At 59.7% G+C, this 51,918-nt stretch carries 51 protein-coding genes (1 of these 51 only partly in view); 22 read left to right on the plus strand and 29 right to left on the minus strand.

The window, feature by feature from the left end:
- The 4 genes in view from QZ268_RS01095 to QZ268_RS01110 are tightly spaced (at most 20 nt apart) and all read left to right on the plus strand, a layout consistent with a single transcriptional unit that may run on beyond the window.
- Nucleotides 1-201: the end of an ATP-binding cassette domain-containing protein gene (locus tag QZ268_RS01095; protein WP_295446906.1), read on the plus strand. It extends 459 nt beyond the left edge of the window; 201 of the gene's 660 nt are visible here — the last part of the coding sequence; its start codon lies off the left edge, out of view; it ends in the stop codon at nucleotides 199-201.
- Entirely contained in the window at nucleotides 179-1,864 is a 1,686-nt protein-coding gene (locus tag QZ268_RS01100; RefSeq protein WP_295446908.1) for a capsule biosynthesis protein, read from the plus strand. The genes QZ268_RS01095 and QZ268_RS01100 overlap by 23 nt, the downstream gene beginning before the upstream one ends.
- Before the next feature lie 3 nt (nucleotides 1,865-1,867).
- Nucleotides 1,868-2,701, plus strand: coding sequence for a 3-deoxy-8-phosphooctulonate synthase (gene kdsA, locus QZ268_RS01105; protein ID WP_295446910.1), 834 nt, complete (start codon nucleotides 1,868-1,870; stop codon nucleotides 2,699-2,701).
- A gap of 20 nt (nucleotides 2,702-2,721) precedes the next feature.
- The gene (locus tag QZ268_RS01110) at nucleotides 2,722-4,218 is read left to right on the plus strand and encodes a phosphomannomutase/phosphoglucomutase (RefSeq protein WP_295446912.1); all 1,497 of its coding nucleotides are present in this window, start codon (nucleotides 2,722-2,724) and stop codon (nucleotides 4,216-4,218) included.
- Between the two features lie 278 nt (nucleotides 4,219-4,496).
- Here the strand turns inward: QZ268_RS01110 and QZ268_RS01115 are convergent, their stop codons facing one another.
- Complete coding sequence (locus QZ268_RS01115) at nucleotides 4,497-6,434, minus strand: AsmA family protein (protein ID WP_295446914.1); 1,938 nt, start codon at nucleotides 6,432-6,434, stop codon at nucleotides 4,497-4,499.
- Nucleotides 6,435-6,548: 114 nt separating this feature from the next.
- Nucleotides 6,549-6,926: a hypothetical protein gene (locus QZ268_RS01120; protein WP_295446916.1), complete on the minus strand. Its 378-nt coding sequence runs from the start codon at nucleotides 6,924-6,926 to the stop codon at nucleotides 6,549-6,551.
- A 179-nt stretch (nucleotides 6,927-7,105) separates the two neighbouring features.
- Here QZ268_RS01120 and rimO point away from each other — a divergent pair, with 179 nt between their 5' ends.
- Nucleotides 7,106-8,509: a 30S ribosomal protein S12 methylthiotransferase RimO gene (rimO, locus tag QZ268_RS01125; RefSeq protein WP_295446918.1), complete on the plus strand. Its 1,404-nt coding sequence runs from the start codon at nucleotides 7,106-7,108 to the stop codon at nucleotides 8,507-8,509.
- A gap of 172 nt (nucleotides 8,510-8,681) precedes the next feature.
- Complete coding sequence (locus QZ268_RS01130; protein ID WP_295446920.1) at nucleotides 8,682-8,927, plus strand: CDGSH iron-sulfur domain-containing protein; 246 nt, start codon at nucleotides 8,682-8,684, stop codon at nucleotides 8,925-8,927.
- A gap of 89 nt (nucleotides 8,928-9,016) precedes the next feature.
- Here QZ268_RS01130 and QZ268_RS01135 read toward each other — a convergent pair whose 3' ends face one another.
- The 3 genes from QZ268_RS01135 to QZ268_RS01145 all read right to left on the minus strand — a co-directional run bounded on the left by QZ268_RS01135 (nucleotide 9,017) and on the right by QZ268_RS01145 (nucleotide 10,110).
- Nucleotides 9,017-9,322 carry a DUF6455 family protein gene (locus QZ268_RS01135; RefSeq protein ID WP_295446922.1) on the minus strand — a complete coding sequence of 102 codons (306 nt, stop codon included), beginning with the start codon at nucleotides 9,320-9,322 and terminating at the stop codon, nucleotides 9,017-9,019.
- A 43-nt stretch (nucleotides 9,323-9,365) separates the two neighbouring features.
- On the minus strand, nucleotides 9,366-9,647 hold the full coding sequence (locus tag QZ268_RS01140; RefSeq protein ID WP_295446924.1) for a DUF6455 family protein: 282 nt from the start codon (nucleotides 9,645-9,647) through the stop codon (nucleotides 9,366-9,368).
- A gap of 79 nt (nucleotides 9,648-9,726) precedes the next feature.
- Nucleotides 9,727-10,110 (minus strand): YigZ family protein, encoded by a 384-nt coding sequence (locus QZ268_RS01145; protein ID WP_295446926.1) that lies wholly within the window; start codon nucleotides 10,108-10,110, stop codon nucleotides 9,727-9,729.
- Between the two features lie 253 nt (nucleotides 10,111-10,363).
- On the opposite strand from QZ268_RS01145, the gene QZ268_RS01150 reads away from it, so the two are divergent.
- Nucleotides 10,364-10,615 carry a hypothetical protein gene (locus tag QZ268_RS01150; RefSeq protein WP_295446928.1) on the plus strand — a complete coding sequence of 84 codons (252 nt, stop codon included), beginning with the start codon at nucleotides 10,364-10,366 and terminating at the stop codon, nucleotides 10,613-10,615.
- Nucleotides 10,616-10,766: 151 nt separating this feature from the next.
- Here the strand turns inward: QZ268_RS01150 and QZ268_RS01155 are convergent, their stop codons facing one another.
- Nucleotides 10,767-11,048 (minus strand): DUF167 domain-containing protein, encoded by a 282-nt coding sequence (locus QZ268_RS01155; RefSeq protein ID WP_295447008.1) that lies wholly within the window; start codon nucleotides 11,046-11,048, stop codon nucleotides 10,767-10,769.
- A 152-nt stretch (nucleotides 11,049-11,200) separates the two neighbouring features.
- Here QZ268_RS01155 and QZ268_RS01160 point away from each other — a divergent pair, with 152 nt between their 5' ends.
- Entirely contained in the window at nucleotides 11,201-11,779 is a 579-nt protein-coding gene (locus tag QZ268_RS01160; protein ID WP_295447010.1) for a nitroreductase family protein, read from the plus strand.
- Nucleotides 11,776-12,468: an EI24 domain-containing protein gene (locus QZ268_RS01165; RefSeq protein WP_295446930.1), complete on the plus strand. Its 693-nt coding sequence runs from the start codon at nucleotides 11,776-11,778 to the stop codon at nucleotides 12,466-12,468. The genes QZ268_RS01160 and QZ268_RS01165 overlap by 4 nt, the downstream gene beginning before the upstream one ends.
- 374 nt (nucleotides 12,469-12,842) lie before the next feature.
- On the opposite strand, the gene QZ268_RS01170 is transcribed toward QZ268_RS01165, so the two are convergent.
- Nucleotides 12,843-13,118 (minus strand): DUF1467 family protein, encoded by a 276-nt coding sequence (locus QZ268_RS01170; protein ID WP_295446932.1) that lies wholly within the window; start codon nucleotides 13,116-13,118, stop codon nucleotides 12,843-12,845.
- Between the two features lie 60 nt (nucleotides 13,119-13,178).
- On the minus strand, nucleotides 13,179-13,583 hold the full coding sequence (gene mce, locus QZ268_RS01175) for a methylmalonyl-CoA epimerase (RefSeq protein WP_295446934.1): 405 nt from the start codon (nucleotides 13,581-13,583) through the stop codon (nucleotides 13,179-13,181).
- A gap of 234 nt (nucleotides 13,584-13,817) precedes the next feature.
- On the opposite strand from mce, the gene QZ268_RS01180 reads away from it, so the two are divergent.
- Entirely contained in the window at nucleotides 13,818-14,537 is a 720-nt protein-coding gene (locus tag QZ268_RS01180) for a response regulator (protein WP_295446936.1), read from the plus strand.
- A gap of 2 nt (nucleotides 14,538-14,539) precedes the next feature.
- Nucleotides 14,540-14,695, plus strand: coding sequence for a hypothetical protein (locus QZ268_RS01185; RefSeq protein WP_295446938.1), 156 nt, complete (start codon nucleotides 14,540-14,542; stop codon nucleotides 14,693-14,695).
- Between the two features lie 86 nt (nucleotides 14,696-14,781).
- Here QZ268_RS01185 and QZ268_RS01190 read toward each other — a convergent pair whose 3' ends face one another.
- From QZ268_RS01190 to QZ268_RS01210, 5 genes are all read right to left on the minus strand, one after another.
- Nucleotides 14,782-16,032: a DUF1501 domain-containing protein gene (locus QZ268_RS01190; protein ID WP_295446940.1), complete on the minus strand. Its 1,251-nt coding sequence runs from the start codon at nucleotides 16,030-16,032 to the stop codon at nucleotides 14,782-14,784.
- Nucleotides 16,033-16,055: 23 nt separating this feature from the next.
- Nucleotides 16,056-17,441: a DUF1800 domain-containing protein gene (locus QZ268_RS01195; protein ID WP_295446942.1), complete on the minus strand. Its 1,386-nt coding sequence runs from the start codon at nucleotides 17,439-17,441 to the stop codon at nucleotides 16,056-16,058.
- Nucleotides 17,442-17,803: 362 nt separating this feature from the next.
- Complete coding sequence (gene aspS / locus QZ268_RS01200; protein WP_295446944.1) at nucleotides 17,804-19,657, minus strand: aspartate--tRNA ligase; 1,854 nt, start codon at nucleotides 19,655-19,657, stop codon at nucleotides 17,804-17,806.
- Nucleotides 19,658-20,111: 454 nt separating this feature from the next.
- Nucleotides 20,112-20,798: an aminotransferase class IV family protein gene (locus QZ268_RS01205; protein ID WP_295446946.1), complete on the minus strand. Its 687-nt coding sequence runs from the start codon at nucleotides 20,796-20,798 to the stop codon at nucleotides 20,112-20,114.
- A complete protein-coding gene (locus QZ268_RS01210) occupies nucleotides 20,732-21,916 on the minus strand; it encodes an aminodeoxychorismate synthase component I (RefSeq protein WP_295447012.1) in 1,185 nt (394 codons plus the stop codon). The genes QZ268_RS01205 and QZ268_RS01210 overlap by 67 nt, the downstream gene beginning before the upstream one ends.
- A 285-nt stretch (nucleotides 21,917-22,201) precedes the next feature.
- Here QZ268_RS01210 and carB point away from each other — a divergent pair, with 285 nt between their 5' ends.
- The gene (gene carB, locus QZ268_RS01215; RefSeq protein WP_295446948.1) at nucleotides 22,202-25,558 is read left to right on the plus strand and encodes a carbamoyl-phosphate synthase large subunit; all 3,357 of its coding nucleotides are present in this window, start codon (nucleotides 22,202-22,204) and stop codon (nucleotides 25,556-25,558) included.
- A 37-nt stretch (nucleotides 25,559-25,595) separates the two neighbouring features.
- Here carB and QZ268_RS01220 read toward each other — a convergent pair whose 3' ends face one another.
- The 5 genes from QZ268_RS01220 to QZ268_RS01240 form a co-directional block, all read right to left on the minus strand.
- The gene (locus QZ268_RS01220) at nucleotides 25,596-26,105 is read right to left on the minus strand and encodes a hypothetical protein (protein WP_295446950.1); all 510 of its coding nucleotides are present in this window, start codon (nucleotides 26,103-26,105) and stop codon (nucleotides 25,596-25,598) included.
- A 171-nt stretch (nucleotides 26,106-26,276) separates the two neighbouring features.
- Nucleotides 26,277-27,158 (minus strand): delta-class carbonic anhydrase, encoded by an 882-nt coding sequence (locus tag QZ268_RS01225; protein WP_295446952.1) that lies wholly within the window; start codon nucleotides 27,156-27,158, stop codon nucleotides 26,277-26,279.
- 333 nt (nucleotides 27,159-27,491) lie between these two features.
- The gene (locus QZ268_RS01230) at nucleotides 27,492-30,533 is read right to left on the minus strand and encodes an efflux RND transporter permease subunit (protein ID WP_295446954.1); all 3,042 of its coding nucleotides are present in this window, start codon (nucleotides 30,531-30,533) and stop codon (nucleotides 27,492-27,494) included.
- A gap of 10 nt (nucleotides 30,534-30,543) precedes the next feature.
- Nucleotides 30,544-31,617, minus strand: a complete 1,074-nt coding sequence (locus QZ268_RS01235; RefSeq protein WP_295446956.1) for an efflux RND transporter periplasmic adaptor subunit — start codon at nucleotides 31,615-31,617, stop codon at nucleotides 30,544-30,546.
- 3 nt (nucleotides 31,618-31,620) lie between these two features.
- A complete protein-coding gene (locus tag QZ268_RS01240) occupies nucleotides 31,621-32,052 on the minus strand; it encodes a MarR family transcriptional regulator (protein WP_295446958.1) in 432 nt (143 codons plus the stop codon).
- Nucleotides 32,053-32,280: 228 nt separating this feature from the next.
- Here QZ268_RS01240 and QZ268_RS01245 point away from each other — a divergent pair, with 228 nt between their 5' ends.
- Nucleotides 32,281-33,408, plus strand: a complete 1,128-nt coding sequence (locus tag QZ268_RS01245; RefSeq protein ID WP_295446960.1) for a beta-ketoacyl-ACP synthase III — start codon at nucleotides 32,281-32,283, stop codon at nucleotides 33,406-33,408.
- Between the two features lie 78 nt (nucleotides 33,409-33,486).
- On the opposite strand, the gene QZ268_RS01250 is transcribed toward QZ268_RS01245, so the two are convergent.
- The gene (locus QZ268_RS01250; RefSeq protein WP_295446962.1) at nucleotides 33,487-33,963 is read right to left on the minus strand and encodes a hypothetical protein; all 477 of its coding nucleotides are present in this window, start codon (nucleotides 33,961-33,963) and stop codon (nucleotides 33,487-33,489) included.
- Between the two features lie 544 nt (nucleotides 33,964-34,507).
- Between QZ268_RS01250 and QZ268_RS01255 the strand changes: the two genes are divergently transcribed.
- Entirely contained in the window at nucleotides 34,508-35,092 is a 585-nt protein-coding gene (locus QZ268_RS01255; protein ID WP_295446963.1) for a thymidine kinase, read from the plus strand.
- On the opposite strand, the gene QZ268_RS01260 is transcribed toward QZ268_RS01255, so the two are convergent.
- From QZ268_RS01260 to QZ268_RS01280, 5 genes are all read right to left on the minus strand, one after another.
- Nucleotides 35,089-36,039: a D-glycerate dehydrogenase gene (locus QZ268_RS01260; protein WP_295446965.1), complete on the minus strand. Its 951-nt coding sequence runs from the start codon at nucleotides 36,037-36,039 to the stop codon at nucleotides 35,089-35,091. The genes QZ268_RS01255 and QZ268_RS01260 overlap by 4 nt on opposite strands.
- Nucleotides 36,040-36,041: 2 nt before the next feature.
- Nucleotides 36,042-36,380: a tRNA-binding protein gene (locus QZ268_RS01265; RefSeq protein WP_295446967.1), complete on the minus strand. Its 339-nt coding sequence runs from the start codon at nucleotides 36,378-36,380 to the stop codon at nucleotides 36,042-36,044.
- The gene (gene proC, locus QZ268_RS01270; protein WP_295446969.1) at nucleotides 36,373-37,188 is read right to left on the minus strand and encodes a pyrroline-5-carboxylate reductase; all 816 of its coding nucleotides are present in this window, start codon (nucleotides 37,186-37,188) and stop codon (nucleotides 36,373-36,375) included. Before proC ends, QZ268_RS01265 begins: the two co-directional genes overlap by 8 nt.
- A 43-nt stretch (nucleotides 37,189-37,231) precedes the next feature.
- Nucleotides 37,232-37,732: a YbjN domain-containing protein gene (locus tag QZ268_RS01275; RefSeq protein WP_295446971.1), complete on the minus strand. Its 501-nt coding sequence runs from the start codon at nucleotides 37,730-37,732 to the stop codon at nucleotides 37,232-37,234.
- Between the two features lie 675 nt (nucleotides 37,733-38,407).
- On the minus strand, nucleotides 38,408-38,650 hold the full coding sequence (locus QZ268_RS01280; RefSeq protein WP_295446973.1) for an accessory factor UbiK family protein: 243 nt from the start codon (nucleotides 38,648-38,650) through the stop codon (nucleotides 38,408-38,410).
- A gap of 97 nt (nucleotides 38,651-38,747) precedes the next feature.
- Here QZ268_RS01280 and lgt point away from each other — a divergent pair, with 97 nt between their 5' ends.
- From lgt to QZ268_RS01305, 5 genes are all read left to right on the plus strand, one after another.
- Nucleotides 38,748-39,647 (plus strand): prolipoprotein diacylglyceryl transferase, encoded by a 900-nt coding sequence (lgt, locus tag QZ268_RS01285; protein ID WP_295446975.1) that lies wholly within the window; start codon nucleotides 38,748-38,750, stop codon nucleotides 39,645-39,647.
- A complete protein-coding gene (locus QZ268_RS01290) occupies nucleotides 39,644-40,714 on the plus strand; it encodes an SAM-dependent methyltransferase (RefSeq protein WP_295446977.1) in 1,071 nt (356 codons plus the stop codon). Before lgt ends, QZ268_RS01290 begins: the two co-directional genes overlap by 4 nt.
- Nucleotides 40,711-41,466 carry a peptidoglycan editing factor PgeF gene (gene pgeF, locus QZ268_RS01295; RefSeq protein WP_295446979.1) on the plus strand — a complete coding sequence of 252 codons (756 nt, stop codon included), beginning with the start codon at nucleotides 40,711-40,713 and terminating at the stop codon, nucleotides 41,464-41,466. The genes QZ268_RS01290 and pgeF overlap by 4 nt, the downstream gene beginning before the upstream one ends.
- Nucleotides 41,467-41,724: 258 nt before the next feature.
- Complete coding sequence (locus QZ268_RS01300) at nucleotides 41,725-41,886, plus strand: hypothetical protein (protein WP_295446981.1); 162 nt, start codon at nucleotides 41,725-41,727, stop codon at nucleotides 41,884-41,886.
- Nucleotides 41,887-42,257: 371 nt separating this feature from the next.
- A complete protein-coding gene (locus QZ268_RS01305; RefSeq protein ID WP_295446983.1) occupies nucleotides 42,258-43,040 on the plus strand; it encodes a Hint domain-containing protein in 783 nt (260 codons plus the stop codon).
- A gap of 113 nt (nucleotides 43,041-43,153) precedes the next feature.
- On the opposite strand, the gene QZ268_RS01310 is transcribed toward QZ268_RS01305, so the two are convergent.
- Nucleotides 43,154-43,654, minus strand: a complete 501-nt coding sequence (locus QZ268_RS01310; RefSeq protein WP_122074032.1) for an Lrp/AsnC family transcriptional regulator — start codon at nucleotides 43,652-43,654, stop codon at nucleotides 43,154-43,156.
- Nucleotides 43,655-43,949: 295 nt separating this feature from the next.
- Here QZ268_RS01310 and trxB point away from each other — a divergent pair, with 295 nt between their 5' ends.
- The 3 genes from trxB (at nucleotide 43,950) to QZ268_RS01325 (ending at nucleotide 49,160) form a co-directional block, all read left to right on the plus strand.
- Nucleotides 43,950-44,894 carry a thioredoxin-disulfide reductase gene (gene trxB, locus QZ268_RS01315; protein WP_295446988.1) on the plus strand — a complete coding sequence of 315 codons (945 nt, stop codon included), beginning with the start codon at nucleotides 43,950-43,952 and terminating at the stop codon, nucleotides 44,892-44,894.
- A 200-nt stretch (nucleotides 44,895-45,094) separates the two neighbouring features.
- A complete protein-coding gene (locus QZ268_RS01320; RefSeq protein WP_295446990.1) occupies nucleotides 45,095-46,813 on the plus strand; it encodes an adenylate/guanylate cyclase domain-containing protein in 1,719 nt (572 codons plus the stop codon).
- A gap of 271 nt (nucleotides 46,814-47,084) precedes the next feature.
- On the plus strand, nucleotides 47,085-49,160 hold the full coding sequence (locus tag QZ268_RS01325; protein WP_295446992.1) for a bifunctional sulfate adenylyltransferase/adenylylsulfate kinase: 2,076 nt from the start codon (nucleotides 47,085-47,087) through the stop codon (nucleotides 49,158-49,160).
- A gap of 194 nt (nucleotides 49,161-49,354) precedes the next feature.
- Here the strand turns inward: QZ268_RS01325 and QZ268_RS01330 are convergent, their stop codons facing one another.
- The 4 genes from QZ268_RS01330 to QZ268_RS01345 all read right to left on the minus strand — a co-directional run.
- Nucleotides 49,355-50,239 (minus strand): hypothetical protein, encoded by an 885-nt coding sequence (locus QZ268_RS01330; protein ID WP_295446994.1) that lies wholly within the window; start codon nucleotides 50,237-50,239, stop codon nucleotides 49,355-49,357.
- Between the two features lie 33 nt (nucleotides 50,240-50,272).
- A complete protein-coding gene (locus QZ268_RS01335; RefSeq protein WP_295446996.1) occupies nucleotides 50,273-51,157 on the minus strand; it encodes a PhzF family phenazine biosynthesis protein in 885 nt (294 codons plus the stop codon).
- A 133-nt stretch (nucleotides 51,158-51,290) separates the two neighbouring features.
- Complete coding sequence (locus tag QZ268_RS01340; protein WP_295446998.1) at nucleotides 51,291-51,524, minus strand: DUF1150 family protein; 234 nt, start codon at nucleotides 51,522-51,524, stop codon at nucleotides 51,291-51,293.
- 5 nt (nucleotides 51,525-51,529) lie between these two features.
- On the minus strand, nucleotides 51,530-51,918 hold a 389-nt coding region (locus QZ268_RS01345; RefSeq protein ID WP_295447001.1), incomplete at its 5' end, for an Hsp20 family protein.

A 51,918-nucleotide genomic window follows, 5' to 3' on the forward strand; every position in this document is an offset into this window, starting at 1 on the left:
ACGGATGTGGAGTTCAACAAGAAGGCCGGGGCAATCCTGCAGGAACGCCTGCAAACCACCACCATCATCATCGTCTCGCACCAGGCCAAAACGCTGGAAAAATTTGCCAGCTCGGCGGCCGTTCTGCTGGACGGGAAACTCAATATGTTTGAAACCTTGGAAGAAGCGAAGCAGCTCTATGACTACGAAACCCAAGGCTAAAAAGTTCAGAATTCGCCGTAACCCAGCCTCTCCTGATGCCGGGTCCACAGGTGAGACTGCAGCCGCCCGCCCCATTCCGGCGCCCGATGCGCAAAGCAGTGCGGGCGCGGCCAGTGCCTCGGCCCAGCAGCAGCCAACTGGCTCTGAACAGTCCCCCAAGGCCGCCGCAGCCGCAGGCAAACCGCCCCTGTCCGGGCAGGTGAGCTCGGCGCGCGAAACCCGCCTTGAGACAGATATCGACGCCATCCGCCAAGAGGGGCTCACCGGGCGCCAGTTACGCATGGCGCGGCGCGTGGCGCAAAAACATGATCTGCCTGCGACCTCGGATTTTGATGCCGTCCGCCTGCTGCGCGAAAAGGGCATAGATCCGTTTAAACGAGCCAATATGCTGGAACTGGTGGTGCCGCAAAACAAGGCACAGCCCGACAACACGCCAGCCGTGGGCCAGCCCGTGCAGCTGCCCCAGACTGTGCCTGCCGCAAAAACCAACCTGCCCTCAACCGAGCTCAGTCCTGCCCAGCGACGCCAGCATGAAATTTCCGAAATGCAGCGCGAGATCGCCGGACGGCGTCGTCGCAAGCTGGTCCTGCTCCTGGCACGTCTGGGCTTTTTTGTCATGCTGCCAACCCTGATCACCGGGTATTTCTTTTATGCGGTTGCCACCCCGATGTATGCGACCAAATCCGAGTTTTTGGTGCTCAAGGCCGATGGCGCCGGCGCGGTCAGTGGCCTGCTGAGCGGCACCCAGTTTGCCACCAGCCAGGATTCCATCGCCGTGCAGGGTTATCTGCAATCCAAAGGCGCCATGCTACGGCTGGACGATGAAATGGGCTTCAAGGATCATTTCACCCAGGGCTGGATCGACCCCATTCAGCGGCTTGACCCCAATCCGACCAATGAACAGGCCTACAAGGTTTACAAGCGCAACGTCAAAATCGGCTATGACCCCACCGAAGGTGTGGTACGCATGGAAGTCTCTGCCGCAGACCCCGAGGTGTCTGCCGAGTTTTCCCGCCGCCTGATCAGCTATGCCCAGGATGAGGTGAACCACCTGTCCGAACAAAAACGCTCTGATCAGGTCAGCGAATCTGAGGCGGCTCTGGAGCTGGCGGAAAGCAAACGCCGCGAGGCGCAGCGGCATCTGGTGGAGCTGCAACAAGACGGTATGGTGCTGGACCCCGAGGGCGTCATCCTGTCGCTGCGCTCACAGATCAACACCTTTGAGGTTCAGTTGCAGCAAAAGGAGCTGGAACTGGCAGCCTTGATGGACAACACCCGCCCCAACCGCGCCAAGGTTGCCGGTGTCGAGGCCGACATCAACCGCCTGAGCACAGTGATCGAGCGGCTGAATGACCGGATGACCGATGCCTCGGAAGGCGAAAACTCGCTTGCCAATCATCGGGTGCAGATTCAGATGGCTCAGGCCGATCTCGCTACCCGTGATCTGATGCTGCAATCCGCCTTACAACAAGTGGAATCCACCCGCATGGAGGCCAACCGCCAGGTCCGCTATCTGACCACCGCCGTTGCCCCCGTCGCCAGCGAAGAGCCCAGCTATCCGCGCAAATTCGAAAATACGATTTTGGCATTCCTGATCTTTTCCGGTATCTACCTGTTGTGTTCACTCACAGCATCCATTCTCCGGGAACAGGTTTCGTCGTAAGTCATGAAAAACATCCAAGTCGCCAACCTCACCATTGGCAATGATCGCCCCCTGACCATTCTCGCCGGCCCCTGCCAGCTGGAAAGCGCAGATCACGCCCAGATGATCGCCGGCACCCTGAAAGAGGCCTGCGACAAGGTTGGTGCGCAATATGTTTTCAAGGGCTCTTACGACAAGGCCAACCGCACCTCGATCAACGCCAAACCCGCCCTGGGGCTGGACGCGGGGCTAAAGGTGCTGCAATCGGTCAAGGATGAAATCGGCGTTCCGGTGCTGACAGACATTCACGAGGCGGACCATTGTGACCCGGTTGCCGCGGTGGTCGACATCCTGCAGATCCCGGCCTTTCTGTGCCGCCAGACCTCACTTTTGCTGGCCGCCGGGCGCACTGGCGCGGTAATCAACGTTAAAAAGGGTCAGTTTCTGGCGCCCTGGGACATGCCCAATGTGGTGGCCAAGATCGAAAGCACCGGCAATAGCCGGATCATGCTGACCGAGCGCGGCGTGTCTTTTGGCTACAACCGCCTGGTGGTCGATATGCAAAGCCTGCCTGAAATGGCCCGCACCGGCTATCCGGTGGTGATGGATGCCACCCATGCCGTGGCCCAGCCCGGCGGGCTGGGCGGTGCCTCGGGCGGGCAGCGCGAATTTGCGCCCATCCTGGCCCGCGCCGCGGTCGCAACCGGCATTGCCTCGGTCTTTATGGAAACCCATCAGGATCCGGACAACGCCCCCTGTGACGGCCCCAATATGATTTACCTCGATCAGATGCCCAAACTTATTGAAACCCTGATGGCCTTTGACGCGCTCGCCAAAGCCAACCCAATTATTATCTGACCCCTCAAGGGATTATTAAAATGAAAAAACCAAGCTCCCCGGTGCAGCCAAACACCTGGAATTTTCTGCGCGATCCAATGATCACTCCAACCGGTTTTCGCGAATATGATGCCCGTTGGAAGTACCCCGAAGAGATCAACCTGCCTGGCATGACCGCCCTGGGGCTGGGACTGGGAACCCAGATGCACCGGCGCGGTATTCCGCCGGTGATTGCTGTGGCCAATGACTACCGCGACTATTCCCTGGCCATCAAACAGGCGCTTATTCTGGGGCTGATGCAGGCTGGCATCCAAGTCAAAGACATCGGCCCGGCCGTGTCCCCCATGGCCTATTTTGCCCAGTTCCATCTGGACGTACCAGCAGTCGCCATGGTCACCGCTAGCCACAACCCCAATGGCTGGACCGGCGTCAAAATGGGCTTTGAACGCCCCTTGACACACGGCCCCGACGAGATGAGCGAACTGCGCGACATCGTGCTGAACGGCGAGGGCGAGGCCCGCACCGGTGGCTCTTATGAATTTGTCGATGGGGTCAAAGAGGCCTATCTCGACGATCTGGTGGGCGATTTCAAAATGACCCGCAAGCTCAAAGTGGTCTGCGCCACCGGCAATGGCACCGCCTCGGCCTTTGCCCCCGAATTGTTTGAACGCATCGGCGTTGAGGTGGTGCCCAGCCACACAGAGCTGGACTACACCTTCCCCCACTATAACCCCAACCCCGAAGACATGGAGATGCTGCACGACATGGCCGACAGCGTCAAAGCCTCCGGCGCCGATATGGCGCTTGGCTTTGATGGCGATGGCGACCGCTGTGGCGTGGTGGACGACGAAGGCGAAGAGATCTTTGCCGATAAGGTTGGCGTCATCATGGCGCGGGATCTCAGCAAGATTTACCCCAATGCGACCTTTGTGGCCGATGTCAAATCCACTGGGCTCTTTGCTTCGGACCCCGAGCTGCAAAAGAACGGCGTGACGGCGGATTACTGGAAAACCGGCCATAGCCATATGAAACGCCGGGTCAAGGAAATCGGCGCCCTGGCGGGCTTTGAAAAATCCGGCCACTACTTCCTGGCGGAACCGATCGGGCGCGGCTACGATTGCGGCATGCGCGTCGCGGTCGAGATCTGCAAACTGATGGAGCGCAATCCTGACATGTCGATGTCAGACCTGCGCAAGGCGCTGCCCAAGACCTGGTCAACGCCCACCATGTCGCCCTATTGTGCGGATACCGAAAAATACACCGTGCTGGAGCGGCTGGTGGCCAAGCTGGTGGCCAAACATGAGGCCGCAGAACCCCTGGCAGGCCGCCGCATCAAAGAGGTGGTGACGGTGAATGGTGCCCGGGTGATCCTGGACAACGGCTCCTGGGGCCTGGTGCGCGCCTCTTCCAATACACCTAACCTGGTTGTGGTCTGTGAAAGCTCTGACAGCGAAGACGAAATGCGCGCTATCTTTGCCGATATTGATGCGGTCATCCGCACCGAACCCTTGGTGGGCGACTACGACCAGACGATCTAAGGCTGGGCCTCTTCTCAACGATGCCAAATGGTTTCCCCTGCCCTGCGGCAGGCGACCCGGGCCCGCCTCACGGCGGGCCCTTTTCTTTTCAAACCTGTCTCGCCGTGAGGCGAGCCCATTGAAATACGGAAACGGGGCCAAGATACCTAACCGCGAGATACGGGACCGAAAGGAGCAAAAGGCGGGTCCCTGCCCCTGCAAACCTGCCTCGCCCAAAGGGCGAGCCATTAGAGCAACGCCCCCCGTCGAACAGGCGAGCGGGTCCGGCCAGGCGGGACTCAGTCCCCTCCCAGCAAGCGCAGCAACTGATCCTTGGCCTCTTGCTCGATACGATCGCGGATCACCTGGTTCAGATCCTGCTCTGGGGTGACCTCCATATCCAACTCCTCGCTGAGCTTTTCGATCACCCGGTCTTTGGCTTCCTGCTCCACCGCATCAATCTCTGGCTGCAGGGCGTTTTTTAGATCCGGGCGAATTTTGGGATCGGCCCAGGGGCCAGTAATCAGCACCGGAATGGTCAGCCCCGCCGCCCCATTGAGGCCGGAAATGGTTGGCGCAAACCGGTAATCCAGATCCTGCGCGCCCAGCCCGATCCGCCCGCTACCATCCGCCCGGATGCCTTTTAGCGTCACCAGCAGATCCTGGTTCACCAGATTACCCTTTTCAATGGCATAGCTGCCCGACAGCTGGTCAAACACAGTACTGCCACCATTGCCCCGCCCCGAGCGCATCAGCTTTTCAAGGTCAAACCCAGTAAAAAACCCCTTGTTGACCTCCAGCCAGCCCTTGCCCGAGAGCGAGCGCATCAGTGCATCCAGGCTACCACCAGAGGCCAGATACTCCAGCTCGCCCAGCGCCTCGCCATTCAACCTGTCATATCCAGCCAGCTGCCCCAGGCCCTTCTCCAGCCGGATGCCGTTGAAACTCAGCTTACCGCCGGCAGAAAACCCGTTGCGATTATTGGCCACAACTTGCCCCAACACCTGACCACCAAACAGCGCCGCAGGTTGCAGTTTCAGCACCCCGCGCGACCGGTCCAGAGTCAGCGACAGCTTACTGGCGCCAAACTCAAGCCCCGCCGCCTTCAGGCTGTTAAAACTCACCACGGCTGTGCCGTTGGCCAGGGCCAGCGCCGCGGCGTCAATGGGCTCCTTTGACCAACCAGAAGCCGCCACCTCGGAGCTTTCACCTGCCGCCGCAGCTGTTGCGGCAGGGGTCAAACCAGGCACTGTCAGATCGCCGCCATTCAGCTGTGCGGTGAATTGCGGCACATCCGACAACACAACATCCAGGCCACCTTCCAGCCTATTGCCATCCAGATCCAACGCCATGTCGCGCAGCGCCAAGCGTCCATCGGTGGTATAAGTGGCATCAGCGCCGATCACCATCGCTTGCCCCAACCCCTGCGGCAGCGCGATGCCGCTCTGGCCAAAGGCCGTCAAAAAGGCTTCCGTATCCGTGGTCTTTGCGGTGACCCGCCCCGTTGCGGCGCCGGTCAGGTCAGCGCGCCCGTCAAAGCGCAGGCTGCCGCCATCAGCCGCGACCGACGCCCCAACCGAAGAAACTGCGCCGTTCAGAAAGGCGGCAAAGCTGCCCACCTCGGCCTGCACCTGCAAAGGTGCCCCGGCCGGCCTAAGTGTCAGATCAACATTCACCGTGCCGCTGGGATCCGGCCAACGCAGCACCATATCCACCGAAGACATCTCCACCGGCGCGCCCTTATGCGGCTGATAGCGCAGCGACGCCCCGGTCAGGGTCAGCTTTTCAATACTGATCGGCAAAGCCGCCGCCTGGGGTTCGCCAGCGCCCGCCGCCGCCGCGCCGTCGCTCTCTCCGCCCAGCACCCAATTGCCCCGGCCATCCGCGCGCTCCGACAGGTTCAGATGCGGCAGCACCGCCGAAACCTCGGTCACCCGCACCTTGCCCCGCAACAGATCCCCAGCCGAGATGCCAATCGACAGGCGTTCGGCAGTCAGCATCGGCTCTGGCCCGGCCCAGTCCGCATTGGACAGCACCACCCCGTCCGATTTCACCCCCAGCATCGGCCAAAGGGTAAAGCGCACCTCGCCCTGAAACGTCAGCTTGCGCCCGGTCTGTGCCTCAAGCTGATCGGCGGCCAGCCCTGCGACTTTTTCGCCGGGCAGCATAAACAGCACCACCACCAAAACCACCAACGTCGCGATCAGTGCCCCCAAGATCCGCAAAATCAGCTTCATCTGCCCACTCCTCATGTCTTTTCCCCTGGCTTTAGGGGCTTACCACCAGCTTAGCCGCTCCACCCTTGGGCGCAATGCTAGACTGAGCCAAACCCGCGCTCCCAGAGGCCGCTCTTAGCGCAGCCGGAACCGCTGTCGCAGCCCAAGACCCAGGAAAAACAACAGCGGCAGACTGGCGACGGTTTGGAAACCGGCAAGGAGTTTCAAAACTGGCGGCAAAGACGCCATGAACTCCGCCCCAAAGAAGACCCGTCCAAAGCCAAACAACGGAAACAGATTGGAAAAACTCAATCCCATCGCCGCCCCCATCGGACGCGTGACCTCCGCCAGCGGCGCAGGCACACAGCACCCCGCGAAAAAGCCCCAGAAAGCGACAAAGCCAAAGGCCCAGAGTCCTGCCAACCAAAGCGCGGGCCGCGCCATGGAATACCCATAGTCGGAAAACAGACCAAAGAGCAGATAGGATAAGCGCTGTTGCGGTACACCTTGCAAGTGAGGGCCGCGTTTGACCTTGGGGAGGCGAGTGGCGCCTTCCCAGGGGGAAGGTCAGGCGCTGCCCGGCCTAGCGGCCGGGCGGTGGGCTCTTGGCACCTGCCCTGTGTCAGGGGAGTTGCACGCCTTGCATCGCCGTTTTTCTTGCCTACCGCCGCATTCCTGTTATATGCGCGATCATGACCAGCAATCCGCCAGACCTTCGCCCCGACCTCGCCCCCAAAGCCCTGATGGGGGACAGCCCCCGTGCCGGCCAGCCAACGCTTGGTATGGTCTCGCTTGGCTGCCCCAAGGCGCTGGTGGACAGTGAACGCATCCTCACCCGGCTGCGGGCCGAGGGCTATGGCATCTCCCCCGATTATGCCGGGGCTGACGCGGTGATCGTCAACACCTGCGGCTTTCTGGACAGTGCCAAGGCCGAAAGCCTGGAGGCCATCGGCGAAGCGCTGAAGGAAAACGGCAAAGTCATCGTCACCGGCTGTCTGGGGGCTGAGCCGGACTACATTCGCGAGCATCACCCGCGCATTCTGGCCGTCACTGGCCCGCATCAGTATGAGCAGGTGCTGGACGCAGTCCATGCCGCCGTACCGGCTGATCCCAATCCCTTTATTGATCTGCTGCCCGCCACCGGCGTACAGCTGACCCCGCGCCATTTCAGCTATCTGAAGATCTCGGAAGGCTGCAACCACAAGTGCAAATTCTGCATCATCCCCGATATGCGCGGCAAGCTGGCATCAAGGCCCGCCCATGCGGTGCTGCGCGAGGCCGACAAGCTGGTCAAGGCCGGGGTGCGTGAGCTGTTGGTGATCAGCCAGGATACCTCGGCCTATGGGCTGGATCGCAAATATGATGTGAACCCCTGGAACGGCGAAGATCTGCGCAGCCATATCCTGGATCTGTCGCGCGAGCTGGGCAAACTGGCCCCGGCGGATGAGCTGTGGATCCGGCTGCACTATGTCTATCCCTATCCCCATGTGCGTGATCTGATCCCGCTGATGGCAGACCCGGACAACGCGCTGCTGCCCTATTTGGACATCCCCTTTCAGCATTCGCACCCGGATGTGCTGAAACGCATGGCGCGCCCTGCTCATACCGCCAAAACCCTGACCGAGATCGCCGCCTGGCGCGCGATCTGCCCCGATATCACTCTGCGCTCGACCTTTATTGTCGGCTACCCCGGTGAAACCGAAGCAGAGTTCCAGCACCTGCTGGACTGGATGGAGGAGGCGCAGCTGGACCGGGTGGGCTGCTTTAAGTATGAAAACGTCGATGGCGCGCGCTCCAACGCCCTGCCCGATCATGTTGATGAAGACGTCAAGCAAGAGCGCTGGGAGCGCTTTATGGAAAAGGCACAGGCCATTTCCGAGGCCAAGCTACAGGCCAAGGTCGGCCAAACCATGCAGGTGATTGTGGACGACATTGACGAAGACGGCATTGCCACCTGCCGCACCAAATCGGATGCGCCAGAGATCGACGGCAACCTGTTTATCGACGCAGGCACCGAAGATCTATCTGTCGGTGATCTGGTGACGGTCGAGGTCGACGAAGCCGGCGATTACGATCTGTGGGGGACACTCGGCTAAGCCCCCACCAGCCGCTGTTTCGCGGCATGTTTTCCCACCACCGGAGGCAAAAGCGCCTCCGGTGGTGGGTTTAGGTCAGGCGCGCGCACCTGCTTTGGCTGGGCTTCTCTATTCAAACGCTGCTAAGCTCCCCATACCAGCCAGAGTATTCAGCCAAAGAGAGACCCAGGCCATGACAGATGAAATCCCCGAGATCGCCCAGAAAAGCCCATTTGTTGTCGAGGTCAGCGAAGGGAAAAGTTATTTCTGGTGCTCCTGCGGCAAATCGCAAAAGCAGCCGTTTTGCGATGGCAGCCATAAGGGCGGCACCTTTGCACCAGTGAAATACACTGCGCAAAAGACCGGAAAACTGTTCTTTTGCGGCTGTAAACACTCAGCCAAACAGCCGCTGTGTGATGGCAGTCACTCCGGGCTCTAGGGCCAGACCTCCCGTATGGCCTTAGAGCCCCACGCGGGAGCTTTGCTTAAACGGTGGATGCACGCTCCCGGCGCCTGAGGGGGCACGCGTTAGTTACAGTCTGCCCGCAGGCGCAGCAGGCGCGCTGCATTGCAGCAATAGACCGGGGGCTCAACCGATCCCTCCGGCCTCTCTGCCCCGTCCTGCCTGTCCTGCTCGTGCTGCCTGTCCTGCCGGTCCAGTAAGCGTTTGCAGCTTTCTGGCGCATCGCAGCCGCGACAGGAGGTGATCATCTCCGCCCAGTCCTCAGCACTGATTTTGCCGATCGCAAAAGCCTCGGCCAGATCCGCGCCAAGATGTTTGCCCATCCGAGCCATCAGCTGCAAGTGCAGCATCGCGTCCCCAAGTGGGTGCATGAGAAAGCTCCTTTCGTTTGCGAACTATGGCGCCGCCGCTGAATTAGACGCCACCTTCTTCCTTCAGATAGCCCAACAAATCCCGGTTGCGGCAATAGTCCGGCGCGTCAACCAGTGCCGGATCTGCCGCGCCGCCCTCCAGCTGAGCCAGCTGCGCCGAACACTGCCGCGGGTGTGCACATCGACTACAGCGCAATACTGCTTCGGAAATTTCATCAAACGCCAAATGGCCTGCGATGGCCTGTTCCTGCAGATCCAGTCCCAGGGCCTGGCTCATGCGGTCAAATAGGGCTGCATGTGTCTTGAGGGTAGATTGCGCGCGCACAGAGGATCTCCTGCCAATGATGATGGGCAAAAGCTATGAAAGCAGGGGGTAGCCTGCCTTGATGCAAATCAACGCCGGGTCAGTCCGCGTGTTGATCCAGATAGGCCCGTACCGCATCCTGAACCCGGCGAAACCGGTCGCCGCCCAGCTTTTTGCCACCATACCAGCGCGTTACGATAATGACATGGTCCCGCAAACCCTCGCGTTCCAGCATCCGTAAAATCACCATACCCGCACCGCTTTCGCCGTCATCCGCCTTTAGCCCCCCTGTCGGCAGTAGCGCCGCCCAGGTGTTATGGGTGGCCTTGGCGTAGCTGCGATCCCGCTTCAGATTTGCCAGCACCTGATCCACCTCTGCCCGCGAGGTGACCCTGGCCCCACTCACGGCGTAGCGCGACCCACGGTCCGTCAACACGACACCAAGCTGTGTCAGGGGAATGGCCGACATATCGGAAGAGGTCATCGTGGCAAGGATCCGTTGGTCAAAGGCAAGAGCTCCCCCTTCTTATCGGGCAATTCAGCTCTGCGCCAGCGGCAGCAGGACGGAGGTATTGCACCAGAAAGCGCGTTGTTATTCTGCCTTTCCCCATGCGGGCGCTACAGGACAATAGGAACAAATACGATCCGAGTTCCGGCGGGAGCTGCAGTGGTCCACCAGGACTGTTTTGCCGCCCCAGCGCTTGCAAACCGCCACTGATGAGGGCAGTCTGACCTATATGTTTAGCATCGAACATGATTTTGACTGCACCACGGTGACCCTTGTCGACGAAGGGGACCAACCGCTGTTGGAGGATCTCACGCTGCATGCCTTTGCCGAATGCGTGACCATCGAACAATTGGATACACGCACCGATCAGGTGCAGAAAATTACCCTCTCCTATACACAGGTTCGCGATCTCGCTGCGGCCTTGGACCTGCCCGAAGGCGTCTATCGGCTAGTGCCGGAAACGGCAAAAGGCCCCGCCTAAAACCCTAGCGCCAGACTCCCTGTCGCGCCCAGGGCTAGGCTTTGCGCGCCAGAGCTGATCCTGGAGACCTCGCAGTCAGGTTTCCTAACTGTCAGGTGGCTGCCCTTTCTCAGGGGCAATCAGTTAGCGGCCAGCCCTCTCAGGCCAGATCTCAGCCGCGGCCTGTGTAGACAAAGACCTTGTTGCGCGATGTCGCCCCCTGGTGCAGCTCCAGGTTTGAGCTGGCCACTCCCATGGCCTTGGCCAGAAGGCTGCGCACAGCCTCGGTCGCCTTGCCATTTTCGGGCACACAGGTAACTGTCACCTTTAATCCGGTCTCAGACTGTATAATGCCATTGGCAGCTGCTTTTGGCGTCACTTTCACCGCAATCTTTGCGCCGGTGACGGCCAGATCGGAAAGGTCTGGCAGGTTTTTTCTCTTTGGCTTGCCCATGTTGCCCCTGATGCCTGCTGATCCTGCCATTGACCACAGAAAAATCCACCAATAGCCCCTGAAACCCAGGCTCTGCCCCTTGAATTGTGACCTCCGGGTGTTGAGATTAGCCCCATTGATGTAAAAAGGCTTTACATATGACCACAAATTCTCTGCCCCAGGCCAATGCCGCAGCGCTGGACTTCCTCTTGTCGCGCCGCTCACGCCCCGCCAAAACGCTGGTTGCTCCGGCCCCCACCCGCGCAGAGCTCATGCCGCTGCTCACCGCAGCAGCCCGCAGCCCAGACCATGGCAAGCTTGAACCCTGGAGGTTTGTGGTCATCGAGAAAGCTGCCATGGCGCGATTGGCGGCGCTGACCCTGCAGGCGGGCATCCGATTGGGTAAATCAGAGGAAGATATCTCCAAGGCGCGCAGCCAGTTCGACCTGGGCCAATTGGCCGTAGTGGTTGTCGAGGTGCAAAAAGAAAGCGCAAAAATTCCCGCGATCGAGCAGAGTTACAGCGCCGGGGCGGTCTGCCTTGCGCTGCTCAATGCTGCGCTGGCCTCTGGTTGGGGAGCCAACTGGTTGTCGGGCTGGGCCAGCCATGACCGTCAGTTCTGCCAACAGGCCTTTGCCCTTGAGAACAATGAACGCGTGGCCGGGATCATACATATCGCCACCCAGAAAACCGTGCCACCGGAGCGCCCGCGCCCGAACCTTTCAGACCTGACAACCTGGATACCGAAATGATTTTTGACGCCTTTTTCAAAACCCTGAACCAGATTACAGATCCGCGCTTTTTGCGGGTGTTCTTTCTTGGCATCGGCTTGACGCTGGCGCTGTTGATAGGCGCCACGGTGGGCTTTCTGGCTCTGGTTCAATGGCTCACCTCGGCCTCGGTCACCCTACCGCTGATTGGGGAGGTCACCTGGCTCGACGATCTGTTCTCCGCCGGGTCCGTTGTGTTGATGATGATCCTGTCAATTTTTCTGATGGTGCCGGTCGCCTCGGCCATAACTTCGATGTTTCTGGATGAGGTGGCACAGGCTGTTGAAGACAAGCACTTCCCCCATCTGCCACAGGTCGCGCCTGTGCCGCTGTGGTCGGCGATAAAGGACACTGTGAATTTTCTGGGCGTCTTGATCGGTGCCAATATTCTGGCGCTGATACTCTATGCGCTCTTTCCTCCAGCGGCGCCCTTTATCTTTTGGGCGTTGAATGGCTATCTCCTGGGGCGTGAATATTTCACCCTCGCCGCCAGCCGCCGCATCGGCCCGGTCGAAGCCAGGAAACTATGCCGTAAACATACGGGCACCATCTGGATGGCAGGTATTTTAATGGCGATGCCCCTGTCTATCCCGCTGCTGAACCTGGTGATCCCAATCCTGGGCGCTGCCACCTACACGCATTTGTTTCATGCCCTCTGGCGCCAGGGCTAACCAGAGCGCCGCAGCATTTTATCCCTGCCTATTTTATCTATCAACAGCAAACACTTAACCCCCGACCAGCTCTCCCGCGCCCGCAGTTGCGTCGGCTTCGCCGCCCCCCTTTTGCGGCCTTGGGCCCGGCAGCGCACCAAAGGTGCGCTGCCGGGCCCAACGGGAGGCCGTGCCTTTTGTAAAAAGGCCAACGACGGGCGGGAGCCCCCCGCGCTACTAATATCCATGCAACAGCACAGGCTGATCTCATAAGACCAAACTCACCAGGCCAAACTCACCAGGCGGGCCTCAGCGTGCACCCCACTTGGCCTAGACCAGATGATCTAGAAACGGGTCTGTCGGGAAAATGTCAGGCCAGCCCCAGGGCCAGGACCCTAGGAGCGGTCCGGCAACCGATCGAACCAGTCGAAATCATTGACGCTGATCACCCCGGACAGAATGATTCCCGCAATCACCACCCACAACAGACAGGTAACCCCAGTTGTGATCAGCGCCTTTTGCTTTAGGTAGTGGTTCTCTGGCGCGCCAGCATGGGTTCCGGGTTCAATACTGCCCTTTTCGCCCTGTGTCTCGATACGGATCGGGATGATGACCAGAAAGGTCATGAACCAGATCACCGCAAACAGAACCAACCCAGATGTAATGGCCATGTATGTCTCTTTCTCAAAAGCAACGGGCTGCGCCAGTTGCGCAGCCGCTGCAGTTTAACCTCAAACCTGTTCGAGTTCCACCAGACAACCGTTGAAGTCTTTTGGATGGAGGAACAGGACTGGCTTGCCATGTGCCCCGATCTTTGGCTCACCGCTGCCCAGAACCCGAGCGCCCTCGGCTTGCAGATGGTCGCGCGCGGCCAGAATATCATCTACCTCATAGCAGATATGATGGATGCCACCGGCCGGGTTCTTTTCCAGGAAGCCATTGATCGGAGAGTTCTCCCCCAGCGGGTAGAGCAGCTCGATCTTGGTATTTGGCAATTCGATAAATACGACCGTTACCCCGTGATCCGGCTCATCCTGCGGCGCGCCAACCTTGGCGCCCAGCGTGCTGCGGTACTGGGCCGATGCGGCCTCAAGGTCGGGAACGGCAATGGCTACGTGGTTCAGGCGCCCAATCATGATCTGCTTCTCCTTGGTAAAACTTCTGTTGCAGCCTTATGCTCAATTGCAGCAATCCGGCGCAAGTGCGCCAATGCGCCCAGACCAGCAGATCACCAAAACTTCGCCGCCCCGCGCTTCCCCTGCTGCCCTCCGTCAAGACACCGCCGCCTCAAACGCAGCTCACGCGGCTGTTAACTTTGAATTAGCCTCGAATTCATAGCGTCGGTTTGTATTCGGTAAGGAGTATGAGTAATGGACGATTCGGAACTGTTTGCAGCCGCCCAAAGACTACCAAGCGCCCGCCGCCCGCTGTTGGGCCTGACCATTCTGGTCATCGAAGACAGCCGCTTTGCCTGCGAGGCCCTGCGCCTTTTGTGCCTGCGAAGTGGCGCCCGTATTCGACGCGCGGACAGCCTGAAATCTGCGCGCCGCCATTTGCAAGTCTATCGCCCCTCGGTGGTCATTGCGGATGTTGGTCTGCCGGATGGATCCGGGCTCGACCTGATCAAAGAAATGAATGCAGCCCGCCCAAGGGTGCGGATCATTCTGGCCATTTCAGGCGATGAAAACGTCCAAGAAGAAACCCTTGCCGCCGGTGCTGACGGCTTTCTTGCCAAGCCAATTACCTCTTTGGCTGCCTTTCAGAATGCCATTCTGTCGCGTCTTCCAGACGACCGCCAACCCAGTGGCCCGCGCCAGATCACCGATGAGACGGTTGAGCCGGATCCAATTGCCTTCCTCGATGATATGGCCCATGCGGCAGATGTGCTGAACGATACTCAGGAAGAAAAATCCCTGGACTATGTGGCCCAATTTGTCGGCGGCGTGGCCCGCAGTGCCGGAGACACCCCCCTTGCCAAGGCGGCGGAAAACCTGGCTCGTGCCCGGTCCGAAGGCCGTCCCGTCGCCAGCGACGCAGCGGTGATTGCTGGGCTGGTGCAAGAACGTCTGGAACGAAGGATTGCCATCTGATCATGTTCGAAGTCTTTTCGACAACGGCCGCCACGCTGGCAATTGTGCTCTATTTTCAAGCCCGCCATTGTGCGCGGATCATTCGCCGCAACCGTGCCAACGCCCCAGAACCTCTGCGATCCATGCAGATCGACCCGGTGAGCCCTCGCAATAGGTGATGGTGAACAACAGCCCCCAAGGCGGCTGCCCAATTGCGTTTCGGCAGCCCTCGCGACAGTGCCCGCGTGACAGCTGCGGCGCGGCTTTATCTTAGAAAACCGGGATCCTGCGCCATCTGCATTCCTGGAAAAACCTTAGTTTCAAGGTCGCTTATCCCGGTTCCTGTGATCCCACGCATGATCCAGGCACAGACCTCACGAACGTCTCCCGTCGGCATCAGATCGCGGCGATTATACAGCGCCGCTTCCTCCAGCCCTGGCCAGCGCCCATAGACACGCCCACCCCGAATGGCGCCACCAGCCAAGACCATGGTGCCACCGGTACCGTGATCCGTCCCACCAGTTCCATTTTCGCGAACGGTCCGGCCAAATTCCGTCATTGCGACAACCGCTGTCTTATCCCACACGGCGGGACCCACGCCCTGTTTCAAGGCCAAGATACAGCCGCTCAATCGCTTTAGAGCCGCCCCCAGGCTGCGTTTTTGGCGGCTATGGGTATCCCAGCCATTGAGTGAAAACGAGGCAACGCGAGTTTCCCCGCGCAGCTGTTTTGCAGCAAACTCCGCCAGTTTCAAATGGGCCTGTCCTCGGCCGGCGCGCGGCATCTCCATCATGCCGCCTGTGCTCGCGGCCTGTGTCATGTCCCCGGCGCCCCCCGTCCTGCCCGGTGCCAAATCGCTGCGCGACAGGGCCAGCGCCTCCGAGAGGGCGGCGGAGAACAGAGGATCCTCCTGCATCAACACCCCGGCCAGCTGTTCCGCCTGCGGGCTGAGCGCCAGCTCCGCATCCGGCGCCCAGTCAGACACCGGTGCCGCCCCATGCAGCAGCTGCAACTCCCCATGGCCAATGGCAAAGGCGGTGCGGGCGGTCGGCCTGTTTTGCACCTGCAGCATCCGGTTGAGCCAGCCATCGCGTCGCTCCCCCAGGCCCATGGTCCCGGCCTCCAGCAGGTCCTGGCCATCAAAATGGCTGCGCCTGTCCCGGTAGGGGGTAGAGACCGCCTGCACAAAGGCCAGCTCTCCCTGCTGCCACAGCGGCATCACCTCGGCGAGATCCGGGTGCAACGCAAAAAATCCGTCAAGATCCAGGTCAGGCCCGGCCTCCAACCCGCCCTGTCGCACAAGGCCCGGGCGGTGACCGGCAAAGTCCGGATCCCCATAGGGCCGGATCGCATCCAGCCCGTCCATGCCGCCGCGCAGGATGATCACCACCAGCCGTTGATCCCAGGGCGCAGCCGCAAGGCTCACCGGGGTGATCAACGGGCTGGCGGCAAGCGAGCAGCCCACCAGTCCACTGCGGGTAAGGAATGTTCTACGTGAAAGAGCCCTATGTACCATGTCAGATCCCTGTTGTTACCCAGTCATCGCCGCTGAAAGGCGGGGGAGCAAAGCACCAGCCCAATCGCTTCGCTCCGGGTTTCGGCCGCCGAGGCAGCAAACTGCACCCGTGCATTGGCCCGCGCCCCAAGACAGTGTTGCGCAAAGCCCAGTGGATCCGGCAAGTCCTTCACCAGTCGCTGTGGCGCGGCCATGGCCCAGCGCAGCCGCGCCGAAAGCCCCTGCGGGGTGATCCATGCGGTATCCGCCTCCTCCCAGCCATCCGGCCCCACGGGCGATTGCCAGTCCTGCCCCATGAGTTTCAACGGCGCGATAAAGCTGCGGCGGATCTGCTTTGGCTCCCACCCCGCCAAATGCGCCGGAGCAACCCCGAGGCCCCGGCAGGCAGAGGCGAGAAAATCAAAGGGGGGTTTCACATTACGCAGCTCTGGCATCCAGGATGAGCCATGATTCAGCAGCGCTGCGTAGACCTGAAGCAGATCGCCATCGCTGTCGCGATAACTCGCACTCAGCGCCGCAACCAGATCCGGATCGGGCTGATCTTGGGTGAAATGCACCGCCAGCTTCAAGGCAATATGATCGGCGGTCGCCGGATGGCGCGCCAGATCCCGCAGCACCTGCAGCACCGCTTCCAGCTTTGGCTCACCGCCGCCGTATACCCGGCCCAGAATGGTTTCTGCACCGGGCTCCGCCATCCGTTCATCAAAGACAAAGCCCTTTTCGATCCGGTAGCTGAGCCCGGTGAACAATTCGGCCAGTTGCCGCACGTCCTTTTGACCATAGGGGCCACCGACACCAAGGGTGTGCAGCTCCAGCACCTCGCGGGCCAGGTTTTCATTCAAGCCACCACGCCCGCCCTGCCGCCGCGACAGAGCGCTATTTCCCCCGCGCGAGCGAAATTGATCAAGGTAGTGCAGCATCAAAGGGTTGGTGAGCGCCGCGATCAACAGATCCTCAAAACGGCCGGTGATATTTGGCCGAATAGCGCTTTCGACATAGCCATAGGCCAGCGGTCGCATCGCCCTGTTCTTGCCCTTTGCGGTGAAATGATCCGCCCAGAACAGGGTCAGCCGCTCCCGCAAGCTGTCTTGTGTTGTCACATGTCGCAACACCAGCTGTCGAAACCACAGATCGCGCTGCTGCAAATACTCCCGCCGAAAGCGTTTAAAAGTCTTTGCCGCCAGTTTTGCCTCTGGCGTGCCACGCTTGCTGCGGTCGAGTTTGCGCAGCTTGGCAAAGACACGTACCAAGGCCAGGGTCTCATCGGTTTTTGCGATCGGAAAGTAATCTGCGGCCCTGTCCGGCCCCTGCAGCCTGGCCAGCATCGTATCCACCGAAGGGACGGGCGCCAGTGTTGGCGACAAGCCGCTGCCAAAGCGTATTTCAGCCAACTGCGGATCAAATGCCATCGCCTTACTCCCCTGTTTGACCCGACCCGTCCCCGGATCACCTCTGGATCTCAGCTCACCCTAGGCTGTTGCCGTCAGATAGGCACCACGTTTTGTCGTAATCCGCGTGATCCAGCTCAGTAGTTGTTTCCAGGCACATTCCTCGGCCCTTAAGTTGGGCGGCACGGCCCCCGCGCCCAGGGGCGCGCGCCCGGGGATGCTTTGGGCCAAATGAACAGGGCAACCAGTCTGGTTCAACGCGGTTTTGCCCCCCCGCAGGCTTGCGGGACAGGCGGCAAAAGGCAGGTAGAAGGGTAAGAGCAAAAAAAGCCCCCCGAAAGCGGCGCTATCGGAGGGCGGGGTCAAAGCTATTTCGGTGCGGCTTACTGGTCTTGTGGGATCACCCGCAGTCCGAGTTCCATCAGCTGGTCCGACATCGGCTCGGAGGGGGCCGACATCATCAGGTCTTCGGCACGCTGGTTCATCGGGAACATGATGACCTCGCGGATGTTGGCCTCATCCGCCAACAGCATCACCATCCGGTCGATACCGGCGGCGCAGCCACCGTGGGGCGGAGCGCCATACTGGAAGGCGTTGACCATGCCGCCAAAGCGTTTTTCGACCTCGTCCTTGCCGTAGCCGGCAATTTCGAAGGCCTTGAACATGATCTCGGGGCGGTGGTTTCGGATTGCGCCCGAGACCAGCTCGTAGCCATTGCAGGCCAGATCATACTGATAGCCCAGCACCTCAAGCGGGTTGCCGTCCAGCGCCTCCATACCGCCCTGGGGCATCGAGAAGGGGTTGTGCTCAAAGTCGATCTTGCCGGTTTCCTCGTCAGCCTCGTAGATCGGGAAGTCTACGACCCAGGCAAAGGCAAAGCGGTCTTTGTCGGTGAGGCCCAGTTCTTCGCCGATGACGTTACGGGCACGTCCTGCAACGCCTTCAAAGGCTTTGGGTTTGCCGCCAAGGAAAAAGGCGGCATCGCCCACGTCAAGCCCCAGCTGCTGGCGGATCGCCTCGGTGCGCTCGGGGCCGATGTTCTTGGCCAGGGGGCCTGCGGCCTCGTTGCCCAGGGTGATCTCTCCGGATTTGACCAGGGCGTTGACCTCTTTGACGGTGATGCCGCGTTCCTGGGCAATGCTGTCGGGCGACTGTTTGCGCCAGAAGATATAGCCCATGCCGGGCAGACCTTCTTTTTGCGCAAAGGCGTTCATCCGGTCGCAGAACTTGCGGCTGCCGCCTGTGGGGGCTGGGATGGCGCGCACTTCGGTGCCGTCCTGCTCCAGCAGTTTGGCAAAGATGGCAAAACCGGAGCCGGCAAAATGCTCTGAGACCACCTGCATCTTGATCGGGTTGCGCAGGTCGGGCTTGTCCGAGCCATACCACAGCGCTGCGTCGCGGTAGGAGATCTGCGGCCAGTCTGTGTCGACCTTGCGACCACCGCCGAACTCCTCAAAGACGCCCTGCATCACCGGCTGGATGGTGTCAAAAACATCCTGCTGGGTGACAAAGGACATTTCCAGGTCGAGCTGGTAAAAATCGGTGGGCGAGCGGTCGGCGCGCGGGTCTTCGTCGCGGAAGCAAGGCGCGATCTGGAAATATTTGTCAAAGCCCGAGACCATCATCAGCTGTTTGAACTGCTGTGGCGCCTGCGGCAGCGCGTAGAACTTGCCCGGGTGCAGACGCGAGGGCACCAGGAAATCACGGGCGCCTTCGGGAGAGGACGCGGTGATGATCGGGGTCTGGTACTCATTAAAGCCCTTGTCCCACATGCGTTTGCGGATGGATTGCACCATGTTGGACCGCAACAGCATGTTCTGCTGCATCTTTTCGCGACGCAGGTCGAGGTAGCGATAGCGCAGGCGGGTTTCTTCCGGGTATTCCTGCTCGCCAAAGACCATCAGCGGCAGCTCTTCGGCTTTGCCGAGGATCTCGATATCGCGGATAAAGACCTCGATCTCACCGGTGGGCAGCTTGTCGTTGACCAAGCTCTCGTCGCGGGCCAAAACGTTGCCGTCGATGCGGATACACCACTCAGAGCGCACCTTTTCGATCTCGGCAAAAACCGGGCTGTCGGGATCTGCCATCACCTGGGTAATGCCATAGTGGTCGCGCAGGTCGATGAACAGCAATCCGCCATGATCGCGGACACGATGGACCCAGCCGGAAAGGCGAACAGTGTCGCCGACGTTGGATTTGTTCAGTTCGGCGCAGGTATGGCTGCGATAGGCGTGCATGGCGTGACCTTTCGGTATGCGGGTCTAGTCGTGGGGCGGGCCGTCATTCGGAGTATGCGCATTGGCACGCTGAATTCGGCGCAGAATTCGTCTGGGCCGATACACAGGGTTGTGTCGCTGTTGTCAAGCAATGTGCGACGTTTTCCCCCTATTGAGCGCACAGATTGATGGTCCAGAGCAAGCGTAGATGGGATCCCCTTTGCAAGGTAGCGCTCCCGCAGCCCCTGAAACCCTGCCGCCAAGGCGGCACCGCTGTCGGGCTTTGGGCCCGGCGCCGCGCCTGGGGCGCGGCGCTGTTGGCGCCTTACAGTTTTGTTTCGTTCCAATACCACTGGCGATCACAGAGCAACCGCAGCGCGCCACAGGCGCGCTGCCACCCCCAAAGCGCAGGCCTGGTCCGGCGCCAGCCGGGCATGGCCTGCGCGCGGGAGCCCCCCCCCTTTTTTGTGAACACTTAGGCCAGCAGGTCTGGTGACCGTTGGTAGGCTGCCGGGATCTCACCACGCAGGGAATTGCCCAAGGTAACCGCCTGGGCCTGGCGCAGATCACCCAGGGTGACCACCTGTTCGACGACCTGCCCCCTGTGCAGCAAGTCCTGGCGCAACACCCCAGGCAGCACCCCCGAAGACAGCGGTGGGGTCACGCGCCTGCCAGAGCGCAGAGTTACAAAGAGGTTTGTTATCGTGCCTTCACATATTTCGCCGCGCTCATTCAAAAACACCAGCTCATCAAGCCCGCGTGGCATCTCTTGCCGCACCCGATCATAGAGCTCGCGACAGGTGGTTTTATGGCGCAGAAACACATCATCCGACCGGAGTGTACTGGCAGCAATGGCAAATCGCCACTGTGCGGGGCTGGGGGGCATCGCTGCGCTTTCCAGGGCCAAACTACCATCCATCGCCAGTGTCAGACGACAACGCAGCGCAGTTCTATGATCCGCCAGCGCTGCAATCTGCAGCTCGGCCCGCTGCCGGTCAAAGCCGATAGAAAACGCCCGCGCCGAGGCCGCCATACGCGCCAGGTGCAGGTTTTGGCGGATTGCCCCCTGCCCCGGATAATGGCCAAAGGTCTCGATCAGGCGGAAACTGGCATCTTCTTTGAGGGCTGCGAGGACATCAGCTGGGCAAAACGCGCTTTCCATAGGGCTTCCTCATATTCCGACTGGGCGGTACTGTCCCAGACCACACCGCCACCGACATTCAATCGGGCCTGTCCCTCCTCAACCATCAGCGTGCGAATGCCGACGTTAAAGCTGCTCGCCCCATCCGGAGCCATCCAGCCGATGCTGCCACAATAGATGTCGCGCGCCCAGGGCTCCAGCTCTGACAGGATCTCCATCGCGCGGATTTTGGGTGCCCCGGTGATCGAACCGCAGGGAAACAGCGCCTGCAGGATCTGTCCCAGCCCCACACCGGGGCGCAGCTGCGCCTGCACCGTCGAGACCATCTGATGCACCGTGGCGTAGCTCTCTACCGCAAAGAGTTCGGGTACAGTGACCGAGCCCAGTTTGGCAATGCGCGAGATATCATTGCGCAACAGATCCACGATCATCAGATTTTCGGCGCGGTTCTTTTCGTCCTGTCGCAAAAAATCCCGCGCTTTTTGATCCGCAACCGGATCGGCGCTGCGCGGCTGGGTGCCTTTCATCGGCCGTGTCTCAATCCGCCCCTCCGCATCGGTGCGGAAAAACAGCTCGGGTGAGCGCGACAGCAGATCTGGCAATCCCTCCTGCAGCACCAGGGCACCGTGGTCCACCTGCTGGCGTGCCGCCAAAGCCGCATACAGATCTTCCGTGCGGCCCCTGACAACTGCATCAATCGGGAAGGTCAGATTGGCCTGATAGATATCCCCCGCCCCGATGGCCGCCTTCACCACGGCAAAGGCCTCGGCGTAGGTGGCAAAACCCCAGCGGGGCCGCAGCTCGCCCAGACTACGCAAGCCCCCCAGGCCAGCAAATTCCCCGCGCGCGGGGGGCTCTGGCTGGTGTTTCGCGCGCGAAACAACCTGCGGCTGCGTATAGACACCAAAACACAGCAGTGGCAGGCGACGGTCCGCGGGCATCCGCTGCGCCAGGCTGGGCTCCAGCGCATAGCCTAGCTCATAGGTGGCGTAGCCTGCCAGCCAATGCCCCTGCTGCTGCACCGCCTCCAGGGCGGCCAGTGCTGCGGGCACCTGCTGGGCAGAATCAGCGCGGATCACCCGCAGGGGATTGCAAAACTGCACCCCCTGCCCCCGGCGTTTCCCCCGTGGATTCCCCAGGTGTTTCCACTGATCTGGTCCCTGATCAAAACGGATCTGCACAGATCACCTCTCAAATTTCGGTTATTTCTCTTGCCTCCGCATATATCCGTTCGCTATGCGAACAAAAGCCATAAAAGCGGCAATTCGAAGCGCGTGTCCGATCCCTCTTGCACCTTTTTGCGCTACCCCTATAACGCAGGACAATTTGGGCGCTTGGGGCTGCCCGACTCGCCTAACGATCTCTGACCGACCTGAGCACACCGCTTGGGCCTGCCGCTCGCACATAACGAAGGAAGCTTACCCATGCCAAAAAGAACCGACATCCAGTCGATCATGATCATTGGTGCGGGGCCCATCATCATTGGGCAGGCCTGCGAATTCGACTATTCCGGCGCCCAGGCCTGTAAGGCCCTCAAGGAAGAGGGCTACCGGGTTATTCTGGTGAACTCGAACCCCGCCACCATCATGACCGACCCCGGTCTGGCGGATGCCACCTATATCGAACCCATCACCCCCGAGGTGGTCGCCAAGATCATCGAGAAAGAGCGCCCCGACGCGCTGCTGCCCACCATGGGCGGACAAACCGGCCTAAACACCTCGCTGGCGCTGGAAGAAATGGGCGTGCTGGAAGAATTTGGCGTCGAGATGATCGGCGCCACCCGCGAAGCCATCGAGATGGCCGAGGATCGCAAACTGTTCCGCGATGCCATGGACCGTCTGGGCATTGAAAATCCCCGCGCCACCATCGTCACCGCGCCAAAGCTGGAAGACGGCAAAGCCGACCTGAATGAGGGCGTGCGCATCGCCTTGGAAACGCTCGAAGATATCGGCTTGCCCGCGATCATCCGTCCCGCCTTTACCATGGGCGGCACCGGCGGTGGCGTTGCCTATAACCGGGAAGACTACGAGCACTTCTGCCGCACCGGCATGGATGCCTCGCCGGTCAATCAGATCCTGGTCGACGAGAGCCTGCTGGGCTGGAAAGAATTTGAGATGGAGGTGGTCCGCGACAAGGCGGATAACGCCATCATCGTCTGCGCCATTGAAAACATCGATCCCATGGGCGTGCACACCGGGGATTCGATCACCGTGGCCCCGGCGCTGACGCTGACGGATAAAGAATACCAGATCATGCGGACCCATTCGATCAACGTGCTGCGTGAGATCGGTGTCGAAACTGGCGGCTCCAACGTGCAATGGGCGGTGAACCCTGCTGATGGCCGTATGGTGGTCATTGAGATGAACCCACGGGTGTCGCGCTCCTCGGCGCTGGCCTCCAAGGCCACCGGCTTCCCGATTGCCAAGATCGCCGCCAAACTGGCTGTGGGCTACACCCTGGACGAGCTGGACAACGACATCACCAAGGTCACACCGGCCTCGTTTGAGCCCTCGATCGACTATGTCGTCACCAAGATCCCAAAATTCGCCTTTGAGAAATTCCCCGGCTCCGAGCCCTATCTGACCACCGCGATGAAATCCGTGGGCGAGGCCATGTCTATTGGCCGCACCATCCACGAATCGATGCAAAAGGCGCTGGCCTCGATGGAATCGGGTCTCACCGGCTTTGATGAGGTTGAAATCCCCGGCCTGACCATTGGCACCTGGGACATTGCGACCGACAAGGCTGCGGTGATCAAGGCGATCAGCCAGCAAACCCCGGACCGGCTGCGCACCATCGCCCAGGCGATGCGCCATGGGCTGACAAATGACGAGATCCACAGCGTCACCAAATTCGACCCCTGGTTCCTCGACCGTATCCGCGAAATCATTGATGCCGAAGCAGAGGTCCGCAGCAACGGCCTGCCCGCAGGTGAGAAAGCTCTGCGTCACCTCAAAATGCTTGGCTTTACCGATGCCCGCCTAGCCAATCTGACCGAAGCTTCGGAAAAATCCGTGCGCGATGCGCGGGTGGCCCAGGGCGTCACCGCTGTGTTCAAACGCATCGACACCTGCGCCGCCGAGTTCGAGGCCCAGACCCCCTATATGTATTCCACCTACGAGGCCCCGATGATGGGCGAAGTGGAATGTGAGGCGCGGCCTTCGGATCGCAAAAAGGTCGTCATTCTGGGCGGTGGTCCCAACCGGATCGGTCAGGGCATCGAGTTTGACTACTGCTGCTGCCACGCCTGCTATGCGCTGACGGACGCGGGCTATGAAACCATCATGGTCAACTGCAACCCTGAAACAGTGTCGACCGACTATGACACCTCGGACCGCTTGTATTTTGAACCGCTGACCTTTGAACATGTGATGGAAATCCTGCGAGTTGAGCAGGAAAACGGAACCCTACACGGGGTCATCGTCCAGTTTGGCGGTCAGACGCCGCTGAAACTGGCCAATGCGCTGCAGGACGAGGGCATTCCGATCCTGGGCACCACCCCAGACGCCATCGACCTGGCGGAAGACCGCGAGCGCTTCCAGGAGCTGGTCAACAACCTCGGCCTCAAGCAGCCCCATAACGGCATTGCCTCGACAGATGCGCAAGCGCTGGAAATCGCGGAAGAAATCGGCTTCCCGCTGGTCATTCGCCCCTCGTATGTTTTGGGGGGCCGGGCGATGGAAATCGTGCGCGACATGGATCAGCTGCGCCGCTACATCGCCGAGGCGGTGGTGGTGTCCGGTGACAGCCCGGTGCTGCTGGACAGCTACCTGTCTGGCGCGGTGGAACTGGACGTGGATGCGATCTGCGACGGCACTGACGTGCATGTGGCAGGCATCATGCAGCACATTGAAGAGGCCGGCGTGCACTCGGGTGATAGTGCCTGCTCGCTGCCGCCCTACTCCCTGTCCAAGGACGTAATCGAAGAAATCAAGACCCAGACCTATGCGCTGGCCAAGGCGCTGAATGTTGTCGGCCTGATGAACATCCAGTTTGCAATCAAGGACGGGGTGATCTTCCTGATCGAGGTCAACCCCCGCGCCAGCCGTACTGTGCCCTTTGTGGCCAAGGCCACCGACAGCGCCATCGCCTCCATCGCGGCCCGCGTCATGGCAGGTGAAAAGCTCACCGCCTTCCCGCACCGTGGCCCCTACAAGCCCGATGCCGGTTATGACGTGAACACCCCAATGGCGGATCCGATGACCCTGGCTGATCCCGATATGCCCTGGTTCTCGGTCAAAGAGGCGGTGCTACCCTTTGCCCGCTTCCCCGGCGTTGACACCCTGTTGGGGCCAGAAATGCGCTCCACCGGTGAAGTCATGGGCTGGGACCGCGATTTCCCGCGGGCCTTCCTCAAGGCGCAGATGGGGGCCGGCATGGTGCTGCCAAGCGAGGGCCGTGCCTTTATCTCCATCAAGGACGCCGACAAGGGCGCGCCAATGCTGGAAGCGGCCACTGTGCTGATCGAGCAAGGCTTTACCCTGATGGCCACTGGTGGCACCCACAAATGGCTGGACGGTCACGGCGTCGCCTGTGAGCTGGTCAACAAAGTCTATGAAGGCCGCCCGCATGTGGTGGACCTGCTGAAAGACGGCCATGTGCAGCTGCTGATGAACACCACCGAAGGCGCCCAGGCTGTGGAAGACAGCAAGGAAATGCGTTCAGTCGCGCTGTATGACAAGATCCCCTACTTCACCACCGCCGCCGCCTCGAATGCGGCTGCGCTGGCGATCAAGGCCCAGGCCGAAGGCGATGTGGAAGTGAAGAGCCTACAAGGCTAGGTGACGCGTTTACAAAACAAAGAATTCAAACCCCGGTTCATTGAGCCGGGGTTTCGTTTTTTGGCTGGTCCCAATCCTGGCCTTCAAAGCTTTGTGTAAATCGCGCGCCGTTAAATGTATGGGTGCAGCAGGGGCACCAGGGCTTCATCTGATCCACCGTCAATTCGGGATCGACCAGCGCGAGGCGATTGTCCTCATCGACAAACAGGCCGCTGAAATAGGTGCTTTCCCCCGTGCGCACGTAGCGTTCGCCATCCTCTGGCTGCAGCGCAACCATCCTGAAAATGGGGTCTTCCGTGTCAAGCCGCGCCACCGCTTCGCTATAGACATCATCCCAGTCCTGCCCCACCTTTGACAGCAAGAACCTATACAGCGGCGTGTAGTCCAACCCGTGGCGGTGTTTCTTATGCATCGACCCGCGCGAGGAGGCATTTCTCTTGGTCTCCTTGGTGTTGCGCTCCCAGCGGGACTTTCCACCATCACCATGCTCAACCCGGTGAGTTTTGGTGTTCACCCGCCGAAACAGTGGTTTTTTCTCTGGCCTCATGGGGGAGCTCCTGCGTCCATCAGTCTTTCAGGCCAAGATACTAACCTCGCTGCAAAAAGAAACAACGCCCGCCGGTTTTACCTTGGTCAGACGCGTGTTTGCCTTGGTCAGACCCAATGTCCGGATCTAACTGGGGCGCGGATCTGACTGGGGCGCGGATCAGTCTGGGGGCTAGTGCTCGATCACAGACAGCAGGTCGCGGTTGATCACCAGATTGCGCACCCCATGGGCATGGTCTTCGTCAAACCTGTTGTAGGACAGCCATTTGGCAACGGACTGGATGCTGACCTTGGCAACCTTGGGCCGCACGCCCCAGGTCACTTGAAAGGGCGAGCCCTTTTCATTGTAGCCGGGACCGGTTGTTGAGCCGGAATACTCCACCACCCGACCGGTATCTGTGGGAATATTGATGGCCTGGGTCAGGCCGTTTTGCTTTTGCAGCCGGGTGAGTTTGGTGAAATCCAGCGCGGTTTCGTCGTTGACCAGCACATAGACCTGGGCCTCGACGCGCAGTTGTGGGTTCTTGATCGCATCGCTGAGACAGGACCCAAGGGTCGGGCCTGGGTCAACCCGCGCCGTGGTGTGGACATAGTGCACCTCAATGGTGTCTCCGGGCACCAGGCTGCCATGTTCGGTGACCCCGACGTCCTGCTCCAGCGGCATGAGTTCAGTCTGGCTCAGCGTGCCTGAGTATTTGTAGCCACTGCCAAAGCCATGCCCGTCCCCATTGCCGGCATATGTGGTGAACTCGCCCCCGCGATGTTCCGCATTCTCATGGAAGTGGATGTTGCACAGGTTCATCTCTGTGTAGGGAGGGGCCGCTTCAAACTCCACGCGGTTACTCCCGGCCGGGCTGTCGATATCACGCGGGGACTGGGGACCAAAACCTGCAAAAAGCGTGTTTTCCAACAGATGTGCGCGCTGTGTTTCCACAACTGCGTTCGGCACCTCTTCCGCCACCGCGCCATGCCCGTCAGACGCGGCCAACGCCCCCCCACTCCAAACTGCCATCGTGACGAGTGTCGCGGAAATCAAAGATGTCGTTTTGTGCATAGCGCGTCCCCTGACCGGATACTGAGGCTTATGACGTAAATAGCCTGCCCGCCAGTATATCCCTAGGCTCTTAAATTTTCGTATTATTGCCAGTTTCTTGGATTATTTTATGCACCTGCCTCAGCAACTCTCTGTATCGCAGACTGAGCTGCTCCCTGTCCGTTGAACAAGATCTGGCGTAGATTATGCCACTCTTTTCACCTGCTGATCAGGCTGGGGTTCCACTGATCCGCCTTACCTTGGCTCAGCTCTTTCACACTGGTCCTGACCCAAAAAAAGGCCCCGATCTACGGGGCCTTTTGTTTTTTGATCAATATTCTCAGGCCTTTATTCTCAGGCCTTTGCCAACCTGCGCTTTTCGTCGCGGGCAAAGAATATCAGGTAGAACACCGGCGCCGCCACCAGGGTCAGCACGGTGGCAAAGGCCAAGCCGCCCATGATGGTCACCGCCATGGAGACAAAGAAGGCATCCCACAACAGCGGGATCATCCCCAGAATGGTGGTGACCGCCGCCAGCATCACCGGGCGCAGACGCGACACCGAGGCTTCGACAATGGCCTCGCGCAGGGGCTTACCCTCTTCGCGCACCAGGTCGATTTCCTCGACCAGGACGATACCGTTCTTGATCAACATGCCGGACAGGCTGAGCAGCCCCAGAAGTGCGGTGAAGGTAAAGGGCAGTCCGGTCCCCAACAGCCCCATGGCCACGCCGTTGACCGACATCGGCACCAAGAGCCAGATGATGATCGGCTGGCGAATGGCATTGAACAGAAACACCGAGATCATCACCATAATCAGCGCCGTCACCGGTAGCTGCTTGCCCAGACTCTTGTTGGCGTCGCCCGAGCTTTCATGGTCGCCGCCCCATTCCATTGTGTAGCCCGGCGGCAGCTGCATCTCCTCGATGGTAGACTGGATCTCGGAAAAGACCGACGCCGCAGTCAAATCGACAGGGATATCAGCCCCGACCGTGAGGGTTGGAACCCGGTCGCGGCGGTGCAACAGGGTATCCTCCAGCTCCAGATCCACCCCGTCGATCATCTGCTCCATCGGCAGAAACTTCTGGGCGGTAGTGGAATAGACCACCTGGTCCATGAAGTTGTAGGTGTCCCCCTGGTGACGGCGGATCACAATCGGGATCAGCCGGTCCTGCTCGCGAAACACGCCCGCCTGCAACCCATCGGTCGAAAACAACAGCGTATCGGCAATATCTTCGCGGGCAATGCCTGCGGTCTGTGCCCGGTCGGTGGCATAGCGCGGCGTCAGGACAAACTCGCGCTCCCGCCAGTTCTGCCGGGTGTTGAGGATATTGGGCGACGCCGCCTCGAGGCGACGCATGGCCACTTCTCCCAGCTGCCGCAGTACAGTTGAGTCGGGACCAGAGAAGCGCACCTGGATCGGATCACCGCCACCGGGTCCAAAGACCAGACGTTTGGTACGGAATTCGCCCTCCGGCAACTGTGCCTGCCCAAAGGCTTCGAGATCGGCCTGAAGGGGGGGAATTGCAGCAATATCCGCCGTACGAATGATCAAATGGCCATAGCTCGGGTTTGGTTTCTGCGCATCATAGGTCAACAAGAAGCGCGAGGCCCCCTGACCGATATAGGTTGAGAAATCCACCACGTCGTCACGGTTGGACAGCCAGTCCTCGACAATCTTCAAATGGGCTGAGGTCGTCTCGATCTTGCTGCCCTGTGGCAGCTTGTAGTGCACAAAGAACAAAGGCGTATTGGAGTTCGGAAAGAACTGCTGTTTGACGGTGCCAAAGGCTGCAAAACAGACAACCGTCAGGCCGATAAGCCCGGCCACCACCAGCCAGCGCAGCTTGAGCGAGATCCGCAGCAAGCCGCCATAGGCGCGAAACAGCAGCCCACCGTAGGCATCGGCGCCCCCCTCTTTCCCCTGTTTAAAGAAGTAATGACCCAGGATCGGCGTCGCCGTCAGGGCCAGAACCCAGCTCAGCAGCAGCGAAATGGCAATCACCGCAAACAGCGAGAACAGGAATTCACCAGCCGAATCCGGGCTGAGCCCGATGCCGGCAAAGGCCATGATGCCAATCACCGTCGCCCCCAATAGCGGGATCTGGGTCTTGGCTGCGGCATCATGCGCGGCATCGCGTGAATTGCGCCCGCGCTGCATGGATATTTGCATACCTTCGGCAACAACAATGGCGTTATCCACCAGCATCCCCATAGCAATGATCAGTGCGCCCAGGGAAATCCGTTCCATTTCAATGGAAAACAGGTTCATGAACAAAAGTGTGCCAACAACCGTCAACAACAGCGTGGCGCCAACGACCACAGCCGCCCGCCAGCCCATGAACAGGGCCAGAACCGCTACAACAATTGCAACCGAGGTCGCCAGGTTGACCAAAAAGTCATTGGAGGCCTGATCCACCACCAGGTGCTGCTGGTAAATCGGCAAAAGCGCCACCCCAAAGGGAATTTGTGTATCCAGCTCTGCCAGACGCGCATCGACCCGGTTGCCCACCTCAACGATGTTTTCGCTGGCCAGACCCGCGATCCCAAGCGTGAAGGCTTCGACGCCGTTAAAGCGGATCATCAGGTCGGGGTTGCTGGTTCGCCCCCGGTAAACCTTTGCCATGTCGACAACATTGATCACCTCCCCCTGGGCGCCAATAGACAGACCCGCAATCTCGGACACGGTATCCGAGCCTTCCGGGGCGCTGATGCGGTTTTCGGCGGCGTCACCGTCCAGATACCCACCGGAGCGCACCGTATTGGAGGTGGCAATAGAGTTGGCAATGGCCGCAATCGAGATATTCTGATTGACCGAAATCGCCATGTCAGGCTCAACAAAAACCGCCTCATCCGGCAGGCCTGAGATCTCGACATCGGCGACACCGTCCACTGCCAGCAGCTCACGACGCAGGAAGGTGGCGAGCTCGTGGCGTTCCGCATCGGTGTAGCCTTCGGCGGTGACCGCATAAAACAGGCCAAACACATCGCCAAAGCTGTCATTGACATAGGGCTGCGACACCCCATCCGGCAGCCCCCGCGCGGCATCGCGGATCTTGGCGCGCAGATCGGTCCAGATGGCTGGCAACTCGGTGCCATCATAGGTGTCTTGCATCTCCACTTCGATCAACGAGTTGCCGGGGCGGTTGATCGAGGTGATGGTTTTGACTTCCCCCATTTTCTGAATGGCGGATTCCAGCGGCTCGGTGACTTCGCGCGCCACCTGTTCGGCGCTGGCCCCGGGGTAGTGGGTAACCACCACCGCCTGTTTGATAGTAAAGGCCGGGTCTTCCAGCCGTCCGAGGTTCAAAAACCCCCAGATGCCGCCCAGCAAGGCCACCAGCATGATGATCCAGGTGTAAAGCGGCCGGTCAATCGAGGCGCGTGCGATATCCATGTTCTCAGCCTCAGTTCGTAAAGCCGCTGAACCGGCGGACCTTTTGTCCGTCGATCAGGGCACTGCCACCGGTAGAGACAATTTCCTCCCCACCTTGCAGACCGGAAGAAATGGCAAAATCGCCATGTTGGGTTGCCACCAGCTCAACCTTGACCCAAGTCACCTCGCCGGTCTCGCCGCCTTTGGGGGTAAAAACCATAACGCCGGTGTCGCCTTCAGGTGTGGTCACAATCGCGGTGGAAGGCACCAGAATTCCCTGTTCACCGGTATCAACCTTGACCCGCACCGAGGCAGAGGCCCCCGGCAGGATCTGGCGGCCCTCTGGGGGCTGCATGCTAAAGGTCACCCGAAACGTCTGGCCAATATTGCTGGCCTCCGCGGTGAATTCGAGGATCTGAAGCGGAAAGCTTTCGTCGCTGCCGGGAAAGATGGCGATGGTTTCAACATTGTCACCGCGATCGGCGCGCTGAAACAGCACCTCCGGCACATCCACTTCGATATGCAGCTCTGACATGTCGTGCAGGCGCACAATTGGCGCCCCCGCCGCAACGGTGGTGAAATTCTCCACTTCGCGGGTGGAGACCAGGGCCTCAAACGGGGCGTTCAAGGTGGCATGGCGCAGTTCATATTCCGCATTGCGCAGGGCCACCTGCGCCAGCCCAGCCTGGGTTTGGGCATCTTCAATCGAGACCGCACTCACGGTGCCTTTCAACTGCTCCAGACGGCTGACAGTTCTGTCAGCCTGTTCTTTTTGCAGCCGCGCCTGTTCCAGGTTCAGTTCAAAAGGTTCCAGATCCAATTCAGCGATCAGCTGCCCCTGGGGCACAATATAGCCTTCGGCAACCGGAAAGCGCATCACCTGTCCGGGCACCTGAAAAGCCAGATCAACCGTCTGTTTGGCCGCCACTTGGCCAAAGAACTGCCGTTCCAGCAAGCGGGTGCCAGATTGCGTTGTCATCAGTTTCACCGGCTTGAGCACCTCTTCCGCCTGCACAGCTGCGGGCGCGGTGATCCCAGCCACCAGCAACGCTGGACCGGCCAATACCGGCATCAGAGCCACGGCTATCTTTTGCAATAGGGGCATGTCTTATCTCTCCTTGCCGGGACAGCGGTTGGCAGCCCCCAAAAACGTCTTTTGTAGTTTATCTGATAACACAGAAAATTTCTGTATATCGTCGTCATTAAGGTCACAAATCTCGCGAAAGGCCTGCTCTGCCCGCTTTTCCAGCGCCGCGCGCAGGCTGCGGCCCTTGGCGGTGAGCTGCAGCAAAAAGGCACGTCGGTCCTGGGCATCACGCAGCCGCACTGCCAGGCCATCCTGTTCAAGCCGGTCGGCGGCCATGGTCACGCTAGAGGGCACCAGCATCAATGTCTTTGCCAGCTCTCCCAGGCGACGCGGGTGGTCCAGCTGCAGCAAAAGATAGCATTCCGCCCGTCCCAGGCCGCTGATGATTTCCTGTTTTCCCAGGGCATCTTCCATACGCCAGTATAGCGCGAACATCGCAAGCAATACCCTCATTTCAGGGCTGGCCTGCTGGTCAACAGTGGTGGGCGGTGCGGTTTTTGACATTTTGGACCGGATCAATTTCTGGTGATTCCCATGCTATAGTTCAGTCGCTGAACCTTTCATGTGATGAACATCACACTTCTGTTGCCAAAACCCGGCAACCAGCCCCGTCGTAAACCTTGACCTTTGGGTAAAAAAAGCGCCACAAATGTAGCGTTTCTTCCCCATAGGGTCTCTGTCATGTACACAGCCGCAATTACCGGCACCGGGGTCTTCACCCCCTCCGAAACCATCACCAATGCTGAGCTGGTCGAGGCCTATAACGCCTATGCCGACAGGATAAACGCCGAAAACGCCGAGGCCATCGCTGCAGGCAGCTTTACCGCCCTGCCGCAGTCCTCGGAGGAGTTCATCTTTAAAGCTTCTGGTATCGAACAGCGCTATGTGCTTGATAAAAAGGGTATTCTCGACCCCGAAATCATGTACCCGCAGCTGCGCCAACGTGATGATTCAGAACCCGGCATTATGGCAGAAATCGCTCTGGACGCGGCCAAAAAGGCGCTAAAACAAGCCGGAAAGACCGCCGAGGACGTTGATCTGGTGATCTGTGCCGCCTCCAATATGGAACGCGCCTACCCTGCGGTTGCCATCGAAATCCAGGACCTGTTGGGAATCAAGGGCTTTGCCTTTGACATGAATGTTGCCTGTTCCTCTGCCACCTTTGGCATTCAGACCGCCGTTGATATGATCCGCTCGGGCAGCATTCGCGCCGCCCTGGTGGTCAACCCAGAGATCTGTTCCGGCCATCTGGAGTGGCGCGACCGCGATTGCCATTTTATCTTTGGCGATGTGGCAACCGCCACCCTGGTGGAACGGATCGAGAATGCCAAAGGCGACCATTTCGAGGTGATCTCAACCCGCTGCGCCACTGAGTTCTCCAACAATATCCGCAACAATAACGGCTTTCTGCGTCGCTCGCGTCCCGATGGCGTGGAAGATCGGCGCGATATGCAGTTCATGCAGAATGGCCGCAAGGTGTTCAAGGAAGTGCTGCCTATGGTCAGCCAGCATATTGCCAACCATATGGCAGATGAAGGCATCCAGCGCGATGCGCTGAAACGGCTCTGGCTGCATCAGGCCAATAAATCCATGAATGACTTCATTGGCAAAAAGACCCTGGGGCGGACGCCTGCTGCGGATGAGCAGCCCAATATCCTGCAAGACTATGCAAATACCTCTTCTGCAGGCTCGATTATTGCCTTCTCAAAATACTCCGAAGATCTCGGCGAAGGCGATCTGGGGCTGATCTGTTCCTTTGGTGCGGGCTACTCTGTTGGGTCGGTAATTCTGCGCCGCCACAGCGCCTAAGACAGGATTGCCCGTAAACAAAAACTGCGCGCCACTGGCGCGCAGAAAACCTGCTGCAAAGCATTCAACCCTACTGGTCTAGGTGCTTTCTTCTTCGAGGTGGAGCTTCATGTCGAGCAGCACATGTTGCAGCATGACTGTTTCCCGCAGCAGCCTCTTGGCCTCATTCACTGTGATAATCCCGTCTTCGATGGCGGTTTGATACTCGCTCATCAAAAAAGCAAATCGCTGGCTCAGCGCGATCACATCGGCATTCACCCCACCGCTGCGGGCGGTGTTGCTGCCATCGCTGTTGCTGCCGGCTGTGGTGCCGTAGGACAGCGTGATGTTTTTCAGATCCGCCAGCGCAGAGGTCACATGCGGATAGGAAGCCTCTTTCTCCAGCTTAGCCACGGCATCAACCGGCATAAACCGGTCCGTATGTTCTGAATTGTCGGAATAATATCGTCCCAAAGTCGCCTTGGACTTACCGGTGATCTGGCAGGCTGCCTCGATCCCAACATCCTTTACCAGGGCCTCAGTATGCTTTTTCAGGTAGGTACCAATCTCTGCCATAAATTCTCACCAGCCATGCCGTGCCAAAAGGGGAAGGTCGGGAATAATTTCCCATGATGATGTTGTAAAGTATTTGCTAATATTTCACCATCCCTAAGGTTTTCAGGGATTTAGCAAGTAACGGTGGGTATATTCTGGCCCGCCAAGGTGTTTCAGAGCCAACTTAGTGAGTGGGTTTGGTTATGACACGGGATACATTTCCCCGTGCTTTTAGAGTGGGCAACGTTATTCGCCTAAGTACCCTTCCTGATGTGTCGGCATCTTATGCCGACCAACCCTTGGACAGCAGGTCCTGGGTGTCAGGGAGGGTATGACCATCGCGCGCCGCCTGCAAAATCACGCCAGAAAAACGATCTGGATTCCGCTTAACACATTAATAATAAGTGACATTATTCTAAATCCTCCAGAGGTTCAGATCCTTTTGGTCTGGGATTTTCACCCTGCCAAAGTCCCCCAGCTGCAGCGGTCATCTACTATGAGATTTTCGCAATTGCCCCGCGCCTACCTCTTGCTCCCGCTGTCTGTGACGCAGTAAGGGGACGGCATGGCAAAGCTCTATTTCAACTACTCGACCATGAACGCCGGAAAATCGGCGGTTCTGTTGCAGGCGTCTCATAACTACCGCGAAAACCACATGGATACCTATCTGCTGACGGCGCAGATCGACTCGCGTGCGGGCGAAGGGAGAATCGCTTCGCGCATTGGCATCAGTGAAGCGGCCGACACCTTTGCCCCCGGCGAAGACCTGTTTGCCAAGATCAAAGCACGTCTTGCTGAAAGTGACGTCGCCAGTATCTTTGTGGATGAAGCCCAGTTTCTGACCAGCGATCAAGTCTGGCAGCTGGCCCGGGTGGTGGACGATCTTCGGGTGCCGGTGCTGTGCTACGGGCTGCGCGTGGATTTCCAGGGGCAGTTGTTTCCCGGCTCAGCTGCCCTCTTGGCGCTGGCCGATGAAATGCGCGAGGTGCGCACAATCTGCCATTGCGGCAAGAAGGCGACCATGGTGATCCGTCAAGATGCCACAGGCCGCGCCATCACCAAGGGCGACCAGGTCCAGATCGGCGGCAATGAAAGCTATGTCTCTTTGTGCCGCCGCCACTGGCGCGCCGCTGTCGCTGCTGAGAACTAGACCGCGTTTGGCAGGGGCGCTCCTGCCACAAAGGCGGCGATATTGTCCAAGGCCATATGCCCCATATCACTCCGCACCTCTTCGGTTGCGGTGCCCAGATGCGGCAGCAGCGTCACATTATCAAGATCCCGCAGTGCCTGCGGCACCTCTGGCTCGAACTCATAGACATCCAGGCCCGCTCCGGCGATACGCTGTTCTTGCAAAGCCGCAACCAAGGCCTGCTGCTGAACCACTTCGCCGCGCGCGATGTTGATCAGATGGGCGTGGGGCTGCATCGCTGCCAGCACATGTTCATCCACCAGATGCCGCGTCTCTGCGCCGCCGGGGACCGCCACCACGAGAAAATCCACCGCCGCCGCCAGCTGCTGCAAATCCGGCAATCGCGTGACAGGAAAGCCCGGGGATTTGTCACTGCGCGCGGTGTAAAATACCTGCATGCCAAAACCAAAGTGGCAGCGCCGGGCAATAGCCGCACCAATGCGCCCCATGCCGATCACACCCAACGTCTTGCCGGTCACATGCTGGCCCAGCATCTGCGTCGGATGCCATCCCGGCCAGTCGCCACTGCGCACCAGACGTTCGCCCTCAGCGGCGCGACGCGCAGACATCAAGAGCAGGGTCAGGGCGGTATCCGCCGTCGCATCGGTCACAGCACCTGGCGTATTGCTGACCAAAACCCCAGCAGCAGAGGCCGCCGCCACATCTATGTGGTTAAATCCAACGCCAAAATTGGCCAAAAGCCTGCACCGCGGCTCTGCAACCTCTGCAAAGACCCCAGCATCAAAGCCATCGCCCAGCGTTGGCATCACCAAATCATAGTCCCGCAGCGCGCTGACCATCTCGTCATGGCTTAGCACCGTGGTCTCCGAACGGATCACCACGTCAAACTCTGCCCGCGCCCGCGCCTCTACCGCCGCAGTCATCGGGCGGGTAATCAACAGTTTCATCGTCAATGCATCCTACCACCCAAAGGCACCGGACCATCGGGGCCAACCAGCCGGATTTCTCCAGCCTCATCCGGCAGGCCCAGCACCAGCACCTCTGACATGAATTTGCCAATCTGGCGCGGCGGAAAATTCACCACTGCCATCACCTGTTTGCCAATCAGCCCCTCGGGGGTGTAATGCGCCGTCACCTGGGCCGAGGTTTTTTTCTCGCCAATCTCGGGCCCGAAGTCGATCCAGATCTTGATCGCCGGTTTGCGGGCCTCCGGGTAGGCCTCGGCCCGGATCACCTCGCCGACGCGAATATCCACCTGCAGAAAGTCGTCAAATGTAATCTCAGCCACGGGACAGCTCCTTGGAGCGCTGGGTCGCCGCCGCCACCGCGCGGGTCAGCAGATCGGGAAAGCCGCTCTCTTCATTCATCAGCACCTCAAGCGCCGCCTGGGTGGTGCCATTGGGGCTGGTGACATTGACGCGCAGCTGGCTGGGAGTTTCCTCGGCCGCCTGCGCCAGTGCCCCGGCCCCGGCAACCGTCGCCTTGGCCAATTGCATCGCCAGATCTGCGGGCAGCCCCTGTGCTTCGCCAGCGGCGGCAAGGGTCTCAATCAAATGAAACACATAGGCCGGACCAGAGCCACTGACCCCGGTGACGGCATCCATCTGCGCCTCACTGTCCAGCCGCACGGTCTGGCCAATCGCCGCCAGCAGGGCCTCAGCCATATCCAGATTTGCTGCCGAAGCATGGTCATTGCCGATGATCGCCGTGATCCCCTGACCAATGGCCGCCGGAGTATTGGGCATGGCGCGCACAATGGGGGTCTGCGCCCCCAGGGTTTCCTCAAAACTGGTGATTGATGTCCCCGCCGCAACCGAAACAAACAGCGTCTCGCCATTGCCCAGCGCCTGCAATTTTGGCAAGGCGTCGCCCATCATCTGCGGTTTGACCGCAACCAGAACCAGGGCAGGCATCGCCGGCAGGTCGACATTGATATGTACACCCGTGGCCTGCAGCCAGTCTGACGGGTTGGGATCCAGCACCCAGACCGAAGAGGCAGGCAATCCCCCCTTCAGCCAGCCCGCCAGCATGGCCGAGCCCATCTTGCCACAGCCCAGCAGCACCAGCCCACGTGTTTCAATATCACTTGTGATCATCCGCTCACCCTTTGCCACTCAATTGTCTTCTCAGCACAGAGACTTACGCCCGACCATAGGCCTCTGCAATGGCAACCTGTATTGCCTCATGCGGGGATTTGTCTGCCCAGGTAGTAAGCTGAATCGCCGGATAGTAGCGCTCGCAATTGGACACAGCCGCATGGATCATCGCATCAACCTGCTCCGGGCTGGCAGACTGTCCACCGGCCAGAACCAACCCATAGCGATACAGCATCACCTTGTGATCAGCCCAATAGGTAAAGCCCCCCGCCCAGCATTGATCATTCATCAGATTGATCAACTCATATAGCTGCGGGATCTTGGGCGCAGGCGGTTCCATCTCATAGCTACAAACCAGTCGCAGCGTTTCCTCATAGGCCGACCAGGCCAGGGTGAGTGAATAGGTACGCCACTGGCCTTCTACCGCCATGGCAATCTGGTCATCCCCGATACGATCAAAATCCCAGTCGTGATGGGCCGCCAGGTTTTCGACAATATCAATCGGGTGAATATCGTCGTCCAGATGAAATTCGGAAAGGGCCATGTCTCACCTCTCAGGTCTCTAGCCGTTGGGACCGATTTTACCCCCTACAGCTAGGTTTCTGGTCAACGGACCGGGGAGCATCCCCGCCTCCATACTAGATATGGTGGCAAGGGGTGTAGACTCTGGCAACCCTTTATTTGGGGATATCTTCAATAAGTTGTGGACGAATAACTGTGGGCCGCAAGATATCGGCACTTTTGCGCGCCAAATATGCTGTTTGGAGAAACTCCAGCGCCTGGTTCCAGATTACGCCACTTAACGTAACGGGCGCGGCAGGCCGGCCAATGGCCCCTACCCTGCTCTGATCGGCAGCCGCCCACCCGGTGACGCGCCGCAGCGCTTTGCACCAGCCCCCAAGCAGGCTCCGTGCCGGGACAAGGCCACATCAACCACAGGTCCACAACAAGACTGGCCTACAGCAACCTCAGGCCAACACCGAAACGGAGACCTCTACAGAGACTTGTGTTTCATCTTTCTAAAAATACCTCCGCCGGAGGCAACCCAGATCTCGGCTTGATGCGGCCAACAGCTCTGAAGCGGCACAGGCAGCTTCTGCAGCAAGACAGGCACCTCCTGGTGCCCCGCAGGCCCGACATGTCACAACAGGGCCTTCTCCAGCCGGGACTATTTCAAACTGAAAGCTCCGCCGTTCTCCCGCCAGGATACACAGGATTGTCAGCCTTTATTCTCAAGCGCGTCCAGGCGCGCCTTCAGGGCTTCATTCTCTTCCCGCGCTTTCTGAGCCATAGCGCGCACAGCATCAAATTCCTCACGGGTGACAAAATCGTGATCCGCCAGCCAGCGGTCCATCAGGCTCTTCATCGCGGTTTCTGCCTCGTCCTTTGCGCCCTGGGCCACGCCCATTGCATTGGTCATCAGCTGCGAAATGTCGTCCATGATCTTGTTTCGGCTCTGCATCATCTTCTCCGTATCACTCATTCCCCCTATATGGAGGCGCAAAGGGTCGCGGGCAAGCCGTTGACTTTCAATTGCGCGCAAAGGCATTCAGGACCACATGCAGGCCATGATCCACTTCCCCGACATTTCGCCCGAGATTTTCTCGATTCCCCTGTTTGGCATGGAGTTTGCCCTGCGTTGGTACGCTTTGGCTTATATCGCAGGCATTGTGATTGCCTGGCGCCTCGCTGTCAGCGCGCTCAAATCGCCTGCGCTCTGGCCGGGGCAAAAGCCACCGATGCGCCCCGAACAGGTCGAAGATCTGCTGACCTGGATCATTCTGGGGGTGATTCTCGGCGGGCGTCTAGGGTTTGTGCTGTTCTACCAGCCCGGCTACTACCTGTCGCATCCCAGCGAGATCCTGCGGATCTGGCAGGGCGGCATGGCCTTTCATGGTGGCCTGCTCGGGGTCATTGTCGCGGCCTGGGCCTATGCTCACCGCCACGGGGTTTCCAAACTGCAGATGGCTGATCTGGTAGCCTATACGGTTCCGGCCGGGCTGCTGCTGGGGCGTCTGGCCAATTTCATCAATGCCGAGCTCTGGGGCCGCCCCACCGATCTGCCCTGGGGCGTCGCCTTTCCCGGACAGGCGGCTCAGGCCTGCGGTCAGGCCCTGGGAGAGCTCTGCGCCCGCCACCCCTCGCAGCTCTATGAAGCCGCGATGGAGGGGTTGCTGCTCGGCGCGGTGCTGATCTGGCTAACCTGGCGACGCCAAAGCCTGCTGCGGCCCGGCTTGAACCTGGGCGTGTTTCTGGCCGGCTATGGCCTGGCCCGGTTTATTGTCGAATTCTTTCGCCAGCCCGATGCGCAGTTTGTCACCCCCGGCAATCCCCTGGGCCTGGCCTGGCAGCTGGGGGGCTATGGGCTCACCATGGGGCAAGCCCTTTCCGTGCCGATGATCGCGCTGGGGCTTTATTTTGCCCTGCGGCGCAAACCCAGCCCGGATCCGGCCCCATGAGCCCCCTAAAAGACCAGTTAATAGCCCGGATCAGCAGCGACGGCCCCATCAGCCTGGCCGACTATATGAGCGAATGCCTGCTGCACCCCGACCTGGGCTATTACACCAGCCAAACCCCTTTTGGCGCCCAGGGGGATTTCACCACCGCGCCGGAAATCAGCCAGATGTTTGGTGAGCTCATCGGCCTGTCCCTGGCCCAGTGCTGGTTGGATCAGGGCGCGCCCGCCCCCTTTACCCTGGCAGAGCTCGGCCCCGGACGCGGCACCCTGATGGCGGATCTGCTGCGGGCCACCCGCGGTGTGCCCGGCTTTCACGCAGGGCTCAGGCTGTATCTGGTTGAGGCCTCGCCCGCCCTGCAACAGCAACAGGCACAAGCGCTGGCAGGCTATGACGTCACCTGGGTCGATAGCGTCGACGCGCTGCCACATCAGCCGCTGTTTCTGGTCGCCAATGAGTTTTTCGACGCCCTGCCCATCCGCCAATTTGTCCGCGACAGCGACGGCTGGCGCGAAAAACGTGTTGGCCTGGTGGCCAATAGTCTGAGCTTTGGACTGGGACCAGAAGCGCCGCAACCTGCGTTGGAGCACCGCCTGCAGGACACCAAAGCCGATGACCTGGTCGAGCTGAGCCCGGCAACCGCCCCCATCACCGCCGCTTTGGCCCAGCGCATTGCCAGCCAGGGCGGCGGCGCCTTGATCATCGACTACGGCGATTGGCGCTCTTTGGGCGATACTCTGCAAGCGCTAAAAGCCCATGCGCCCATCGACCCGCTGCAAACCCCGGGCGAGGCAGATCTGACCGCCCATGTTGATTTTGAGGTGCTCTGCTCTGTCGCGGCAGGGGCGGGCTGCGCCTATAGCAAACTCACCCCGCAGGGCGTGTTTCTGGAACGGCTCGGCATCACCGATCGCGCCCGCGCGCTGGCCGCAGGGCTGGAGGGCGCGGCGCTGGAAAGCCTGATCGCGGCACATCGACGGTTGACGCATCCGACGGAAATGGGAAACCTGTTCAAAGTACTGGGTCTGACCCCGGCCAATATCGCCCCACCACCAGGATTAAATGCATGACGCTGGAAATACTCACCTCTGAGCTGTTGGATACTGTGCACCACGGGTTTTTCACCCGTCGCGGCGGTGCCTCCTCGGGAATTTTTCAGGGGTTAAACTGCGGCGTTGGTTCCAGCGACCAACGTGGGGCGGTGACGCTCAACCGCGCCCGTGTCGCCGAGGCGATGAATGTGGCCCCCACGGCGCTGGTTGGCGTGCATCAAATTCATTCCCCGGATGTGGCCGTCATCACCGGCCCCACCGCAGCGCGCCCCCGCGCCGACGCAATGGTCACAAACACCCCCGGTGTGGCGCTGGGTATTCTGACAGCGGATTGCCAGCCCGTGCTGTTTGCCGACGCAGAGGCCGGGGTCATTGGTGCGGCCCATGCCGGCTGGCGCGGGGCGCTTGACGGGGTGTTGGAGGCAACATTGCAGGCGATGGAGGATCTGGGCGCAGACCGTGCCAAGACCTGCGCGGTCATTGGCCCCTCGATCTCGCAACGCGCCTATGAGGTCGGCCCTGAGTTCTTTGACGATTTTCTGCAAAAAGACCCGGATCATAGCCGTTTCTTTGCCCAGGGCCGGGAGGGGCGCTATCAGTTTGACCTGCCTGGCCTGGGGCTGCACCTGCTGCGGCAGGCGGGCATTGGTCAGGCCGAATGGACACGCCACTGCACCTACAGCAATGCAGAGCTGTTTTACTCCTACCGCCGCACCACCCATGCTGGCGAAGCCGACTACGGAAGGTTAATTTCCTGCATCACCCTGTGAGGGCAGATCTGGGCAGTGCTGCGCCATTTTTGCCCAAATCCCCCGGCTTACCAGCCGGGATTTTTCTAAAAGCGCCAAGAATTTTATATAAAACATAATGACTTGACGCCGCGCACGCCAGACCTGCGTCTGGTGCGGCTCTGCCTGGCGGGCAGTCACACAATTCCACCGATGAGCCACATTCTGGGCGTAATGATTACCGATAAAGGGATCAACAGAGCCGCGACAGCACCGCTCATCCCAGGTAGGAGACGCACAATGAAAGCCAGAGAACGGTTTTTGAAATCGGCAATTTCGACTGCAAAATCAGAGACTACGAAAATGCCCTGGAGCCGAGGATCGGTCCGTGAGGCGCATCTGGTCCAGCGGCGAACATCGCAAAAAGACCTGCCTGCCGCAGCGCGGTTGAAACGCGCCTAAGCGCGGATTCCTGTGGCCAAAGATCCGCGCAGCCCAAGTCAGACTGTCTCATGGAATTTTATATGAGCCCGCTGCAGCCCCCGGATCCCGCCAAGGCCCTCCGTTTGCGGTGACCCTTTTTTAGTCAATACCCGCCACAGTCTTTACGGAACCAACCTCCAGGTCAGCTCCCTTGCAGCACCTTCTGGGCCGTTGAGACATTACATACAAGGCACCGTCGTGCACATTTTTACGATGCAGAACACAGCGCACTTCTCTGGCCAGTTTCAGGCCCCCATCCCTGGCCTGCCTCCCCGGCGCCAGGTCTCTCCATTTTCTGCCGATGGAGGGCGCGCGCCCCTGACGTGTTTTGCCAGAAAGGTCTTAAGCCAATGACACTTCCGCATTCCCTGCAACAGGCCGCTGCCAAGGCCGCAGAAAGCAGCGCACTTTTGCAAGATCCCGCCGCGCTGCGCCTGCCCAACAAAACGCAGTTACGGCGCTATGAGGTCAGCAGCCTGCTGCCCAATGGCGGCATCGCTGAGACCCGCCACATCGCCCCCGCCCTGCCGATCTTTGAGGATGCTTTTTGCGCCTTTACACGGGGCTCTTTGGTGGAAACCACCCAGGGGCCCATTGCGGTTGAAGACCTGCTGCCCGGCGACGAAATCCTCACCCAGGGTGGCGGCAGCCAGCCGCTGATCTGGAAAGGCTCCACCAGCCTGGTTCCCTCGCGCAGTGATGCCAAGGGGCGCTGCCATCGGCTGACCAGTTTCATGCCCGACAGTCTGGGGCTGCAAAAGCCCGCCTCCTGCGTTGTGGCCGGACCGGCGGCACGGCTGCTGCGCATGCCGCCGCAGATGCGCGGCACCACCGGTACACCGCTGCTGCTGACCCTGGCAGAAGAATTCCGCGATGGCATGAACATCTTTGAAACCGCGCCCCCCACCGTGGTCGACCTGTTCCACCTTTGTCTGCCAAAACATGCGGTGATCAAAGTCGGCGGGTTAGAGTTTGAGACCTATCACCCCGGCCCGGAGGCGCTAAAGCTGGTGAGCTATGCGATCAAGACGCTCTACTTCAATCTCTTTAGCCATGTGGATTCGCTGAGCGGATTTGGCCCACTGGCCTACGCGCGGGCAGCCGAAGCAACAGATAGCCCGCTGCGGGGCTAGTGCGCGCACTCGGGGGATGCCGGGGGAGCCTGTGCTTTGGCGCCCTAAAGCATAAAGCACCACTGCGCCGATACCAGGCTGCGGTCTGGGACCAGGTTGGGGTTTATCCGCCCTCAGGCTTCCCGTTGCAGGCGCTCTTCCAGCACATCAAAGGGAACACCTGGTTCATCCTTGGCGCCGCGAATAACCAGCGAGGTCTTGACGCTGGCCACATTGGGTGTGGTCAACAACTCTGAGGTCAGAAAGCTCTGAAAGGTGCTGAGATCTGGCGAGACACATTTCAAAATGAAATCCACCTCCCCGTTCAGCATATGACATTCGCGCACCAGCGGCCAGCTGCGGCACTGTTCCTCAAAGGCGGAAAGCTCTGCTTCGGCCTGGCTTTCCAGCCCGACCATGGCAAAAACCTGCACCTCAAAGCCCAGCTCCCGGGCGTTGACCTCTGCGTGGTAGCCGCCTATCAGGCCAGCCTCTTCCAGCGCACGGACGCGGCGCAGACAGGGCGGGGCCGAAATGCCGACCCGCTTGGCCAGTTCGACATTGGTCATGCGCCCATCGGCCTGCAATTCCGAGAGTATCTTGCGATCAATCGGATCAAGACGGGTTGTGACCATATGAAAAGCTCCTGTCGATTTTCGTTTCTTATAGCACCGCCGCAGGGCCACGCAATATTATTTCACAGAGGCGACCTAATCTTTGCAACAGCCAGATACAAGCGCCAATACGGGCGGCAAACGGGGCGGTGCCAAAATCGCAAAAGCGTGATCCCTGCGGGCTCCTGCCGTGCCCCTGGCGCGTCATCAGGGGTTTAAGAGCCGCAGCCCTGCCGCTATATGCAATGGCGACGGTGGCCGCAGCCACCACTTATAGCATCATGTGCAGCCTAGCTTGCAAATTTGGGGATACGAGATGAGCGACACGCGTCACACCAAGGTTCTGATCATTGGCTCCGGCCCGGCAGGCTATACCGCCGGCGTCTATGCGTCCCGCGCCATGCTGGAGCCGGTTCTGGTTCAGGGCATCGAGCCCGGCGGTCAGCTGACCACCACCACCGAGGTGGAAAACTGGCCCGGTGATAGTGAGGTGCAGGGGCCGGATTTGATGATCCGCATGCAGGACCACGCAAAGGCCATGGGCTGCGACATCATTGGCGACATCATTACTTCGTTGGACACCTCCCAGCGCCCCTTTGTGGCCAAAGGCGATAGCGGCACCACCTATACCGCTGATGCGGTGATCCTGGCCACCGGCGCCCGTGCCAAATGGCTGGGGCTGGAAACCGAAGAAAAATTCAAAGGCTTTGGCGTCTCGGCCTGCGCCACCTGCGACGGGTTCTTCTATCGCGGTCAGGAGATCGTGGTCATCGGCGGCGGCAACACCGCCGTTGAAGAAGCGCTGTTTTTGACCAACTTTGCCTCCAAGGTCACCCTGGTGCACCGCCGCGACGAGCTGCGCTCAGAAAAGATCCTGCAGGACCGCCTGTTCAAGAACAAAAAGATCGAGCCCCTGTGGTTTCATCAGCTGGAAGAAGTCTATGGCACCGACAGCCCCCTGGGCGTCGAAGGAATAAAGGTCAAAAACGTAAAGACGGGTGAAATCACCGATATCCCCTGCAAGGGCGTCTTTGTGGCCATCGGCCACGCGCCCGCCAATGAGCTGGTGAAAGACACCCTGGAGCTGCACAATGGCGGCTATGTCTCGGTTAAACCCGGCACCACCGAAACCTCGGTGCCCGGCGTTTTTGCCGCCGGCGATCTGACCGACCACAAATACCGCCAGGCGGTGACATCGGCCGGTATGGGGTGCATGGCGGCGCTGGATGCGGAACGGTTCCTGGCCGAACAGGAAGACTAAACCCAATCCCCCAGTGAAGCCTGCGACAGGCCGGGGGACACAGCTGCGCGTTTGCTGGTCGACCAATAGCTTTTTTGGTCGACCAGACCATCAGACCGCGGGACCGGTCTGCCCTGCCCCTTTTCCAGACTGCCAAAATACCTTGACCTGCCCAGGGAGTTCCAACACCTTGACGTGGTGCAATTGAAGGGGCCGTTCGCGTGACACATGTACTCTGGCGTGGGGATCTCATTCAACGCAGCCGCACGGTGAGCGGTGTGTTTCTGCTTGCCTATGCTTTGCTGCATTTCCTGAATATTGCCGCCGGGCTGGTCTCTGCTGATTTCATGTTTCAGGTGCAGGAATTCCGTCGCCTGCTCACCGGCCACCCACCTGGCCAGATACTGTTGTTTTCCGCGCTTTTCACGCATTTCTCCCTGGCCCTGTGGCAGGTTGCCAGCCGCAGAACCCTACGGATGAGCCCGGCACAAGCACTGCAGTTGATCCTGGGGCTTTTGATCCCTCTGCAATTGATCCAGCACCTGATCTTCACCAGCTATGCATCCAGCGCCTATGGGCTAGATGACGACATGCCCTCGATCATATTATTGATGTGGAATTCCCCAGAGATCTGGCAACAGTATCTGCTGCTGCTGGTGGTCTGGGTGCATGGCTGTATTGGGCTGCATATGTGGCTGCGGATCACCGACTGGTGGTCCCGGCTGTTGCCCTACATGATCGGCCTGGCCGTTCTTGTGCCCTCTCTTGCCCTGGCCGGACTGCTGACCGAAGGCCGTCGCATCTGGTCAGTCTTTATCCGCCCCGGCAATGCCTCGGTGATCCGCGACAGTTTTAACTGGCCGAATAACACGGCCTTTGCCCGCCTATATGAGATCTATGATTTTGCCTTTTGGCTGTTTATTGCCCTCCTCAGCGCGGCTGTGCTGATCTTTTATCTGCGCCGCTTTATCCGCAAACGGAAATCCCTGCAGATCCGCTATGAAAATGGCACCCAGATCACCATCGAACACGGGCTTACCCTACTGGAGATTTCTCAGCTCAACGGCATGCCGCATACCTCGCTTTGTGGTGGCAAGGGGCGCTGCACCACTTGCCGGATCGAAATCACCAAGGGGCTGGAAAACCTCGCCCCGCCCAGCAGCGCCGAGGCGCGGACGCTGAAAGCGATCAAAGCCCGCGATAATGTGCGGCTGGCCTGCCAGATCAGGCCAACTGCCTCGCTGTCGATCCAGCGCGTCTACCAGGCAAAAGGACGCCGCCAGGTCCATTCAGCCCAGGGCGTTGAAAAAACCATCGCGGTCCTGTTTTTAGATATTCGCGGCTTTACCGCACGCTCGGCCGGGTTGCTGCCCTATGACATTGTCTTTCTGCTGAACCGCTTCTTTGATGCTATCGTGCCTGAAATCACCATGGCCGGAGGCACCGTCGACAAATACATGGGCGATGGGCTGTTGGCCCTGTTTGAAATGAACAGCCCGGAACAGTCGGCCCAAGCAGGTATCACTGCCGCGGGCAATATTGGCGTCGCCCTGGCGCGCTTTAACAGGATGCTGGCCTCAGAGGGCGAAGACCCGGTGCGTATCGGCATGGGGCTGCATACCGGAACCGTTGTATTGGGGGAAATTGGCACCACCGACAACGCCCCCCGCACGTTGATCGGCTCCGCAGTAAATGCCGCCAGTCGGCTGGAGGCCAAAACCAAGGAGCTGGGGGTCGAGCTGCTGATTTCGGACTCTGTGGTGCAGGCGGCGGGCATGGTCGCGCCACAAGCGATGTTGCAGGATTTTTCCCTGCGCGGCGTCGACCATCCCGTCCGCGCCCTGCCGGTTGCCCAGGCCTCCACCCTGGAACAACTGCTGTCTCCCCTCACAGATCCAGAGGCGACCACATTTGCTGTCGCAACCGACCAGGAGCGCTGACCTTCGCCTCCCCGCCCTTGCGTTGCCCCCAACACCAAACGCTCAAACAGGCCAAACTTATCGTTCCTAAGTTTTGCCCCGGTGCGGTCCTGTGTCCCCCTCTGGGGAGCCCACCAGGAACAGCGCCCCCAGAACACCCGATAAATCAAACCAGACTGCGTTGCAGCCCTGCAATGCGGGCCTTTTGCACTAATTTGTGAGATTTTCCCCTTTGCAGCTGCAGCAATTTATGCGATGCGTTCACGCGTGAACATACACTGATCAAGACACCATGACTGCAGCCAACTCAAATCTTACCCCGGATGAGGAAGACCTGCTCTTCCGACTCCTGCGCCAGCTGGACCTGGCGCCGGAGGCCTCGCAGCGCGCGACGGCCTCGGCTTTGGGTATGTCCCTGGGCGGGTTGAACACCCAGCTGCGCGCGGCTGCGGATGCCGGATTGATCGCAATCAGCGACCGCCCCGGCCCCGACAAACGGCAGCGCTATACCTACACATTGACCAGGGCTGGCGCCTCCGAAAAACGTCGCCTGACCGATCAATTCCTCTCCCGCAAGCTCGCTGAATACAACGCGCTTTATGCGGAACTCACTGGCACAGCCAGCGGCTTGCCTCCCATTAAACACAGGACTCATCCAATGCAGAACAATCTGGCTCCTATCCCCGAGCTCTATGTCTCTTATGACTCTGCTCAAAAGCTGAAAATTGACGCAGGCGAACTGAAAAGCCACGACCTGACACCGCGCCAGATCTGCGATCTTGAGCTTCTGATGAATGGCGGCTTCAACCCGCTCAAAGGCTTCCTGACCGAGGATGACTACAACGGCGTTGTGGAAAACATGCGGCTGGCCGATGGGTCGCTCTGGCCGATGCCGATCAACCTGGATGTGTCCGAAGAGTTTGCCGAGACCCTGGAAGTGGGCGAAGACATCGCCCTGCGCGACCAGGAAGGCGTGATCCTCGCCACCATGACCGTTACCGACCGCTGGACGCCAAACAAGGCCCGCGAGGCCGAAATGGTATTTGGCGCCGACGATGACGCACATCCCGCGGTCAACTACCTGCACAACCAGGCTGGCAGCATCTATCTGGGCGGCCCTGTCACCGGCATCCAGCAGCCGGTGCACTATGATTTCCGCGCCCGCCGCGACACCCCAAATGAGCTGCGCGCCTATTTTCGCAAACTGGGCTGGCGCAAGGTCGTGGCCTTTCAGACCCGCAACCCGCTGCACCGCGCCCACCAGGAACTGACCTTCCGCGCCGCCCGCGAAGCTCAGGCCAACCTGCTGATCCATCCGGTTGTTGGCATGACCAAACCCGGCGACGTTGATCACTTTACCCGCGTGCGCTGCTACGAGGCCGTTCTGGACAAATACCCAGCCTCGACCACTGCGATGAGCCTGCTGAACCTGGCAATGCGTATGGCCGGCCCACGGGAAGCCGTCTGGCACGGGCTGATCCGCAAAAACCACGGTTGCACCCATTTCATCGTTGGCCGCGACCACGCCGGCCCCGGCAAAAACTCTGCCGGTGAAGATTTCTACGGCCCCTATGATGCGCAGGAACTCTTCCGCACCCATCAAGAAGAAATGGGCATCGAAATGGTCGATTTCAAACATATGGTTTGGGTATCGGAACGCGCGCAGTATGAGGCCATCGACGAGATCGAAGACAAGGATGATGTGACCATCCTCAACATCTCGGGCACCGAACTGCGCCGCCGTCTGGCCGAAGGTCTGGAAATCCCCGAGTGGTTCTCCTTCCCCGAGGTGGTCAAAGAACTGCGCCGCACCAAGCCACCGCGCTCCAAGCAGGGCTTCACCGTTTTCCTGACCGGGTTGTCTGGGTCGGGTAAATCCACCATCGCCAACGCGCTGATGGTCAAGCTGATGGAAATGGGTGGTCGGCCGGTGACCCTGCTGGATGGGGATATCGTGCGTAAAAACCTCAGCTCCGAGCTGGGCTTCTCCAAAGAGCACCGCGATCTCAACATCCGCCGCATCGGTTATGTCGCGTCGGAAATCACCAAGAACGGCGGTATCGCCATCTGTGCGCCCATTGCCCCCTATGCAACCACCCGCCGCGCCGTGCGCGAAGACGTGGAAGCCTTTGGCGCCTTTGTTGAAGTGCATGTCGCCACCTCGCTGGAAGAATGCGAGCGCCGCGACCGCAAGGGGCTGTATAAACTGGCCCGCGAAGGCAAGATCAAAGAGTTCACCGGGATCTCCGACCCCTATGATGTGCCAGTCAACCCAGAGCTGAGCGTAGAAACCGAAAATGTTGATGTGGACAACTGCGCCCATCAGGTTCTGCTCAAGTTGGAAAACATGGGGCTGATCGCAGGCTAAGCCGCCTGCCCGAACTGCCAACCCGAGCAGCCTGGGCAATCGCCCTGAACAGATAAACGGCCCGTCCTTCCCAAGGACGGGCCGTTTATTTGTCAGTCTCAGTCTCACCGTGGTTTTCCGCGATTACGGCGCGCCCCGGCGGACCTGAGTAAACTTCAGTTAATTGCGAAAGCCCTGCCTGAAACAGACCGCAGCTACAGACTGTCACGCAGGGCACGGGCGGCGCGCAACGACAGGTCGCCATAGTCTGCTGCGGCCTGTTTCAGGCGCCGCAAAGCAGGCAATCGCCGGGCATAGTCCTCTGGGCCGATCTGCTGAAACGCAGCCTCGAACTCCGCTTGGTTGCGGCAAAGAATGATTCCCTCGCCCTCAAAGAAATCACTGATATTCGGACAGCCCCAATACAGCGGCACCGTTTCACAAAGAATCGCATCAATCAGTTTTTCCGTGAAGCAGTTTTGCTCGCGCACATTTTCGATCACCACGGAATAGCGATAAGGTGCCAGCCCTTCCGATTTATCCTCAAAGGCCTTGTAGCCACGGCCCAGGATCTCCGCCTCGGGCATCTGCGCCTGCAGGTAGGCCACAATCTGATGGCGCAGCTTATGGCCAGGGTGATCATTCTTGGCCGAGGCGATCAGCGACAACTCTTTGGTTTTGGCGATCTGCAGCTCTTGCCACTCCGGCACCCAGGTGGTGCCAAAGGGCAGCATCAGCCCATTTGGCAACCGCGCCAAGAGCTGGGGGTCATAGGTAAAGACACGGAAAAAGCGCCGCGCACTTAGCCGCAATATGCGGTGGTGATCCGCAGACATGATCTTGGGTTCTGCCACAATCATCGAAATCCGCGCCGGGCAGCAGCGATGCGACTGGATATGCATGGCCCGCTTGGCAAAGACGATCAGGTGATCATGCGGCGCCATGTGTTTGACCTGTTTTCCAACCAGCCGATCAGGGCAGCCCAAAGGCCACTCCATCTCGCTGAGCGGGCGTTCGGCCAGGGCTTTGCCCAGTTTGCCACCATAGGGCATCACTGCAATCGCCGGCGGCGCGACATGGGCTGTCTCTGGGCCTGTCATAGTCATCGGTTCCCGTCAGTTCAGGATCTGAGATCAGGTTTGATCCGGCAGGTCAACAGAGCCGCGCATCAAAACAAAGCCGGTGCCGGACACCTTTATGCCCTGCAAGGCATCACAAGGGCCCAGCCGGGTGACCCGCGCCATGCCCGGTCGCCCCATGCCGTGGCCCTGTTCCGCGACAAAACTGTCCTGTTGCATCAGGCCATTGCGCCACAGATAGGCCGCCATCGCCCCGGTGGCAGAGCCGGTAAAGGGATCTTCGGGCGGGCTGGGCGGCGCCATCAACAGCCGCGAATAGGTATCCCCCAGCTCGGTTGCCCCCTGCAGGGTCACCAGAAACGGCTCCATCATATCAATGCCATCCGCCCCCAGCGCCTGGCCCAGCCTGGCCAGCGCCGGAAGATCAAGCTGCGCCTGCGCCAAGGCGGTCTGATCTTTGAGCACAGTTATGCAGAAGGGCAATCCGGTTGACACCTTTTGCGGCGCGCCCAAAATCGCCTCAACCGGCAATGAAATTGCCGCTGCCACCAGGGCGGGATCGGGTTTTGGCCCGAACTCTGGCGCAATCTGGGTCATTTCAATCTGATCGCCTGCAATGGTCACCGGCACGATGCCGGCGCCGGTCTCCAGCCGGATCTGACCCTCGCCAATCAACCCACGGTCGCGCATCGCGGCCACGGTGGCAATTGTGGGGTGACCCGCAAAGGGGATCTCGCGGCTGGCCAGAAAATAGCGCACTCGGATTTCGGCCAGATCAGACGGGCCGGTAAATGTACATTCAACCAATGACGTTTCACGCACATAGGCGGTGCAGGTCTCCACTGGCAAATGGGCGCCACCATGTACAACAGCGCAGCCATTGCCGCCAAAGGCCCGGTCCGAAAAGGCATCGACCCAGTCAAAATCAAATCTGCTCATCGAGCCGCCCCTATCTGCTTGATTCATTTGCGGGAAGCCTAGCCAAGATTGGGCTGAGGTTAAACCTCCCGCAAGAGCCAAGCCAATCGCCCGGGATCAGCTCAGTTCAGGCACGACAGTCGCGACCTGCGCCTTAGTGCACCGCAACCGGCGAGAAATCGTTTTGCCGGGCCAGAACAAAGGCCAGCTTGCGGTCGGTCACCACGGCGAGTTGTTCACCTTCGGCATCATGCACCGCATAAAGCTGTTCGCGCCCCTCGGCACTGGCCTGCATGTCTTTTGGCAGATCACCAACGGCAACCGTTTTTACATAGACAATGCGCGCGCCAGACGCGTCGGAAGTAGAGTTGTCAAACGGAGTATGCATGTTTCTTAACCCTTCTTGATATTGATTGTCTGAACCACGGTTTCCGGACGCGATCGCGTAAGATCCACGTGCAAAAGCCCGTTTTCCATCACGGCCTCGCCAACATCGACCCCATCGGCCAGCACAAACATGCGCTGAAACTGCCGGGCAGCGATTCCACGGTGCAGGAAGACCCGCCCGTCACTGTCTTCGCCCTGACGACCCCGGATCACCAACTGGCGATCCTCCACAGTTATGGCCAGATCATCTTCGGCGAACCCTGCCACCGCTAGCGTGATACAATAGCTGAAATCAGAAGTTTGTTCGATGTTGAAAGGCGGATAGCCTTCGTTTCCAGTCTTGGCGGTGCGTTCCAGCACCCGCTCAAGCTGCTCAAATCCCAGCATATGGGGAT

Source organism: uncultured Pseudophaeobacter sp. (genome assembly GCA_905479575.1).
In the GTDB taxonomy this organism is placed as follows: Bacteria; Pseudomonadota; Alphaproteobacteria; order Rhodobacterales; family Rhodobacteraceae; genus Pseudophaeobacter.

Bases quoted from the DNA above. Each gene is read 5' to 3' on its own strand.
- QZ268_RS01100 (WP_295446908.1), top strand. From the start codon at position 179: ATGACTACGAAACCCAAGGCTAAAAAGTTCAGAATTCGCCGTAACCCA.
- kdsA (WP_295446910.1), top strand. From the start codon at position 1,868: ATGAAAAACATCCAAGTCGCCAACCTCACCATTGGCAATGATCGCCCC.
- QZ268_RS01110 (WP_295446912.1), top strand. From the start codon at position 2,722: ATGAAAAAACCAAGCTCCCCGGTGCAGCCAAACACCTGGAATTTTCTG.
- QZ268_RS01115 (WP_295446914.1), bottom strand. From the start codon at position 6,434: ATGAAGCTGATTTTGCGGATCTTGGGGGCACTGATCGCGACGTTGGTG.
- rimO (WP_295446918.1), top strand. From the start codon at position 7,106: ATGACCAGCAATCCGCCAGACCTTCGCCCCGACCTCGCCCCCAAAGCC.
- QZ268_RS01130 (WP_295446920.1), top strand. From the start codon at position 8,682: ATGACAGATGAAATCCCCGAGATCGCCCAGAAAAGCCCATTTGTTGTC.
- QZ268_RS01135 (WP_295446922.1), bottom strand. From the start codon at position 9,322: ATGCACCCACTTGGGGACGCGATGCTGCACTTGCAGCTGATGGCTCGG.
- QZ268_RS01145 (WP_295446926.1), bottom strand. From the start codon at position 10,110: ATGACCTCTTCCGATATGTCGGCCATTCCCCTGACACAGCTTGGTGTC.
- QZ268_RS01150 (WP_295446928.1), top strand. From the start codon at position 10,364: ATGTTTAGCATCGAACATGATTTTGACTGCACCACGGTGACCCTTGTC.
- QZ268_RS01155 (WP_295447008.1), bottom strand. From the start codon at position 11,048: ATGGGCAAGCCAAAGAGAAAAAACCTGCCAGACCTTTCCGATCTGGCC.
- QZ268_RS01165 (WP_295446930.1), top strand. From the start codon at position 11,776: ATGATTTTTGACGCCTTTTTCAAAACCCTGAACCAGATTACAGATCCG.
- QZ268_RS01170 (WP_295446932.1), bottom strand. From the start codon at position 13,118: ATGGCCATTACATCTGGGTTGGTTCTGTTTGCGGTGATCTGGTTCATG.
- mce (WP_295446934.1), bottom strand. From the start codon at position 13,583: ATGATTGGGCGCCTGAACCACGTAGCCATTGCCGTTCCCGACCTTGAG.
- QZ268_RS01180 (WP_295446936.1), top strand. From the start codon at position 13,818: ATGGACGATTCGGAACTGTTTGCAGCCGCCCAAAGACTACCAAGCGCC.
- QZ268_RS01185 (WP_295446938.1), top strand. From the start codon at position 14,540: ATGTTCGAAGTCTTTTCGACAACGGCCGCCACGCTGGCAATTGTGCTC.
- QZ268_RS01190 (WP_295446940.1), bottom strand. From the start codon at position 16,032: ATGGTACATAGGGCTCTTTCACGTAGAACATTCCTTACCCGCAGTGGA.
- QZ268_RS01195 (WP_295446942.1), bottom strand. From the start codon at position 17,441: ATGGCATTTGATCCGCAGTTGGCTGAAATACGCTTTGGCAGCGGCTTG.
- aspS (WP_295446944.1), bottom strand. From the start codon at position 19,657: ATGCACGCCTATCGCAGCCATACCTGCGCCGAACTGAACAAATCCAAC.
- QZ268_RS01205 (WP_295446946.1), bottom strand. From the start codon at position 20,798: ATGGAAAGCGCGTTTTGCCCAGCTGATGTCCTCGCAGCCCTCAAAGAA.
- carB (WP_295446948.1), top strand. From the start codon at position 22,202: ATGCCAAAAAGAACCGACATCCAGTCGATCATGATCATTGGTGCGGGG.
- QZ268_RS01220 (WP_295446950.1), bottom strand. From the start codon at position 26,105: ATGAGGCCAGAGAAAAAACCACTGTTTCGGCGGGTGAACACCAAAACT.
- QZ268_RS01225 (WP_295446952.1), bottom strand. From the start codon at position 27,158: ATGCACAAAACGACATCTTTGATTTCCGCGACACTCGTCACGATGGCA.
- QZ268_RS01230 (WP_295446954.1), bottom strand. From the start codon at position 30,533: ATGGATATCGCACGCGCCTCGATTGACCGGCCGCTTTACACCTGGATC.
- QZ268_RS01235 (WP_295446956.1), bottom strand. From the start codon at position 31,617: ATGCCCCTATTGCAAAAGATAGCCGTGGCTCTGATGCCGGTATTGGCC.
- QZ268_RS01240 (WP_295446958.1), bottom strand. From the start codon at position 32,052: ATGAGGGTATTGCTTGCGATGTTCGCGCTATACTGGCGTATGGAAGAT.
- QZ268_RS01245 (WP_295446960.1), top strand. From the start codon at position 32,281: ATGTACACAGCCGCAATTACCGGCACCGGGGTCTTCACCCCCTCCGAA.
- QZ268_RS01250 (WP_295446962.1), bottom strand. From the start codon at position 33,963: ATGGCAGAGATTGGTACCTACCTGAAAAAGCATACTGAGGCCCTGGTA.
- QZ268_RS01255 (WP_295446963.1), top strand. From the start codon at position 34,508: ATGGCAAAGCTCTATTTCAACTACTCGACCATGAACGCCGGAAAATCG.
- QZ268_RS01260 (WP_295446965.1), bottom strand. From the start codon at position 36,039: ATGAAACTGTTGATTACCCGCCCGATGACTGCGGCGGTAGAGGCGCGG.
- proC (WP_295446969.1), bottom strand. From the start codon at position 37,188: ATGATCACAAGTGATATTGAAACACGTGGGCTGGTGCTGCTGGGCTGT.
- QZ268_RS01275 (WP_295446971.1), bottom strand. From the start codon at position 37,732: ATGGCCCTTTCCGAATTTCATCTGGACGACGATATTCACCCGATTGAT.
- QZ268_RS01280 (WP_295446973.1), bottom strand. From the start codon at position 38,650: ATGCAGAGCCGAAACAAGATCATGGACGACATTTCGCAGCTGATGACC.
- lgt (WP_295446975.1), top strand. From the start codon at position 38,748: ATGCAGGCCATGATCCACTTCCCCGACATTTCGCCCGAGATTTTCTCG.
- QZ268_RS01290 (WP_295446977.1), top strand. From the start codon at position 39,644: ATGAGCCCCCTAAAAGACCAGTTAATAGCCCGGATCAGCAGCGACGGC.
- pgeF (WP_295446979.1), top strand. From the start codon at position 40,711: ATGACGCTGGAAATACTCACCTCTGAGCTGTTGGATACTGTGCACCAC.
- QZ268_RS01300 (WP_295446981.1), top strand. From the start codon at position 41,725: ATGAAAGCCAGAGAACGGTTTTTGAAATCGGCAATTTCGACTGCAAAA.
- QZ268_RS01305 (WP_295446983.1), top strand. From the start codon at position 42,258: ATGACACTTCCGCATTCCCTGCAACAGGCCGCTGCCAAGGCCGCAGAA.
- QZ268_RS01310 (WP_122074032.1), bottom strand. From the start codon at position 43,654: ATGGTCACAACCCGTCTTGATCCGATTGATCGCAAGATACTCTCGGAA.
- trxB (WP_295446988.1), top strand. From the start codon at position 43,950: ATGAGCGACACGCGTCACACCAAGGTTCTGATCATTGGCTCCGGCCCG.
- QZ268_RS01325 (WP_295446992.1), top strand. From the start codon at position 47,085: ATGACTGCAGCCAACTCAAATCTTACCCCGGATGAGGAAGACCTGCTC.
- QZ268_RS01330 (WP_295446994.1), bottom strand. From the start codon at position 50,239: ATGACAGGCCCAGAGACAGCCCATGTCGCGCCGCCGGCGATTGCAGTG.
- QZ268_RS01335 (WP_295446996.1), bottom strand. From the start codon at position 51,157: ATGAGCAGATTTGATTTTGACTGGGTCGATGCCTTTTCGGACCGGGCC.
- QZ268_RS01340 (WP_295446998.1), bottom strand. From the start codon at position 51,524: ATGCATACTCCGTTTGACAACTCTACTTCCGACGCGTCTGGCGCGCGC.